The sequence below is a fragment of the Symplocastrum torsivum genome (assembly GCF_059505465.1).
In genome coordinates, this window is sequence record NZ_JCACKQ010000014.1 from 57,672 (window position 1) to 100,114 (window position 42,443).

General features: G+C 47.0%; 36 protein-coding genes (1 of these 36 only partly in view). 13 read left to right on the forward strand and 23 right to left on the reverse strand.

The features are described from left to right. On the forward strand, positions 1–227 hold the 3' portion of the coding sequence (locus AC5JL3_RS04930) for a 4-hydroxybenzoate solanesyltransferase (RefSeq protein ID WP_496073415.1). Its footprint begins 658 nt before the window's first position; the window shows 227 of its 885 coding nt (coding positions 659–885); its start codon lies beyond the left edge, outside the window; its stop codon occupies positions 225–227. A gap of 14 nt (positions 228–241) precedes the next feature. Next, positions 242–739 (forward strand): SLOG cluster 4 domain-containing protein, encoded by a 498-nt coding sequence (locus AC5JL3_RS04935; protein WP_496073416.1) that lies wholly within the window; start codon positions 242–244, stop codon positions 737–739. A gap of 169 nt (positions 740–908) precedes the next feature. Here AC5JL3_RS04935 and AC5JL3_RS04940 read toward each other — a convergent pair whose 3' ends face one another. The 12 genes from AC5JL3_RS04940 to AC5JL3_RS04995 form a co-directional block, all read right to left on the reverse strand. Continuing rightward, positions 909–2,513, reverse strand: coding sequence for an adenylate/guanylate cyclase domain-containing protein (locus AC5JL3_RS04940; RefSeq protein WP_496073417.1), 1,605 nt, complete (start codon positions 2,511–2,513; stop codon positions 909–911). 71 nt (positions 2,514–2,584) lie between these two features. Then, positions 2,585–2,929: a slr1659 superfamily regulator gene (locus AC5JL3_RS04945; RefSeq protein ID WP_496073446.1), complete on the reverse strand. Its 345-nt coding sequence runs from the start codon at positions 2,927–2,929 to the stop codon at positions 2,585–2,587. A 41-nt stretch (positions 2,930–2,970) separates the two neighbouring features. Continuing rightward, complete coding sequence (locus tag AC5JL3_RS04950; RefSeq protein ID WP_496073418.1) at positions 2,971–3,552, reverse strand: slr1658 family protein; 582 nt, start codon at positions 3,550–3,552, stop codon at positions 2,971–2,973. A gap of 66 nt (positions 3,553–3,618) precedes the next feature. Continuing rightward, positions 3,619–5,766, reverse strand: a complete 2,148-nt coding sequence (locus AC5JL3_RS04955; RefSeq protein WP_496073419.1) for a SpoIIE family protein phosphatase — start codon at positions 5,764–5,766, stop codon at positions 3,619–3,621. A 636-nt stretch (positions 5,767–6,402) separates the two neighbouring features. Continuing rightward, positions 6,403–7,092, reverse strand: coding sequence for a response regulator transcription factor (locus AC5JL3_RS04960; protein ID WP_496073420.1), 690 nt, complete (start codon positions 7,090–7,092; stop codon positions 6,403–6,405). A 113-nt stretch (positions 7,093–7,205) separates the two neighbouring features. After that, entirely contained in the window at positions 7,206–7,751 is a 546-nt protein-coding gene (locus tag AC5JL3_RS04965; RefSeq protein WP_192219467.1) for an NUDIX domain-containing protein, read from the reverse strand. 168 nt (positions 7,752–7,919) lie between these two features. Continuing rightward, positions 7,920–9,188, reverse strand: coding sequence for a hypothetical protein (locus tag AC5JL3_RS04970; protein WP_496073421.1), 1,269 nt, complete (start codon positions 9,186–9,188; stop codon positions 7,920–7,922). 286 nt (positions 9,189–9,474) lie between these two features. Beyond that, entirely contained in the window at positions 9,475–9,906 is a 432-nt protein-coding gene (locus AC5JL3_RS04975; protein WP_496073422.1) for an archease, read from the reverse strand. Positions 9,907–9,910: 4 nt separating this feature from the next. After that, the gene (locus AC5JL3_RS04980; protein WP_496073423.1) at positions 9,911–10,795 is read right to left on the reverse strand and encodes a CobW family GTP-binding protein; all 885 of its coding nucleotides are present in this window, start codon (positions 10,793–10,795) and stop codon (positions 9,911–9,913) included. Between the two features lie 3 nt (positions 10,796–10,798). Then, a complete protein-coding gene (locus AC5JL3_RS04985) occupies positions 10,799–12,259 on the reverse strand; it encodes an RtcB family protein (protein WP_496073424.1) in 1,461 nt (486 codons plus the stop codon). 376 nt (positions 12,260–12,635) lie between these two features. Then, entirely contained in the window at positions 12,636–13,790 is a 1,155-nt protein-coding gene (locus AC5JL3_RS04990; protein WP_496073425.1) for an MIR domain-containing protein, read from the reverse strand. A gap of 267 nt (positions 13,791–14,057) precedes the next feature. Next, positions 14,058–14,261, reverse strand: a complete 204-nt coding sequence (locus AC5JL3_RS04995) for a hypothetical protein (protein ID WP_496073426.1) — start codon at positions 14,259–14,261, stop codon at positions 14,058–14,060. A gap of 56 nt (positions 14,262–14,317) precedes the next feature. Between AC5JL3_RS04995 and AC5JL3_RS05000 the strand changes: the two genes are divergently transcribed. The 5 genes from AC5JL3_RS05000 (at position 14,318) to AC5JL3_RS05020 (ending at position 19,224) form a co-directional block, all read left to right on the forward strand. Beyond that, positions 14,318–14,518, forward strand: coding sequence for a hypothetical protein (locus tag AC5JL3_RS05000; protein WP_496073427.1), 201 nt, complete (start codon positions 14,318–14,320; stop codon positions 14,516–14,518). A gap of 87 nt (positions 14,519–14,605) precedes the next feature. Beyond that, positions 14,606–15,442 (forward strand): DUF6885 family protein, encoded by an 837-nt coding sequence (locus AC5JL3_RS05005; RefSeq protein ID WP_496073428.1) that lies wholly within the window; start codon positions 14,606–14,608, stop codon positions 15,440–15,442. A gap of 304 nt (positions 15,443–15,746) precedes the next feature. After that, complete coding sequence (locus AC5JL3_RS05010) at positions 15,747–16,892, forward strand: peptidoglycan recognition protein family protein (RefSeq protein WP_496073429.1); 1,146 nt, start codon at positions 15,747–15,749, stop codon at positions 16,890–16,892. A 160-nt stretch (positions 16,893–17,052) separates the two neighbouring features. After that, entirely contained in the window at positions 17,053–18,036 is a 984-nt protein-coding gene (locus AC5JL3_RS05015) for a glycosyltransferase family 2 protein (RefSeq protein WP_496073430.1), read from the forward strand. A 312-nt stretch (positions 18,037–18,348) separates the two neighbouring features. Next, positions 18,349–19,224, forward strand: coding sequence for an MBL fold metallo-hydrolase (locus AC5JL3_RS05020; RefSeq protein WP_496073431.1), 876 nt, complete (start codon positions 18,349–18,351; stop codon positions 19,222–19,224). 151 nt (positions 19,225–19,375) lie between these two features. Here AC5JL3_RS05020 and AC5JL3_RS05025 read toward each other — a convergent pair whose 3' ends face one another. The 8 genes from AC5JL3_RS05025 to AC5JL3_RS05060 all read right to left on the reverse strand — a co-directional run bounded on the left by AC5JL3_RS05025 (position 19,376) and on the right by AC5JL3_RS05060 (position 35,995). Further along, entirely contained in the window at positions 19,376–22,213 is a 2,838-nt protein-coding gene (locus AC5JL3_RS05025; RefSeq protein ID WP_496073432.1) for a COG1470 family protein, read from the reverse strand. Positions 22,214–22,289: 76 nt separating this feature from the next. After that, entirely contained in the window at positions 22,290–24,509 is a 2,220-nt protein-coding gene (locus AC5JL3_RS05030) for a hypothetical protein (RefSeq protein ID WP_496073433.1), read from the reverse strand. 13 nt (positions 24,510–24,522) lie between these two features. Further along, positions 24,523–25,923 (reverse strand): hypothetical protein, encoded by a 1,401-nt coding sequence (locus tag AC5JL3_RS05035; RefSeq protein ID WP_496073434.1) that lies wholly within the window; start codon positions 25,921–25,923, stop codon positions 24,523–24,525. Between the two features lie 85 nt (positions 25,924–26,008). After that, positions 26,009–27,067 carry a phage tail protein gene (locus AC5JL3_RS05040; RefSeq protein ID WP_192219450.1) on the reverse strand — a complete coding sequence of 353 codons (1,059 nt, stop codon included), beginning with the start codon at positions 27,065–27,067 and terminating at the stop codon, positions 26,009–26,011. A 30-nt stretch (positions 27,068–27,097) separates the two neighbouring features. Next, positions 27,098–27,262: a hypothetical protein gene (locus tag AC5JL3_RS05045; RefSeq protein WP_496073435.1), complete on the reverse strand. Its 165-nt coding sequence runs from the start codon at positions 27,260–27,262 to the stop codon at positions 27,098–27,100. Between the two features lie 15 nt (positions 27,263–27,277). Continuing rightward, positions 27,278–29,473 carry a putative baseplate assembly protein gene (locus AC5JL3_RS05050; RefSeq protein ID WP_496073436.1) on the reverse strand — a complete coding sequence of 732 codons (2,196 nt, stop codon included), beginning with the start codon at positions 29,471–29,473 and terminating at the stop codon, positions 27,278–27,280. A gap of 5 nt (positions 29,474–29,478) precedes the next feature. Continuing rightward, positions 29,479–29,904, reverse strand: a complete 426-nt coding sequence (locus tag AC5JL3_RS05055) for a GPW/gp25 family protein (protein WP_192219448.1) — start codon at positions 29,902–29,904, stop codon at positions 29,479–29,481. 340 nt (positions 29,905–30,244) lie between these two features. After that, positions 30,245–35,995 carry a zinc-ribbon domain-containing protein gene (locus tag AC5JL3_RS05060; protein WP_496073437.1) on the reverse strand — a complete coding sequence of 1,917 codons (5,751 nt, stop codon included), beginning with the start codon at positions 35,993–35,995 and terminating at the stop codon, positions 30,245–30,247. A 253-nt stretch (positions 35,996–36,248) separates the two neighbouring features. Here AC5JL3_RS05060 and AC5JL3_RS05065 point away from each other — a divergent pair, with 253 nt between their 5' ends. After that, positions 36,249–36,461 carry a type II toxin-antitoxin system HicA family toxin gene (locus AC5JL3_RS05065; protein WP_496073447.1) on the forward strand — a complete coding sequence of 71 codons (213 nt, stop codon included), beginning with the start codon at positions 36,249–36,251 and terminating at the stop codon, positions 36,459–36,461. After that, positions 36,458–36,709: a type II toxin-antitoxin system HicB family antitoxin gene (locus AC5JL3_RS05070; protein WP_496073438.1), complete on the forward strand. Its 252-nt coding sequence runs from the start codon at positions 36,458–36,460 to the stop codon at positions 36,707–36,709. The genes AC5JL3_RS05065 and AC5JL3_RS05070 overlap by 4 nt, the downstream gene beginning before the upstream one ends. Positions 36,710–36,814: 105 nt before the next feature. On the opposite strand, the gene AC5JL3_RS05075 is transcribed toward AC5JL3_RS05070, so the two are convergent. Further along, positions 36,815–36,955, reverse strand: a complete 141-nt coding sequence (locus tag AC5JL3_RS05075; RefSeq protein ID WP_496073439.1) for a hypothetical protein — start codon at positions 36,953–36,955, stop codon at positions 36,815–36,817. 151 nt (positions 36,956–37,106) lie between these two features. Between AC5JL3_RS05075 and AC5JL3_RS05080 the strand changes: the two genes are divergently transcribed. Next, on the forward strand, positions 37,107–37,544 hold the full coding sequence (locus AC5JL3_RS05080) for a hypothetical protein (protein ID WP_496073440.1): 438 nt from the start codon (positions 37,107–37,109) through the stop codon (positions 37,542–37,544). 214 nt (positions 37,545–37,758) lie between these two features. Here the strand turns inward: AC5JL3_RS05080 and AC5JL3_RS05085 are convergent, their stop codons facing one another. Next, positions 37,759–38,070: a YkvA family protein gene (locus tag AC5JL3_RS05085; RefSeq protein ID WP_496073441.1), complete on the reverse strand. Its 312-nt coding sequence runs from the start codon at positions 38,068–38,070 to the stop codon at positions 37,759–37,761. A 297-nt stretch (positions 38,071–38,367) separates the two neighbouring features. Between AC5JL3_RS05085 and AC5JL3_RS05090 the strand changes: the two genes are divergently transcribed. Continuing rightward, positions 38,368–39,096 carry a MotA/TolQ/ExbB proton channel family protein gene (locus AC5JL3_RS05090; RefSeq protein ID WP_496073442.1) on the forward strand — a complete coding sequence of 243 codons (729 nt, stop codon included), beginning with the start codon at positions 38,368–38,370 and terminating at the stop codon, positions 39,094–39,096. Positions 39,097–39,166: 70 nt separating this feature from the next. Next, complete coding sequence (locus AC5JL3_RS05095) at positions 39,167–40,054, forward strand: ExbD/TolR family protein (protein WP_496073443.1); 888 nt, start codon at positions 39,167–39,169, stop codon at positions 40,052–40,054. Positions 40,055–40,230: 176 nt separating this feature from the next. On the opposite strand, the gene AC5JL3_RS05100 is transcribed toward AC5JL3_RS05095, so the two are convergent. After that, a complete protein-coding gene (locus AC5JL3_RS05100; protein ID WP_496073444.1) occupies positions 40,231–41,391 on the reverse strand; it encodes a patatin-like phospholipase family protein in 1,161 nt (386 codons plus the stop codon). A gap of 256 nt (positions 41,392–41,647) precedes the next feature. Here AC5JL3_RS05100 and AC5JL3_RS05105 point away from each other — a divergent pair. Then, a partial coding sequence (locus tag AC5JL3_RS05105; RefSeq protein WP_496073445.1) for an RNA-guided endonuclease InsQ/TnpB family protein occupies positions 41,648–42,443 on the forward strand: 796 nt, incomplete at its 3' end.

A 42,443-nucleotide genomic window follows, 5' to 3' on the forward strand; every position in this document is an offset into this window, starting at 1 on the left:
TCTTCTTTGCGGGTACGGCTGGTTTACTGATAAGACTGGGTATTGTGATGGAGTTACAACCTGGCTTTTGGTTAGCACTGGGTATCGCTACCTTCGGTTGGGCTTGGCAATATATTCGACTACGCCAGCCAGACCTTCCAAGACCCGTTTATGGTGATATTTTCCGCCAAAATGTTTGGATTGGCTTTGTTGTACTAGCTGGGATGATTGCTGGGTTGGTTTTGTGATTTGAATTTGACCGATGAGCAAAACAATAATTGGGGTTATGGGGCCAGGCACTGGTGCATCCGAGACTGACTGTGCCAATGCCTATGAACTGGGCAAACTAATTGCTCAAGAAGGATGGGTTCTCCTGACAGGAGGCAAGAATGTTGGTGTCATGGACGCGGCGAATACAGGGGCAAAAGCAGCCAATGGTCTAACAGTGGGTATTTTGCCAACTGCTGACGCTAGTGGTATCTCTAATGCGATCGATATCCCGATTTTCACCGACATGGGCAATGCCCGGAACAATATCAACGTCCTTTCCAGTGAGGTCGTGATTGCCTGTGGCATGGGGGCAGGTACAGCGTCTGAAGTCGCACTCGCTATAAAGGCAAATAAACCTGTCGTTTTGTTGACTGACCATCCAGAAGGTCAACGCTTTTTTTCCAGCCTCTCAACTACTGCCGTATTACTTGCTGAAACACCAGTTGCTGCTATTGAAATTGTCAAAAATTTCTTGAAAAGCCAATTCTAGGGATTAAAGCCCTAGCAACGCTTCTAAGCTTACAACGTAGAAGCTCTGTTCAAGAATGCTTCGCCCAACACCCAAGTTCCAAAGTAACAAAAGAGGATAATCGAACTCCTTAATTTCGAGGTGAAATCTTGTAGGAAACCTGCAACTACCAATAACAGGAACTGCGTCGTCAAAATAGAAACTTTTGGCAGCGTTTCAAATAAATTTGAGCCACTGTATCTTTTGGGTTAATCCGTAGACAGTCTTTAAACAGGTGGACTGCCTCACTAAAAGAACCCAGATTGTAGAGCAGCAGACCTTTTTCAAATTCTTGTTTAGTCGCTAACTTGCCTTCTCGAACTTCTAGAGGATCAGCGTCGAATATCTCATAGACACTAACAGCGGCTGATTTTCCTTTAACTTTCAACCGATCAATAAATCTGAAATTGTATTGGTTATAGTCTTGTAATTGCAAAAAAGTATGATGAGAAATTAATAATGATACACCGTAGTTTTTAGTCAACTCTTCCATCCGAGACGCTAAATTAACGGCATCACCAATCACCGTACTATCCATTCGAGATTCCCCCCCGACTGTCCCCAGCATCAAAGAACCTGTATTAATACCAATACCAATCTGTAGCGGGACATAACCTTGTTTAGCACGATGCTGATTGTATTCTGTCAGCGTTTGCAGCATTGCAATTCCAGCTTTAACCGCACTATCAGCACCACCACTAAACAATGCCATAATTTCATCGCCAATATATTTATCAATGAAACCTTGATTTTCAATAATCGCTGGTTCCATACGAGATAAATAAGCATTAATAAATTTAAAATTTTCTTGGGGAGTCATGCTCTCTGAGAGCATGGTAAAATCGCGGATATCAGAGAAGAGAATCGACATCTCTTTCTGCACCTGATCGCCGAATTGGACATCAACTATGCTTTCTTTATTCAATAGCTGAAGAAATTGACGAGGCACAAAGCGTTCATAAGCTTCGTTGAGTGCAAAGAGTTCATGGGTAAAGTTTTGGCTCTCAGCTTCTGCCCGTTTACGTTCAGTAATATCTTGAAAGGCAATGATTGAATAGATAACGTTTCCCTTGTCATCAAAAATTGGTGTTCCCCAACTCTCGATTGGGATAACCTTATCGCCTCTATGGATTTCTAGATTATCAGCCGTTGCATTTTCACCCTTTAATGCCCTCATTCCAGGAAGTTGGTCACTAGGATACAGTGTGTTAGTTCCTGCAACATAGATTTGAAAAGCCTCCGGCAATTCTTCCGCCGAGACGAACGGTGCCCTCCCCTGGCAAAGTAACTGCTGCGCCATCTGATTGCCGTAGTAGGGTTTGCCGTTAGCATCCAGAACGCCGACACCGACAGGCATAGCTTCCAGAAATTTCTTCAGCTTCTTCTCACCTTTGCAAGCCATGTCCTGAGCGCTGTTGTATAGTAAATCTTCTACAGCATCGCCATGTTCAGTGGCTGTTTCTAATAAGATTTCTAGATCAGCTTTGTCTCTAGTAATATCTGTCACCAGCGACTGAAGTTCCGAGGCTAAAGCCTGGAGTACAGCTTGAGCGCGTTGGCGTTCAACAATTTCGGCTTGTAGTTGTTGGTTTGACTGATGCAACTGAGCTTCAATTGCGTCAGCATGGGCAGTTGTCGTCTCTAGCAAAATCTCCAAGTCAGTTTTGTCCTGCTTTAGGTCTTTTACTTCCTGACGCAGCCTTTCGATTTCTAAAATAAGCTGTTGCGTTGATACTTGTTGTGCCTGCATCGTCATCGTCTTAAGGTTTATACCTTGACAAAAACTATATTGTGTAAAAGACCTGTATAACGATGCACCTTGGATCACTATGCCAATTCCAGTTGCAAAGAAGGCATTAGTCGCTGCAAGTTCTTCAAAGACTTCCCTTGCCAGGGGATGTTTTTAGAGCCTTGCAGGACCATTTGAATATTTCCTTGCTGACGAACCTTGATCACGAACTTTGACAGCACGTTGATCCCTGAACTATTAAGAAACTCTAGCTCTCGTAAGTCTAGAGTAATCCTTTGTGGCTCTTGGTCAGCGAGATTAGTCAATAACTTCACGATTGGCGCATATTCTTCCGTCCCGCTTAAGCGGAGTGAACCCTGGCAGATCACTGTTTCAATATCTGGGTCGTAGTAGATGCAGTAATCTTCAGTCTTAATCTCCATCATCCCAAAGCTCTTTGCATAGTCTTAGTTGTTTTCGTAACCTATAGGGTCAACTGCACCATCGTCGTTACAGCGATCGCTTCTGGATCGTTTTGGACGCTCTCGAACTTCCAGCCTAGCTTGGCTTGATAATCGTTCATCATGGTCAGAAGCCCTAAACGAGAAGCGTGTTCATGCTCGTCATCTGCATTTTGTTCCAGATGACGAATATACAACTCGTCAGGGTCGGAGGTTGTTAACTCCTGGATGTAGTTCTGAAACGTCGCGATCTCTTTGGGATTGACACTGTTAGTTGCGAGAAACACAAGTCTGTCACTATGCATTTGAAGAGTCAAGCTAATCGGGTAGTCTGAGGTTTCGTCAGTAAACTTCATGGCATTCTCTAACAACTCATTGCCAATAAAGCTAACAGCGCTCTTTACCTCTCTTTGGATGTCATCTTCACTAGCAGCCTCCTCATTTCCCGGAAAAAACGTCGAAAAGTAGTCAGCCATAAAATCAGCCGACAACCCATTGGTTCTCCAGCGCTGCTTAACTGGCACAGAACTAGGCGAAAAGAAAAGAGTTAAGTATTCCTGAACAACAGGCAGATCCTCATGGAAATCCCCAAATATCTGAGTCATGTCGATAGTATGTATTCCCTTGGACTTGATATCACTTGTTAATTGCAACTCACGAATAACGAATGACTACTTCTGTTTGAGTATCAGCAAAGTGATGTCATCGTAGACCTTTTGCTCACCGATATGCTGTCGAACATCCTCAACAACGGCTTGCCTGATTTCCTCTGTTGACCGATGCCAGTTGTCGCCTAGCACCTCACAAAATCGCTCAATCCCGTATCGTACCCCTGACTGATTTTCGGCTTCAGTAATTCCATCAGTGTATAGAACTACCACGTCTTTTGGGTTCAACTGTACTTGAGTATTAGCGACGAAATCGCTAATATCGGCTTCTAAACCAATGGGAAAGCCTAAATCTATTGTGTCAAACCGTTCTATCTGACCACCAGAGCGCACGACAATCATCTCCTCGTGTTGACCGCTCAAGCACAGAGTACCCTCGTGGTAGTCCAATAAGGAGAGGGTAAGATTTTTATCTGAATTCATTCGCTGCACGTTGTCGTAAATCACCCGATTTAGCACATTCAAGAATTTAGTAGGGTCAGTTTCATTGTTTGCTAGAAGGGTACGCACTGCCGTTTGTACCATAATCATCAATACGCCACTTTCCAAACCGTGTCCGGTTACATCTCCAATACCAATTTTGACTAACCCGTTGTAAGTCAGAACGTCGTAGTAGTCGCCTCCTACCTCTTGTGCTGGCTCCATAAAACCAGTAATCTCCAGTTCGGGAATTGACTGGAGTTCCTCCTGTTTCGGCAATATCATCTGTTGTAGTTGGCGTGTTATCTCTAGTTCCGCCTTCATCCGGAGATTTTCAGTCTTGAGGCGCTGGTTGAGGAGTGTTATTTCCTGGTTGGCTTCGTTGAGTTCAGATGTCCGTTCTAGAACACGTTGTTCTAACACCTCATTTGCCTTTTCTAATGCAGTAAAGGACTCGCGTAACTTTTGAGCCATGTGATTGAACGCCTGAGCCAGAACTCTGAGTTCCTTGACACTATTCGTTTCTACTTTTTGTTCTAATTCTGGACGAGCAAGATCTGAGGTAGCGGCTTGCTTCGCTAATATCCAAGAGGCATTGCTCAAACGCCAAATCGGCTGAGTAATTGAACGGGCGGTAAGAATGCCCAGTATGATTGCCAAAATTAAAGCGGCTAGACAAAGGAGAATTGTAGAGCGGGTATTGGTATTGATACGCTCCATGAAATCTGATTCTGGGACTACCACTACAATCAACCAGTCAAGACTTGAACCACTTTGGAAGGGTAGCACTTGTACAAATTGCCTCTGTCCTTCTAGGACAAAGTTGAGTTGTTGGCTGTTACGAATTTGGCTGAAGTCACCGAATTCTTTCACCAAGTACTGTGCAGTGGAGCGAATCAAGATTTCTTTGCTGTCTGTGGCTCTCAAGCGTTTCGCCTTACCCTCTACTATGAGGAATGGCTGCTCCGTAGTGGAACTTCCGATTAAATCTCCGGAACGCTCGACAATGAAGGTCTGTCCCGATCGCGAAATTTTCAGACTTTGAAGGAAATTACTGATTTGTGAGAGGGTTTGTTCGCCTAGAAGTACCCCCTTAAACCTACCTGTCTTGTCGTAGAACGGATAGGTAGCACTGATATCAAGCCTGCGATCGCTGAAAGATACGCTAACTTCATCCCAACTGGGGCTGCCTAGTTGTACGGCGCTTCGATACCAAGACCGAACCCTAGCATCGTAGTTGGGTCTGTTGAATAGCAATTTAGTGCGATCGCCTCGGTTGTCTACAGCATATCTCCGCATAGCGCCACCCGTAGACTCGTTCGCTACGACGATGTATTGCTCAAGACCGTTAGCCCCAACGAATTCTCCCCGCTCGTTGGCGAAAGCAATCGTAGCCATTTCAGGGAACAATTGGGTCTGTGCCCAAAAGTAGCGCTCCAGGCTCTTTGAATCTTCTAAACTCAACAGACCCTGCCTGACAGCATTAGCATTAATTTGATTGATCAGATGGGGTGTCGCCATGTAGGTTTTAAGATGCTGGTAGATGCGGGCAGCGATTTCAAGGCGTAACTGGGTGGCTAGGTCGTTGACTGCCTGCTGACCGTTGCGTAAGGAAAGATACCCCGTTAAGCCCACCGCTGCAAAGATTTGGAGGACGAACGGTACAACAAGTATCAAACGCAGTGACGGTCTTTTAGAAGAAACTAAGCGGTTTAGAACGTTAATTAACATGATCGGGCGATCGCTCCTAAGCTACCTGTTGCTGTTTAAGCATCGGCAAAATGATACCGTCGTCGATATTTTGCCCCCCGATTGCTGCTTTGCCTCGTTGGTTACAGTTTTGGAACTTACCCATAGCACCCTTGTCTAAGCCGGAGCTTGTGAGGCGATTAAAGAAATGGTGCAGCTTAGATAGCCTTGCATTATGTTAATCAGGCGTAAGTCCTAAGGGTTCGTATAAGAATAACTAGACTAACATGGCGGCTCGATTCCAAAAACCGAAACAACTACTTGTTTCGGTGAATTGACACTCATAACCCGGAAAAAGGGAAGCAAACTTTTGACAGAACTTCTGAATGACGAGATTAGGAATTGATGAAATAGCCCTAATCAAAATAAAAGGAAATTTCTGTGCAATATTAATAGACAAGCGAGAAGTCTAAACTCATCGGGATAATAGATGGAAGGACACCTGAAGAAATTAGTAAAGTGCCGAAGAAATCGGGGAAAGAGGTCTTATATAAAATAGAATAAGTAACTATAGACTTGTGAAATATTACAAAAGTTTAGTCATAGGAATCATGCCAAACACTCAAGCCGTATTAAAAAAATAGATTCTTCCACTAAACTAGAACCGACGATTAGCGTTTAGTTCACATTTTGGGAAAATTGCTTGAGACGATAACCTAAACCATGAACAGTTTCTATAAAATCATCAGGCGCACTTACTGCTCGGAGTTTTTTGCGTAAGCTCTTGATGTGAGCTTTGACTGTATCTTCCTCTGGAGGATTGTCAAGTGACCAAATGTGTTCAATGATGACACTGCGGCTAAGTATCCGCCGTTCATTGCGTAAAAGGAGTTCCAAAAGACTATATTCTTTGCCAGTCAAGCGCAGAGATTGGTTCTTGTAGCTAACTTCGTAGGTAGCTGGATCAAGATGCAAGTCACCCCAGTTTAGCGTTGGTGATAATGAACTACTTCCCCGTCGTAGCAAAGCTCGAATCCGAGCAAGTAATTCTTCTAAATCAACAGGTTTGACCATGTAGTCATCAGCGCCAGCATCCAAGCAGCTAACTTTATCGGATGTTGTGTCATGGGCAGTTGCCATCAAGATTGGCATTTGGTAGCCATGAGAGCGTACCCGCTTGCACAAATCAATGCCACCCAGCTTAGGGAGTGTCATATCTAGCACAATTAAGTCATAGTCAAGGTTTTTGATTTGCCCCCAAGCAGTTTCTCCATCTGTAGCGACATCAACTACATAACGCTGATCTGCGATCGCATCGGCTAGTACCTCAGCGAGACTAGGCTCATCCTCTACTAAAAGAATCCTCATAAAAGCTAACTACAATATTTTAGAGTTGGTGCCAGTGCGATCGTATCAAGCACATAAGCTTAACGCAGTACTGATGCTTCCCGTTGGAAAACTTGGTGAACGGCTGATTGTAATTATTTAGCCAGTGCATTACCTGCTTTGAGAAGCATCACACAGCTTGGCGCATGGGTGATCTTGCTATCCATCACCATTTGTACTGCTACATCTAAGGGCATACGAACTCTTTCGATTGTTTCTGTTCCTTCTTGATGTGTTTGTGTAAATGTTAACTGCTTCACCAGAAATAGATACACAGGACAATGAACGATTGATGTATCTAAATCAAAGATTCCTAAATTGCTCCATTCCTCGGCTTTGATTCCAATTTCTTCTTGAACTTCACGTTGTGCCGCTTCTAGCGGAGGTTCATCCTCCTCAATCGCACCGCACACGACTTCGATGCTTTCTTTCCCAAGAGCATAGCGAAATTGCCGAGTAAGATACACGGTTGCATCGCTATCTATCGGCAGAATAGCAACACCAGGTTTCATTGTAACGGTGGAATACATACCGGGTTGCCCGTCAGGTTGAACAACCTGGTCTTCACGGACATTGATAAATGAATTTTGATACTTTCGACGCTTTTCTTGTATCGTCCAAGGACCGTACTGTTCTGCCATGAGCTGTTCCCTTGCTATAACGTAAACAAGGCTATCCTCAAGTCAAGCTAAGGTACATGTGTCTGAGGTAGGGGAATCCAGTAAAGGGTCATCGTGCGGTATGTTTTCAGCAAACTGACAAGAAGCGATCGCCTTCCATTGCTGCTCCTCATGTCTCACACTCAGGCTTCAACGGCACGGCTCACCCAGAGGAAGACCATTACGCTGTAGAACTTGATTATTGGCTCCCAGCATTCTCACTTCACAAATCTTGGCTGCTCTCGTTAAAAGTATACCGAAGACACCATTGGTGACTTGATCACGTAGAGTTTGTCCAGTGCTAAAACTTACTTCTACAGCAACGACTTTGGAGCTAAGAGCGCGTCCAGAAATGAATGTCTTGTCATCATCTACATTTTTGCCCTCACTAACCTCTGAACCTGAACTGTACCAAACCAGACCCATTGGTGAAAATTCAGTAAGGTAATCTGCTGCTAGACTTTGCGACCTTAATTGCCAAACACTGCTCTTATGTTCAACAGGACTCGTATTCGTAATACGATAAGACGTTTGCCCTAGTGATTGGGAAACCTTCGCTTGTCGCCAAACAGTGTTCTCATGGACAACCCATGCCGTATACAAATTAGCTTGTAAAATTGATGTTGTAGCATCACGACAAATCTGTCTGTAGAGTACCATTACGCCTTGCGAATACTTGATAGTACGCAGAATGCGGAAATCTCCAAGAACCATAGCTTCTGGAGCGTAAGGCTGAGAACACGTAGGTGAGACAAATACATGATGACGAAGGGCATCTTCAGGGCTAGGAGCAACAGGGAAGGAGAATTGATCAACATAGATCGTCGGTGGACTCTTGCTGTCGCGTTGTAGTACCTGACCATTAGCGCCTAGTACCCTTACCTCACGGACTTCAACAGCTTCTGGTAAAGCCATCGCCAAGATGCCATCCTTGCCTTCGTCCCGTAAAGTCTTACCGTTATCAAACGTCGCCTCTACAGCAGCGACTTTGGGTGTAAGAATTTCACCATAGATTACTGCGTGGCGATCACCTCCAACATTCTTTTGGTTGAGTTTAATGCCGTAGTGTACAAGTTCTCCTGGTGGCTGTGGCAAGACTTCAAGATGATCTCCACTACCTGATGCTTGCCAACCTAATCCTTTTCGTACCACGACTTGATGCCCTAAAAAGTTTCTGTTTTCGATTGGAATAGCGTTTTCACTGCGGCAATTAACCTTGTAGACAACAATTTTTCTCGCTGACCACTTGCGGGTGTTCAAAACGTTGAAATCTTCTGCAACAGTATTTTGAGGACAAATATTACCTAAGTTTCGACGGACAACATCTTCAGGGCTAAGAATAAAGCGGTTGAGGCTATAACCAGCAGTTGCACACAACAATAGTCCAACTAAGGCAAAAACTAGCTTGTTTCTTTGCATCTCTCAATACCAACTAGTATGAGAATTTAAGTGCTTCCTTCGCAAGGTTTAAAAACTGCTGCACCAACTACACGAGCGTGGAACTCCAGGAAATTGGTAGCGCTCACAGCGTAGCCTTACCCTTCACAAAAGGTTTCTTGTTCAATCTTAAGTCAGTTCAATTGCCCTTAATAATTTCTATGCAAAATGATACAGGAGCCAGAATTCACAATTGCTCTATGCAATTGATACTAGCGCCTGAACTGTCTACCCCAACTATGGGTAATAGACTGAACTTTACATAACACTAGATATCAAGAATCACCATTGCTGTCCAACCGTCATCGTTTTTTTCTAATTGAAAACGGTGTAACGTAACAGCTTTGACATCTACCCGTTGTTCGTGTCTTTCCAAGTCAAGCGTTTCTCCTTGAGTCACTGCACTTAGATGATATTCTCCGTTCTTCTCCTCAATCTGAACCTGCTGCGATCGCAACAAAAGTAACTCACTGTCCTTGTAGTAGACGAATTCTTGCAGAAAATTGAACAGGAGCATATCTAGTTCATCATTTTCCAAGGTGAAAGTGCGTGTTTCTTTTAGTGCGATCGCATCCAGATTATCAATCATCACGTTAATCGTTGCATCACCTGCCGCTATGAAAATCTCCTCTAAATCTTTTCCCCAAGCGTGAAAAGCAATATCAGCAGTGGCAACATCTTCAAGAAACTCATAAGGCATAGAACTATTGCTCACACGTCTTTAACTGACTAATAATTTCTTCTTTGCGATCTCTCAACTGTTTGCCGATAAAAACTAGCTCCGTTCCCTCTTGTTCAAATCGCTCCAAATCCCAGCGTCCAGCTACGAAATTAAACAAATAGGTACCTGAATCAAACTGGATAAAACCTTTTGCCCGATACACGTCTGTCTCAAGACTATCAGCAAATCCCTCAAAACATTCAGGATTAAAGGTAGCTTCCGAAGTGTAGCTGAATGATTCAAATTCGGGTTGGTGAACGTGATGAGGTGGTTTTTCAACTCGCTCCCTTGCAATACCAAATAGCAAATCCGTATCTACTTGACCCCGTTGGGTGTGCAAAATTGAGGCGACTTCATTAAACGAGTGCAACTTCTCTTCTATCGCTTTTAACTCGCTTTTAGACACCAAATCAACCTTATTTAAGAGAATAGTGTCTGCTCCTTCAATTTGCAGCCGAGTTGTGTGTCCTACAGACGGATATTTCACCATTGCATCCGCATCAATAACTGTCACAACTCCATCCAGTCGCACTTTTGGTAAACTCTCTTGAATATCGAATACCAGCGCATCTGGCTCTGCAACTCCAGTTGTCTCCACCACAATGATATCTGGGTCAACAGTATCAATAATTTCCTCGACAGCCGCTTCAAACTCACCCAGCAGTGAACAGCACACACAACCCCCACCGAGGTCTGCCATCTCGACATTTTTCCCGGCAATGATTTTACTATCGATCGCAATTTCGCCAAATTCGTTCATCAGAATAGCGATTTTGCTGGAAACCGTATTGAGGATGTGACGTAGTAGTGTCGTCTTTCCGCTTCCAAGCGGCCCAGTAATAACTGTGAGTGGTGTGCGTACTTGCATACTCTACCCCTTAACATTTCCGATTGGAGTCAGCCGAACAACCCGTTTGCTAATTCCAGCTAACTCAGCCGCTTCAATGACATCCTCAATATCTTTGTACGCGCCACCCGCTTCCTCTGCTAGTCCAGTTTTTGAAGTACTGCGGACATAAATGCCTTTACGCAACATATCCCTTTGGAGTTGGTCTCCCTGCCAAGTTTTCCGCGCCTTTGTTCGACTCATTGTTCGTCCGCTACCATGAGCAGTGCTGAAGAATGTCTGGTCGCCAGTAGGTACGCCAACCAACAAATAAGATCCAGTTTCCATACTGCCGCCAATGATAACTGGCTGACCAATTTCCTGATACCGCTCCGGCACATCTTCCATCCCTGGTCCGAAAGCACGAGTTGCACCCTTACGATGGACAAGAAGCGATCGCTCTTTCCCATCAACAACGTGACGCTCTAACTTAGCTGTATTGTGAGCTACGTCGTAAACCATGTGCATACCCAAGTCTTCCGCAGAACTTCCAAATATCTCCGAAAACACCTCACGGATGCGGTGCAGAATGACTTGACGATTAACATAAGACATATTGATGCCGCACTTCATCGCCGCAAAGTAGGCTTGACCTTCAGGAGAATTGAGAGGCGCACAGGCAAGTTCCCGATCTAAAATCTTGATGCCGTACTTGCTCTCCATCACTTTTAGAAAAACTTGTAGATAGTCGGTTGCTACCTGATGACCAAATCCCCGACTACCACAGTGGAACATCACTACTACTTGATCTGGGCGAGTAATTCCCATAGTTCGGGCTAAGTCACGATCAAAAATGTGTTCCTTTCGAGCTACTTGAATTTCAAGATAGTGGTTGCCAGAACCTAGAGTCCCGATTTGGTTGAAACCTCGATCAATTGCCTTTTCACTAATCTTTGAAGCATCGGCACCCTTCATGCAGCCGTTTTCTTCAATGAGTTCCAAATCTTCTTCCCAACCATAGCCATTACGGAGACACCAACCAGCACCTTCCTCGACAACCTGCCGAAACTCTTGCCGCGAAATCTTCACAAAGCCAGTGCTTCCTACTCCAGCAGGAACCCTTTGGTAGAGCTTATCTACCAGCTTTTTGATACGAGGTTTGACTTCATCGTAGGTCAGGTTAGTTACCAGCAAACGCATTCCACAGTTGATGTCAAAACCGATGCCACCAGGGGAAATGACACCCCCTTGGTCTACATCCATCGCTGCCACTCCACCAATGGGAAACCCATAGCCAAAGTGTCCATCAGGCATACACAAGGCGTACTTCGTTATCCCTGGAAGCGTTGCTACGTTAGTAACTTGGTCATAAACGGCTTCGTCTAATTCCTGTATTATCTTCTCTGTCCCATATATCCGGGCAGGAACGCGCATACCCTCTTTGTAGGAAACAGGGATTTCCCAAACTGTGTCAGAAATTCGTTTTAAACCTTTCATCATAACCATTCGCTCTACTCCCGCTTATCTCCTATATCGGTTGTCTTCCAAACGTTTTGCAACAAAACCTTGGGGGTTAGTAGTGGGAGTATTCAATTACACTAATACAATTGTTCCGAGCATAACGTTATGGCTTTGTCTGAACCTCTCCCTAAAGGAGCGGTCTAGGGTTTAAAACTCAGGCTGAAGCCTCCTGCCCTCTACCTTCTGCCTTTCAAGCTAAATTCTTTACAGCTAATTGGTTTCGGGGAAAAGGAAAAAGAGGAAAGGTATGTATGAAATTACCTTTCCCCTTTTGCTGAGCAGTTGTTGTAAATTAAAGCTGCGATCGCTTATACCACTTTGGATTTTGGATTAGTGGACAACTCCGCTAGATGGCAGCAGCTTAATGAATCTCGAAAAGCGACCACCAATCATTATCATCTCGCCCTGCAAAACCTGTAACTTCCTGCTGACTTGCCGTCCAATTAGGATGGGAGTACCCGAAGTGAGAGTGCAGAGCATGATTGGTATTAACGTGAATCAGCCTCATTCGCCGATTCGTATCCCAAACTCCACCACCTTCGATTTCAACTCGCCAGTTATCATTGTCATCGCCAAAGCCGTTGTCACCGAAACAGGTAACTTCTTGCTGACCCGTTACTGGGGAAGGGATTCCGCCATGACTGTGTAAGTTTCTCCCAGTTAACCCATGCTGCAAGCGAATAATGTCACCATTTTGAACGGGTTGCCCTGCCCTATGGTTGTCAGGTTGCCCATGCGCTCCTTTAATAATCCAGAGATCGTTATCATCTGCCCCCTCATAAGCTGTTACCTGTTGCTGACCGGATGTACTGCGGTGACCATAATTGAGTGGGTGTGAGTGCAGGGTTCTAACGGTTGCAAGATGGCGCAGCTTGATTTTATTTCCGAAGGTTGCGATCGCACCTGGAGTACTTGGCGCTAATTGGCTAACACGATAGCGAACGGTGTAATTCCAAGTAGACCATCCGAAAACTCCGCCGAGGCTACGTCCACTAAAGTTCCACTCTTTAATTTCTGTGCTAGGAACTCCTACTGGGATGTCTATTGTTGTTTGACCGAGCTTATCATCTTTGTCATGCTGGGCAAAGAACCCAACGACTCGAACCGCTCCTCGCAGAATTGCGGCCGCTACTTGGTTGGGGTCTGGGTTTTGACTGTCAACTGGCCCCTGCTGTATCTGTGGGTCACGGGGTAGTTGCTCAATTTCTCCTGCGATCGCATCGGTTAATTGGGTAACCCATTCTCCATGCTTAGCCCAGTCTCTGGCTGCATCTTCATCAAAGGCTTGCAGACCAATGTGAACACTTCTGTTCTCTGGTACTTCGGCATCAAACATGACGCTGCGATCAGCAGCAAATGAACGAGTTTGATTGTTATTAATCCACAGTCGATTGGTTAACACAGGTTGCGTTTGTCTTCCGTCCGACACACCACCAACTAGATACAATGTGTCAGCTCCAGTAACATCCTCTGTATCCCTGCACAATACTTCTACTAATTCGATCCGAACTCGCATAAATTTCTCCTGAGATTAAGTCAAGAATTGATGACTTCATAAGCTCCAGTAGAAGGTGTTGTGGTTCCGGACTGAACTTTCCAATTCACACCACAAAAGGAACTGGCACACAATCTAATTGACGAATAAAAATTCAGGTATAAATATTCAAAACTTTAGATTTTTGTTCATGGGAATAAACCAAAAAATGTCTTCACCCGATCGGGTGATACAGTTGGGTGAAGTGCAACTGCCTATTCACGCTTTAGTATTTAAACGGTTTATAAATCAAGACAACCAGACACCAAAGCCTTCTTGGCTGTTTAGATGGGTTTTCATGTTGATAAGGGACAGTCTTTTTGAAATAGGAAAAGTAGGAGTGAATTTTTGTTTTTTATTTTCTCCTTTCCTAAGTTCAAAACTATGACTTCCAGTCAATTGAAAACTATTGTAGGAAAACGATTGTCTACTTCCATTGGCATAAGTTGCCATAGCTCAAGAGATAAGTGTAGGCAGCACTAGTTATTTGACTTTTGGCAAAAACTTTGATGATACACTACGAACTTAAACCACTTAGCCTCGGCTATCGTCTTACAGTCTGGGAGTCTGCCCCAGTAACACCAAGCCGTGTGGAGCCTTTCCACTTTAAATTAAACTTCACCATCGTTTCTCTAAGAGAAGCGCAGAATATCCTAAACCTAATTCCAGGAGAAAAGGCAAATGCCTTGAGTCCTAGTAGTAGTGAGTGAGATTATGTCTGTTTGCTCACGTTGTACTATGTAAGAACTTAAAGGGTTACTCTCAGATTCCCTGCCAATTGTTCAGCCCCTTGAACTATGTTGAATCTGCCAGCCTGTCTCTCAGTCAAGTTTCTCCCTGGTGCTGAGCGAATCAACCAGCCGTACCGCCTTACTGGTCAGCAACCGGATAATCTCTGTGGTCCTTACTGGGCTTCGATGCTGCTTCAGGCTCATGGGGTTGCAGGTGTTGATGTGACGCAACTAGCATTGTTAGCAGACTCAAAGTTACCAATCGGTGATCCGACTCATTGGGTGCCACCAGGAGCAAGTTCACGTCAAGACTATTCTCAACCCCTGCCAGAGACGGCTAACGTTCAAGAGGCGGGTACGGCTGCAACAGGGTTAGTAAACGCTGTGTCCCAAGCCTCATCGGGGCGTTATGCATTAGTGCCGCTTCGTGCCAACTGGTCACCAGAGAGCGTTGAAACTTTAATTGCTTTGTGCCAGAACAATCGTAGTTGGGAGGCAGTACCACTTTGCAACGTGCAAACAGGGCATCTATGGGGTTCGCGTGTAGCCTTGACAGATGCTTTGGCTTACCTCGGTGGTGAGGATATATCACCGCCCGAAGCCGATTGGGATGTCGGTCACTTTGTGACGCTAGCGGGAAGCGTTGAAGGAAATCAGCGATCGCTTCTCCTTGTCCGCGACACCTACCCAATCTTTGGCTGGGACGGCTACCACTTGCAACCACAAGATGCGATCGCCTCCGCCCTCCGACGCGATGATGGTAAAGAGGGCGGTGTATTTTTATTCGTTGCGGCAGAGAATCAGGCTGAGGTAGAACAACAAGCTAGGGAACAAAGCTTTGATATTGCTAGCTGGGATAACGGAACCCCAGTACGTTGTGACGGACAATCCCAAAGTAGTTAGGCAAAGTCAGAAGGGTTCTCGATTGGAGAGTTTGTTGCCTCCAGAAGAACCTACTGACGCATCTAGGCAGAGATCTCTGTACAGTTTCTCCTGCAAGCAGTTCCATCTAACATTTCTATAAAAATGTCAAGGATAAAGAACCCCCTTTGCAATGAGTGACACAGTAGGTTAAAAACAAGTCACACCTGCTTTATGGCTAGATGTTCCACTCGCGATCAGCTTGCAGCAGCGCCTTAGTAAAGCGGAACGAAGTTCAGCACTATCGCAACCATCAAGCCATTACAACTTACGACAAGAGGTAAGGATGTCATTCACGGCCAGTGTCATTACCGCCAAAGACTGGGGAGCAAAGCCCCCAAAACAATGGTCAGAGATAACTCGACCGCAGTACATCATCATTCATCATACGGCTACCCCGAATCCCCCCAATGATGCCTCGAAAGGAACGCTAACAGGAGCAAAGGAGTTTGCCAAAAGTGTTCAAAAAGCCCACATGGATGGCTTTGGTTGGGTAGATTCTGGTCACAACTTCTTAAACACCACTACTGGATTTCTGCTAGAGGGCAGACAAGGCTCTTTAGCGGCGATTGTACAAGGGCGTAGTGTTCGCTCTGCTCATGCAGGTAACACTAAGGGTAATGAGTCACCAGGAATTGAAAATGAAGGTACCTTTACCACCTACCAGATGAAAGTCCTGCAGTGGAATAGTTTGGTTGAGTTATGTGCTTCGATTTGTTCGTCCTGCAAAATTAGCCCAGACAATATTCGAGGACATCGAGACTTTTCCCCAACACAATGCCCTGGTGATTGGTTGTACAGCCAATTACCTCGATTACGCAACGAAGTCCGACAACGCATTGATGCTTCAGTCGAAGACTATCTGCGGGAAGGCTCTACAGGAACGAAAGTCAAAGAACTACAGCAACTCCTGAAAGCCAAAGGCTTTAATCCGGGTCCAATCGACGGTATTTTTGGCTCTGGTACAGTACAAGCTGTTGTTTCCTTTCAGAAGTTTAACGGGTTGAAGGCAGATGGTGTAGTTGGTCCCGCAACTTGGCAGGCGCTGTCGGTTGTTCCTGTCCTGCCAGAATCCCCACCCGCAACGCTGAGTCTAATTGACACTTATAAGTATTATCGTGGCTTACCTCACCAGGATCAGGCGATCGCTTGGTTGCAAGGACAAGTCTCAAAACAAGTGTTGGAAGAATTTTCTCAAAAATGGCGAGATACACCCTCACAACCCTTTCTACCACTTCAACTTGGAGCCGTTAGTCCAGAAGTTAAACAACTCCAACAGCGCCTACAACAGCAAGGATTGAACCCAGGAGTTGCTGACGGAATCTTTGGTGCTGGAACACAAGCGGCTGTAATTGCCTTTCAAAAAGCTAAAGGAATTTCGGCTGACGGAATTGTTGGAGAAAAAACCTGGACGACGCTAAATCTCAGCTAGAGTCAAGCGACTAAGGATTAGACTATCGCCAGTTTATGTCTTTAGAGGAGTTGACACGCTAACCTCTTCAAAAACATCACCCTAATTCAGGAATCCCCAAACCTTCTGTAGTGATATATTTTGGCTGGGGTAGTTTTCGTTAGTTCACACTTCTTACACCATGCCTTCATATTCAGGTGATGTTGAACTTTCTGTAGTCGTTCCCGTGTACAACGAGGAGCAGAATCTTGACTATCTGTTTGAGCGATTAACCTCTGTCCTTAATCGCCTCAACATGACCTATGAAATTGTTTGCGTGAATGATGGAAGTAAAGACAATACAATTGAACGACTGATTGAACATCATCAACAAAACCCTGCCATTAAAGTCGTTAATCTGTCTCGAAATTATGGCAAGGAAATTGCTCTGAGCGCAGGTTTGGACTATACCTGTGGTGATGCTGTTGTACCCATTGATGCTGATTTACAAGACCCACCAGAATTAATTGCAGATCTGGTTGCAAAGTGGCGCGAAGGCTATGATGTTGTTTTGGCGACTCGTCGCTCACGTCAAGGAGAAAGCTGGATAAAGCGCCTCACCGCTAATGCATTTTACCGAATTATTGATCGCATTAGTCATGTCCCGATTCCCCGCGATACGGGAGATTTCCGCTTAATAGACCGTCGTGTGGTTGATGCTATTAAGCAACTGCCAGAACGCAATCGTTTTATGAAAGGTTTGTTTGCTTGGGTAGGTTTCAAACAAACTTCGATTCTTTATGACCGTCCCTCACGTTACAAAGGAGAAACAACCTGGAACTACTGGCGACTTTGGAACTTTGCTCTGGATGGAATTACCTCCTTTAGCTTTATTCCTCTAAAAGTCTGGAGTTATATTGGTCTTTTAGTTGCTATTCCTGCATTCTTCTACGCAAGCTTTCTAGTCATTCGTACTGTACTTTTTGGAGTAGACCTACCTGGTTATGCTTCGATCATGGTTGCTGTCCTCTTTTTGGGAGGAGTTCAACTGGTCAGTTTAGGTGTCCTTGGTGAATATCTGGGTCGTGTATATGAAGAGGTAAAGGGGCGCCCACTGTACTTAGTGCGAGAATCTTATGGGTTTGATTCGAGTCAATCAGTTAAACAAAAAGTTCACTCCTCTTAAACCGAATGTCACTAATTGAAGGAAGGTAGAGAAGGTGAGGAAGATGGGAAAGTAGGAGAGGTAGGGTCGAAATTACTCCCCCATCTCCATCATCTCCCTTAACGAGAGTGTAATTCCTCTTAAACCTGATGAACCCAAGGTAAAAGACTCCTAGAAAAAAGTTATTCAGGTGGCAAGTGGAGGGTACAGGAAAGCTGTGCCCTACAGCTATTGATGAGACAATTTATTCTCTGCCCACACAATCCATACTCATAATGACTATGATTTATAAATACACTCAAAAAGCTTGCAAGAATAGTCGGAGGTTTCACAGTGGCTCATCTCCAGCAACGCCGCTCTCAAAACGTGAGTGGTGAGTTTTATGTTGATAGTACCTGCATTGATTGTGATACTTGCCGATGGATGGTTCCGGAGGTGTTTCATAGTGCTGGTGGGCAATCTGCGGTTTATCATCAACCGACATCAGAAATAGAACGATTGCGATCGCTTCAAGCGTTATTAGCTTGTCCTACGGCTTCCATTGGCACTGTTGAAAAGCCGAAGGACATCAAAGAAGCACAACAGAGTTTGCCGATTTTAGTAGCAGAAAATGTCTATCACTGTGGCTACCATGCCGAGGATTCCTACGGTGCAGCTAGCTACTTCATTCAACGCCCTGAAGGAAATGTTTTAGTAGATTCTCCTCGTTTTACGCCGCCACTTGTTAAGCGTATTGAAGAAATGGGTGGGATTCGCTACTTGTACCTGACGCACCGAGATGATGTTGCCGATCATCAGAAATATGCTGAGCATTTCAAGTGCGATCGCATCTTGCATAGCGACGAAATCAACAGTGGAACGCGAGATGTTGAAATTCAGCTATCTGGCTCGGAACCCTTTGAGCTAGCTCCTGATTTATTAATTATTCCCGTTCCTGGTCACACCAAAGGTCATACAGTTTTGCTATACAACAACAAGTTTCTGTTTACTGGTGACCATCTGGCTTGGTCAGACGAGCTTAATCAGCTAATTGCTTTCCGAAGAGCTTGCTGGTATTCCTGGACAGAGTTAACTAAATCAATGCACAAGTTGGTGAACTACTCATTCGAGTGGGTACTGCCTGGTCATGGACGTCGCTACCATGCAGATGCAAAGACAATGAACCAACAGCTACAACAGTGCATTAATTGGATGAAGTCCACTAAGTAGCAAAAGGCAGAAGGCAGAAGGCAGAAGGCTTATCAGTAGTACGTGGTTGTTTGGGCTCTTAAATCTGTCCTAACCTTTATGGCTACAGCTATGGATGTATTTTTCCGTACTTTACCCATAACGTTTGCTAGAAGCATTGATCACTCGCCAGCTAGTCAAACTGTGGAGGCAGTTCCGAAGGAGAAAGGCGATCGCTAGTAGAGGGAGCAGGCGAGTTTAGGGAGGGAATAGATGGTTCTGGTGTTGGGGAAGGGGAGGAGGTTGAGGAGGGGCGTGAAGGTGACGTTGAGGGGGGTGTTGAGGGTGACGATGCACCTGATTGTTCTTGCATCGCCTCTGCGTTTTGTCGGGCATTTGCCGCCGCAGCAGCAACGGCAGCAGCAGCGGCAGCAGCCGGATCAGTGGGAGTAGGGTCAAACGTCTCAATCGTGACGGAGCGTGTGATTGGTTGCCCTACACCATTGCTTACTTGCAAAGTAATTGTTTGACTTTCCGGTTGCTGGCTGAGGGGAAAAGCGACGGCTCCTTGCAAGGGAACGCTTCCAGGAGAAGGCAACAGTTGTACGGCTGTACTTCCCCCTCCCTCAACGTTCCAAGACACAACCAACGCCAGGGGAGGCTGCCCCTGTTCCATGGGAATTAAGTACTTTGGTCTAGCATCCTGGTTATTGATTCGGAAGTTAAGAATTTGGGCAGGGCGGGGTTGAATCTTGATTGGGTCAGTTTTGGTTGGTTCTGGAGCTTTTGCTGACTCATCTTTGGGGATAGCAATTAATTCAAAAATGTAGTCTCCGGCTTGCCGCACGCCTGTCCCTAGATTCTGGCAGACTAAGACGTTGCCAATCTCACAAAATTCTTGCAACTCTTTAGGAATACCCTGAGCGAAGTTAAAGCGCTGTGGCGGACGAGAGATCGCACCATCCGGGGTACGCCCTACAAGTTGAAGTGCTTGCAGGTCTTGGGGTCGGGTTACTACCCAGTTCAGCCGAATGTCGGATGGATTTGTAATTGCTGGAGAGGCCTGGGTATTACCCCGTGCAGACTGATTCGCTGGTGTATTCTTCGCTTCTAGATAAGCGGCTTGGGTTGGTTTGAACTCAACCACCTGCGGCAAGGGAACTGGGTCAATTGCGATCCGATCCGTTTTCCGAGACTCTAGCGTTTGTCCCCGTCCCCGTTTGGGAATCAAGGTAAGTTCAAAGACATATTCCCCCGCTTGCCGAGCATCGGTGCGAACGTTTCTACACGTTAAAAGGACTTGCTCAAGTGTACAAAACGGTTTCAGCGCTGGGGGCAGGGATTGACTAAAGTCATAGACAAGTGGGCCACTAATTGCCCGACCATCCGGAGCCTGACCAGTAATTCTCAGAGAGCGGATGCGGTTGGGAAACTGAATTTGCCATCCGACTTGTGCGACATCCCCATTCGCCGCCGAGTAACGGGAATCCTCAACATAAAATTCTAAGATTTTTGGGGAAACTGGCGGTCTAAAAAACAACCACCAAATCAGCCAAACCAAAAGCGCCAAAGTGCCTAACCCTGCCAGCACCAAAGGGAGCAGTTGCCACCAGGGACGTGCTGCCCATGTCACATATCCCGGAAGCAAGCTACTGGGTAAGGGTACCTGCTGGCGGTCTTCTAACTCTACCTGAAAGTTCAGCACTCGACCCCCACCCCACAGAGGGCGCCGCCACCACCGGGTCGGCTGTACTGTTAACTTCGCCCGTGCGGTTTCTTTTGGCGTTATTTTGACTTCGTTTGGCTCAAGGCGGTAGGTGCAACTTTCACCTCCATCTAAGTCATTCACCCGCAGGAGAAGCTCACGCTCTGTATTACCGCTATTGACAAGTTGTACTTCAAGTAATCCTGATTGCTCCCTGATTCGACTGATAATGGGTCGCAGGGCAGGTTGGAGTAAGTAGATCGGGAGAACCTGGAAATACACCAAATCTAAAAGATTGAGGTCTGGGTTATTTTCCGAGTACAGCCGCACAGTTGGGATATAGTTCGCTGCTAGGGCATCTGAGGGCGGGGTAATGAGCAGCAAAATTTGACCTTGATCTCCGGGATTGAGACCCAAACTCTCAGCTTCTAGTACTAGCCCCAATCCTTGAGTTTCCTGGGGGTAGGTAATAGTAAACCAAGATTCCGGCAAGTCTGTACAAGTCAAACGGAAGCGATCAACGCGATCGGAGCGGTTGTAGACTAAAACTTGCAGTTGCAGAACACTACTCGGTTGCAGGACAGCAGGCTTTGCTGAACTCGTTGGCGGTTGTATGACGAAGGTCGGGTCACTCGCTTTGACAATGTCAAGACTAGGGGGCAAAATTTCTAGCTGTTGCGAATACCGAGCTGGAGGATATTCTGGGTAATGCTGCGGCGCATCAACGACGAGGAGATAATGAAACGTTCCCGGCAGCACCTCAACAGGTATCTGAAATCGAAAAACAACCTCACCACTTTGGTCGGGTGATAGAGCAAGGTATTCCTGACTCGATTGACACCATTGACGCAACAGAATAGAAAGGTCATCAATAAAAATGTGAACAACAGCACTTTGGCTACCTCTATTGGTTACAGTGACTGCCAGTTCAAACGTTCCTCCTGATGTGACAACATCCTTACCAGAGGAGTTGAGGATAACGGCAAGCGGTTTGCTCGGACTAAGCGACTGTAGCAGGTTGTCGGAGAAGCTGCCTGAAGCGTAGCTATCGGCTAGTGAATCACCTTGGGTAGGAGACGAAGCGCGATAGCGATCGCTGCCAACGTTGAAAATTAAATCTTGCTGCCTGAGTTCTGCAAGTAGCCTGCTGACCTCTTCCTCAGATTTGCGGGTTTGGGCAGCAATCTCAGCTAAGCTGACACCTGCTTCCTGCTGTGCCATCCAGGTAAGGAGTTGCTGCTGCTCGGCAGTTAACCGCCGCAGTTCGACTAAGCTTGACAAATTACGCGGCTGTCCTGCCTCTGAACTCAATTGATTTCCCGTCATCTTCCTACTTCCCTATCCCGATCTTTAAGAGTAGGTGTTAGGTATTGGAAAATTCCTAGCCCCTAACACTTGCCCCTTACTGAGCAAAGCTACTGCATGTGCCACCTGCCAGTGCGGTAGCCTCGTCTATGCTATGCAACCTGACCTGATGATCTTGACTACCGCTGGCAACCAAAATGCGGTCTTTAGTGCGGATGAGGTCTACAGCATTGAGCGGCACTGACGATTGATACAGTGTCTTCCCTTCAATCAGTGCTGGACTGCGAGTGCCGTCTGAGGTCAAAGACCAGAGGACGACTCGCCCATCGTCGCCAGCACTGACGAGATTGCAACCATCAGCACTTAAGGCAACTGAGCGAACGGCGGCTCCACCGTGTCCCGTAGACCAGTCATCGACCTGTTCGCAGGGAGCCTTGTTATCGGCTAAACAGCGGCGCAAATTCCAGAGGGTAATGCTTCCCCGATTATCTGCCGTTGCCAGCAAATCAGGCTGTTGACTTGCTGTTGCCAAACTCATGATGTAGTTATTGAACCCTCCGGTTCGGTATTGCATCTCTCGATTAGTTTCTGTTGCCAAGTTCAGCAGAGTCAGTCGATTGTAGCGACCTGCGATCGCTAAATGATTCTCTGTTGAACCGACAAGGGCAAGGGACTGAACGGCATAGTCAACTTTGAACCCGCGTCGTGGCTTCACCTGGGTGAGTGCGCGTCTTCCGGGTTCTATTCCCCACTGTAAAATCAACCCACTTCCGTGACCACTAAATAACGAGCGAGAGTCTTGGGTGAAGGCAAGGTCAAAAACGCGATCATCGTTTCGATAGGAAAATGACGACTGCCGTTCGCCAAACAGCAAATCCCAAATCTGGATTTGTCCGTTTTCAAATCCCACTGCCACTTGATCATTGTTCACCGGACGGTACCGCACGACGCGCACAGCTTTATCACCCTGCTCCAATATCCCCCGTGATTTAAGATGAGTGCCGTTAGCCTGCCAACGACGGACAGTGCCATCTGTTGACACGCTCACCACCTCATCCGCTTGCCCACTAAACTGGACTGCTGTAACGGGTCCGGTATGTCCCCGCTGGCGACCCAAGATGAGCCAGCCGAGAAGTAAGACGAACAGAATACCCGCTAGCTGTAACCAAAGAGGAATCTGCGGCGAAACACGTAGTTCTAGCGTTTGCGTATCGTTGCGAAGATCGAGACGCGGGTCGGAGACGATCGCCTTAGCTTGCAGAAAGCGCCGTCGCGACCAGCCAATCCACGGTAATCTTCGACGGATAATCAACTCAAGCTGAGCAGTTTCCCCAACCCCTAAGTTGACCAGCCCTGGCTTGACCTCTAAGGTGTTCGTTGCAACTTTCGCTGAAAGGTCTGGCGGTTTGACAGGTGATTTGGCATTGCCCCCAAACCAAGGAAACCACCTGCGCGGTTTTTCGCTACTCTCGTCTTGATAGCGGACATCGACGCTTGCTTCCTGGGGCAAATTGCTCTGATTTTCTAGCTCAAGGGCATAAGTCGCGGTGTCTACTGCCGGATTGAGCCAGCGGCGAGGTTTCATGGGGAGTTGCTGCCGCGTCGGAGAACAACGAAACTCCATAAATCCAGCAGGCAATACAGTTAGTGTTGCTTGAGCTTGGACAGGTACTGCCCGAAGCTGAGTCGCTTCAACACTCAGCGTATAGACTCCACTTGGAGCCTGGGTTGCATCGGGTAACTGACACGCAAATACCGCATCTGCCTGTCCTCTAGCGGGAATGTGGAGCTGTTTTTCTGCGCCATTCGGGAACCAATTTAGGTCTATCCCGCTAAGCCGCAGCGTCACATCAACTGCCTGACGGTTTGAGTTGCTAACGGCTACCGACACATCAATTAAATCACCCGGATACCCCTGAAATTTACGCTCAGATAACTCCAATGTGGGAGGTAAGATACCTGAACCTTCAACGACTAACCGCAAAATCTGTCTGTCTTCATCGTTGAGTTCCCATGAGAAAACCCGCACGGTTAGATTCATCGTGCCCGTGAAGCCTCCCGGAACAGGTGGAACTGCCAAGATTTCGACCTGAAAACGGGTATAGTCTCCCCCTGGAATTTTTGAAGAGATGGCAGGGACTAAACGATACCAACTCGACCCAAGCTTTGGATCAGAGCCTGCTGCCGACAAATCCACCTGAAACGCGGCAAAGCGATCGCTATCATTGTTGACAGTCAACTCAAAAGTTGCTGGGGCACCTCCTGGCTTGTAGTGGAGGACTTGGGTAGAAATCTCAGTGCTAATTTGTTTCGCCATCCGCTCAAAACCCCTACTCAATAACTGGTACTTGCTCGATCAGGGTTTGGGTATGCTCGCTTGCAGTTGTCGTGAACGGTGAAGCTTGCTGAAGCTGAGTCAGTTGATGACGATGCCATGCAAAATGCAAAAGATTGATACCCATCTCTTGCGCCGTTCGGATCGTCTCTCGTGGCAGAGTCAACGCCTCATCCAGTCCCCAACATTGAGCGAGATTACCGACCATGAGGATAATCCCACCCCAGTTAAACAGGTGCAGGGGTTGACCATTAATGAGGGGAAATTGGGCGAATAAAAACGGGTGAAGCCGCAGAGGGTGTTGGTGATTCAGAGAACCTACGCCTTCTAAGGAATAGCCCATTCTTTCTGCTACAGCATTGATGGAATAACAAACCTCTTGAATATGCTGAGCGATGTTTGCGTCTATCGCGCTGATTTCTACCTCTAAGTCTTGCCGCATCACTATCAGTTCTGCCTCATCTCCCAAATTATCAAGGGCAACCTGCAATTCTTGTTTCACCGCAAGTAGTTCATCTAGATTGACCTCCTCAAAGTCAACGACAATCAGCAGCACTCCCCCACGCTCTAAATACTGCCCCAGCGTGTCAATAACGGGTTGCTCAAAGCTGAGTAAGTATTGACGCGGCAGGTAAAGCAGGTCGTAGTTTGATAAGTCTGCATTGGCAAGGAACTGGGGAGTCATTTGCCCAATCTCAGTTTCTCCTTGTAATGTCGGATAGAGTACTGCCACTGCCTGAAGCAGTTGAGAAAGGGTAGACGCAATCTGATTGTCCTGTTGAGTTCCCAATGTCACCTGAGCAACCTGTACAATCCCCAAAGGTCGAGAACAGACTGGCTGTCGGTAACGTAGATCCAACTCGTTCACTCCTGGAAAGAAGACATCAATTGGAGTTTGAAGCCTTACTTCTCCTGATTGGAGATGAATGCGGCACAATTCAACATCCAACTCACTTGGATTTGTCTTTTCAACAATCCGGAACCTTTCCTGAACGCTTTCTCTCCCTGCTGACTGACGCAGTTGATCGGGGTCAACATAGCTAACAACCAAATAAACGACCAATGACTGACTAGGGGGTGGCTCCGATTGAATACGGAAAGGTTCTGGCTGGGACACAATGATTGGGTTCCCCAGTAGATCGATCGCAATTCCAGGCTGAACTTGTAACCAGCGCCCATCTCGGTACTGAGCCGCTACATCCATTGGAGCCGGAATCACCGACACTCCTAGCCCACAGACGACACCCGGTTGATGTAGCGATTGGTGGTGAAAGTTTTGCCGTTGTCGATGATAATCATGAGCGCTTTTCCATCGCTGTGCCGTCATTAATAGACCATCAGCGATCTGGAGTCGTTCAAAAGCTTGAAATGGAGGAAAGGGGAAGAAACGAGACATTTTAAGAATTAAAAATTCAAACTAAAAAATTCAAAATGAGGAAAGCTAGTTTCTATGTACAAATTAAACGCACAACAGCTAAGGGCTAGGTGTTAGCTGCTGTTAATGATTCCTCAATATACAGGTCATACGTGCAAAAAGCAGGTTTTTCCTGGTCAATAATTGAACGTACCAAGCCTTCATCAATTCGCTTTGGCTCTTGGCAACGTAGCCAAACAATAAAGTGATAAGGTCGTCCTCCTCCTAAAATGGCTTCTTGTCCGAGGCGAGCAGAACCCAAAATAAACCCCTCGCTAAAAACTTCTTGAATACTAATGGCTTTTTCTGATTCTGCTACTCCTGGCTCATCTAGAGGGAGTCCAGTATAAAGATGCAAGTAAAGCCTTAACCCCTGGCGAGTTCCCCGCCAACGATAAATGTCCATTGCATGGCGAATCAGGCGACGTTGCTCGTGTGTACTCCAAGGGACATCGCTTGGCCAACCAACCCAGTGAGCTAAAAAAGGCAGCAAGGCTTGGGGGGCAGTTAGGGGGTCAAGGTGCGCCCACAGGACATCCAAGGTTTGGACAGTTGGCTCAAAGGCTTGTTCAAAGATTTTGAGCAAGCGACCGATAAAGTCCACCTCACGGTAGACGGATGGCAAAAAGTTGAGGTAAAGACTACGAGGACGAACGTAGAGATTGAAGGTTGCGGACTTCACTTGCCGTTGTTCCGTATCGGGTTGGGTGGCGTAAACGTGAAGTTGACCGCGATAGTCGATTTTTAATGATTTATCCGAACTGAGGTTTTGGTGTTGCTCAAAAAAATCAGCGGCAATTTGAAAGTAAAGAACCGCATCCATCTGCTGCCGTGCCAGAAGTTCGCTGCCTTCCTGACCAATTTGACACCACTGTAGAGGAAAATCTCCTTCAATCTTAAAGTCGAGTTGGAGGGGGCGATCGCTCTCGTTTTTAATCTGAACAATAATTTCGCTCGGTTCACCAGGAGATAATCCCAAACTTAGGGGAGGCGTGGCATCAACCTTTGATGATTCAGCCGTCCACGTTGCAGAAGTTGCTCCTGAGGCTTGAGTGGGCGCTGCCTCTGGGAGCTGCATGGGGGTGAGTAATAGGCTAATCGTCTGAACCGAACGGGGTTGAGTCATGAGAATTCAAAATGGTTCATGGTTCATAGTTCATGGTGACGAAGGCAGAAGGTAGAAGGTAGGAGCGTCAGGGCGATGCAAGCCCCCAGTCGCTCCCAGCCACTGAAATACCTTCAATTGAGATTGTGACCCTTGCTCATGAGCAGTTGCTCCTATGCTCGTGAAGAAGGTATCGGAATAAATTCCTTCTGCCATCTGCCTTTTTTTTGTTCATATTAGGCTAATGGCATGACCAGAGCGTAAGTGTTCATCGGCCCAGGAACAAATTAGCCCGTGGGAACCCGGTGCCACTAATCCATTCGAGGCAAGGCTTCGCACCCAGGTTTGCCCTTGCTTGCGTAACTCAAATAATAAAACAGTGCCTAAATACCGCACTCCTGGGGTTCGCTGAAACAAGGCAATAATATCCGAGGTGTAGACGGGGCAACCAAACGACCAGCCTTCGCCCTTCACGCCCCCCGTAAGGGGATTGAGAAACTGATACAAGCTAACCTGGAGACGACGAAGGATTTCTTGCCGTGATTGCGGGTTATTGTACTCTGGCTCTAGTCCTACCTCTGTTTGAACGGCAACGCCAACATATTCGGGTTCCTGAAGCCGCACCTGGATACCGAGAAGCCGTCGTTCATCGAGATAAGCGAGGATTTTTTCCTGCAACGGTGGACTCAAGGCGAGTTGGTCGGGGCTAATGCCTTGTCCTCGTTCGATACCACTGATGTCGGCTTGAGGCACGATGAATAAGTTGACGACCCCGTTTGTTGCTCCACCCGTTTGACGAGCAGGACATCGGACTTGCGCTACGGCTCCATCGCCAGCTTGAAGAGTCAATAGTTCAAAGTCTTCAGGAGTCACGGCGCGATCGCGAGTCCGCAGCAGTTTTGGTACGCGAATCACAGCATCTTCAAGCGATTCAGCATCTGCCCCGTTTCGAGCCGCTTCGTGATTCACCACACTAGCAACGTAGGGAATGGCTGACTTGAGAATGCGGAGTGTCCCGGCTTGAACATTCCCACGTCGTCCTCCTCCTGTGCGGTACGCCACCATTCGGATCACAGAGCCACGCGGAGGGATTGCTCCATACTGCCGCTCCATCACTTGCATCGCGGCTGGTTCCCCCCCTAGATAAATGCCATTACCCTGTTGTGTTTGGGCGCGAATCTGAGTTTGCTCTTTGAGTTGTGCAGGTTCTCGAATTAGGGGACCAAATTGCAACTGTCCTGTCAGCGAGTCAATTGTGTAGTGCCGATCTTCAGAACCGGACTCAGCAAAGTTACTCACCTCCTGCCAAACTTGAGGTAAACCTAAAGGTGGTGTAACGAGGAGATGCTCTTCTGCCAGTCTTGGAAGGATTGGTCTACTTTGAAGCTGAAACGTTTGACCAGGTGTTCCGTCACTTTCGCCCAGCAATTCATCCTGAACCAGCGTACATTGACTCGCGTTAACGGTTCCCCCAATTGAGCGGGTTGCTAGTCCCATAAATGTGGGGGACGAACTGTAACCTGATTGAACGGTGTGGGGTTCGGTGTAAACGCAGCGCAACCAGCGCCCCTGATAGGTAGAGAAATATGTAGAAGGCCAGTGTTGGGGAAGATGGAGGATTACATCCGCTTCCCGCACCGCATTGAGTTCCTGTTGCTGGGATACATCATCAAAGCTAAAGCCTCGCGTTCCATCATCTGCATTTCTGCGGAGGATGGGTTGCCATCTGATGCCATTCCAGGCTTCCCAGTGCCGAGGGGGACGATCGGGATTGATACCTGTAGAACCTGCTGGTCTTCCGCGTAAGGTGATGGCAAGAACATTGCCTTCTAGCGGCTGATCGGGTTCAAATACGAGGTAAAAACAATTGCCTTGTTGGGGGCGATCGCTAAATACAGGCTGTTCTCGACCTTCCCAACTGCCATTAGAGGCTTGTGTCCAGAGATTGGAAAAGCGATCGCGTAATAGTTGAGGTCGCTCTTCCAGCGTTTCGGCAGTAAGAAAATGGCGAATTCTCGGAACCCCAATTGAAAGCGGCTGGTCTGTTGTAAACACAATCGCTTCTTCAGTTTCCGTGCGCTCAGTTGCCACCTCTTTGCCAGCAGGAATCTGGTATAAGGAAGGCAAAGCGGCTGCCAGATAGAGCGTCACCTCCGTCCGCGCTGGTGCTGGGGGTTGGAGGCGAATACCCAGAAGTTCGAGAAACGCCACATAGTTACGCCGAGGCACCTGGTTAAACCGCAACAGCATCTGGTCGGTAAGCCAAGCAAATAGCTCGACCAGGGTAATTCCAGGATCGCTAGCATTGTAATTCGTCCACTCTGGACAGTAGCGCGGAATGCGTAAAATACACTCGTCTACGAGGTCTTTAAACGTCCGGTCATCCAGATTGGACTTAGGCAGGTTGGGTAAGAAATCAAATTCCACAGCAACTAGGCGAGCGACTCGGATTGGGGCAACAGGTAGAACGGATAAACTAAGCTACGCTTATCGTGACTGTCTTTGGGATGGTACTCAATCGTAACGTTTACAAGACCGCGAACTGGATCGGGGTCAGTGCGAACCGCATCGAGAACAATCCGAGGCTCCCACATTTCTAGCGCTTCCTCCACGTACAGGCGGATTAAAAGAAGCGTTTGGATATTCATTGGGGCAAACACGAGTTCTGACAACCGTGAACCAAAGTTCGGTCGATAGATTCGCTCTCCCAAATTAGTCCGGAGAATAATCAGGATTGATTCCTCAATGTTCCGCGCCGTCGCACTTAGCTGTAAACTTCCCTGAACGGTCACACGCAAGGGAAAGGCTATCCCTTGACCCAAATAGGCATTTTTTTGCTGGTCTATCCTGTCTGGCATACAAGTTTTTACTCGATACCGCAGCTACTTTATAAGGGATTCCTCGCTTAGAACTATTCGCCAAAAGTCGAGTCTAGTGACTAACAATATTCAGGACTTACGCACGGCAACACAGGGTAAGGGCGCACAGCTGTGCGCCCCTACGACAGAATCAGGCTTTCACCAAGAAACTGCGTAAGTTCTAAGTTGAATAAATCTCGCCCCTCTAGCCCCCCAATTTTTTTGGGAACCGGAGTTCAAAGTCCCCCAGAATTGGGGGATTTAGGGGGCAAGTGTGTAACTCCTGTATTTATCACAGTGTTTTACTTCATTCAGTGTTGATTGCTAATTGCACCTCATCCTAGAATCTAAGTTCACTTCCCTTTCGAGCCTTAGCTTCTATCTTCATGGAGCGGATGTGGGTAAACTGAGCAATTTGCTGAATGCTTATTACGGCAAAGCCCAGAGTTTCTAGGTCAGTGTGAAATCTAGCGAGATTCTTAAAGCGTGAGGTTGCTTCGATAATATGCAATTGCCCATCCAGTTTGAGGGTGCGGTGTGCCTCGCGTAGGTAATCGGTGAAGTTGGAACCCATCAGGGAGAGGGAGAAGATGGCAACATCCAGTTCCTCATCATTCAGGGGAACGTGAGCCATGTCGCAGGCTACCACGTTGTTATTGATAGCAATATGGTCGAAGCTGTAAACTGTATGTCGGTCTGAGACTGCCTCGGCAAGTTTCGCTTCCCCGCAACCGAAATCACCAATAGTGTAGCCGCTACGTTGTTGGCACCAGCGAATCATCTCTTCGTAGGGGATGATTGCCCAACTTTTTCTTGACTCTTGGTATAAAGTATGGTATTGCATCCACTCTTCTGAGTTTGCCTGGAGGCGTTGGTGAGTGGTGTCGCTGCGGCTTTGGTTCCAGAGGCGGTTCAGGGTGGAGAAGTCGCCGTAACGGTGCTGTCGGCGTTGAACGTCGGCGGGGTCATCATCGGGAAGGGGAATGACTATCTTAGGACGGGCGATCGCTTCGACTTGACCAGTTTCCAGGCGTTCTAGCCATGCCATGATATCTTGGTAAGCTTGCGCGGGTGTGCGTAAGTGTCCTTCGGGAACGATGCCATCAACGGCAGCATCGGCGATAGATTTTTTGAAGCGCAATCGTTGCATTTTGGAGTCGCACCACGACCAGCGATTGCCTTCGGCACCGCCCAGAGGTCGATCGCCTTTTACATCGGCATAAGTCAAAGGGATAATTAGAGTTACTTTGTCTTGGCGTTGTCCTTGGCGGTAGATGCGTCCTTTGAGTTGCTCGAATTCGGCATGAGTCCAAGGAAGGACGTTGATGATTAGCTGGTTGCATACTTGTTGTAAGCCATCAACACCCGTGCCAATGGCGCTGGAACCGATGAGGACATCGACGTTACCGTTCAAGAAGCCTTCAAGAATATTAGCCCTAGAATCGGAATCAACCTCGCCTGTATAAAAGCCGACGTTCCAGCCATCTTCTATTAGTGCGTCTCGAAGTAGCTTGTCTATTCCCTGGATGTAGTGGGTATAGATGAGGGTTTTGGGTTTGATGTGACGGCGAATGATGGGCAAACGGGCGCGGGTGAGGATTTTCTCTAGTTCGAGTGGGGTGCCGTTGCGTCCTAGTGCGCGAATGTCTTCGAGGAATTCCTCACAGTCTACGGGAATCTCAAGTTGCTCGTAACTGAGGTTATATTCTGGCTTCCAGCGTATGCCAAGCGAGACGAGTCGCTGGTGGAGTCTCATGCAGTTGGGGAGGGTTGGGCGGATGTCGAGTTCGTTGTGGTGGACTCCGGTGATGAGTTCGACTAGGCTTTTGCCTTCTTGGAGGTTGTTGATTACTGGGGTGGCGGACATGCCGATGATGTGTAAATCTGGCTTGCGTTCTGCGGCGGCAGTGATGAGGGCGCTTATTAGTTGCTTGCGCTTGGAGATATCTTCGGCTTGGCGCTGTTTGGTGTAGTGGATTTCGTCGATAACGATGAAGTCAATTTGCTGGTTGTTGATGAGTGTGCGAACCCAATTGGCTGAGTTGGGTTGTTGGAACATCTCGTAGTTGAGGATGAGGTAGTGGTTGACCTCTCCCCCAGCCCCTCTCCTGCGAGGCGAGGGGAGTAATTCTTCTTCTTCCTTTGCCGGGACATTGACCTCTCCCAGAAGCGGAGAGAGAAGTCTTGCTTCCCCTTTCCTTGCAGGGAACCGGAGCTTTAGTGAGGAGGCTGGGGGGTTAGGTTTCCAATCGGGTGTAAAGGTCTTTTTGGCAACTACACTGTTAGGGAAAATATCGAGAATCGCTTTTTCCCAACCATCGACAACACTGTTCGGGCAGCAGATAACGGTGAGATGAGCGTTAATGACGCGACTGGCGAGGACGGCTGAGAGGGTTTTGCCTGCACCTGTGCCTGACCAGTTGCCGACTCGTTTCTTGTCGCGTACCTGAACGGCGGCGAGTCGCTGCATGAGGTTGGGTTCTGCTATTTTGCCGTTGATACGGAAGTTGTAGCCTGTTGGGATGGGGAGGTTCTTGGCTCGATGATATTCGTCTAGGAATTCGGATTTGACTTTTTCGGCGTAGCTGTCGCCTGTGTAGTTTTGAGCCTGCGCTACAGCTGCGGCTTCATCACGAAAGACGTGCTTCCAAATCTTTGCTTTTGCGGATGCGATGAGGAATTCGACGGCTTCTTCATCGGCTGAGGATATGACGGAGTGATCTAACGATGCCAGGACTTCCCGCGTCTGGACAACTGGAAGGTCAAGGTCGTACTCTTCTTCTGATGGTTCAACAGTCTCGTCAATCTGGTCGTCAAGATTGTCCTCAGAGGTTACATCTCCTTTCTCAGGGATGTCATTATTGCCGCTAGTTTCAAGCGCTTCGAGAGTTAGCTGCTTATCTTGCAGGAATTTATCAACGATTGATGGTTCACCATTAACAAACTTTTCAATCTCTTCTGCCGGAAACCGTCCTGTGCTGAGAGCCTTTACAAAGCCCTTACCTTTGCCCTGAGTCTGAAGCATTCCATTCTGCTGAAATAGCAGGTAAAGCTCGGCTGGTGTGAAAGTTCCAAGGTGGTTTATCAAGGATGCGGCGAAACCACGAATGGCTTTCATAGTCCATCCTTGGTTGCAGGCTGGACATCCTGCCCCTATCTTTGTCCGGCTAATGATTGCGGCTTCCCACTCATGGGATAAGTCCATGCTGCAACGCCACCAAGCTTTCTTTGGTGAGCCAGCTACAACCTGATCCGGCGTGCGTATCCCATTTTTAGTCGGGTGCCACTCCTTAGCAACTTCAGGGTAAAGACTTGCTAAAGAGTTTGTGACTGAGGTCTTGTAACCAGCACAAAAGACACATCCATTTCCTAACCTGGTTCTATTGACAATAGAAGCTTCCCACTCGTGATCGGGTCCGTTAGGACATTTCCACCAAGCTTTCTTATTAGAGCCTGCTACCACCCGATCTGGGGTGAGGTCGCCGTTCTTCGTCGGATGCCATTGTTTGGATATGTCAGGGTAAAGACTAGCCAAAGAGTTGGTAAGTGAGACTTTGTAGCCGGCACAACAGGGACACCCTCTTCCTTTAACTTTATTGCTAATAGAAGCTTCCCACTCGTGATCGGGAGCTTTAGGGCATTTCCACCAAACTTTCTTTCCTGACCCTGCCGTCACTCGATCTGGGGTGAGTGTCCCGTTCTTTGTTGGGTGCCACTGCGCGGCTACATCAGGATAAAGACTGTCTAGAGAGTTAGTGATCGAGGAGTAGCGACCAGCACAAAAGGGGCATCCAGTCCCATTAACTCTGCTGCCAATTACTGCTTCCCATTCGTGATCGGGACTGTTGGGACATTTCCACCAAGCTTTTTTTCCTGAGCCTGCTACTACCCTATCCGGAGTCAGGCTACCGTTCTTCTTTGGATGCCACTGCTTTGCAATTTCAGGATAAAGACTGGCTAGAGAGTTAGTGACCGAGGGCTGCCTGCCAGCACAAAAGGGGCATCCAGTCCCATTGACTCTGTTAGCAATCGAAGCTTCCCATTCGTGATCTGATCCCTTGGGACATTTCCACCAAGCTTTCTGTGGTGAGCCTACCGTTACCTGCTGTGGGGTGAGTGCTTCATTCTTTTCAGGATGCCACTCCTGAGCAATGTCAGGATAAAGACTTGCTAGAGAGTTGGGAACTAAACAAAACGGGCATCCACTCCCATTTACTCTTTCTACAATAAGAGTTTTCCACTGGTGATCGGGCTGCTTAGGACATATCCACCAAGCTTTCTTTTCTGAGCCTGCTACCACTCTGTCTGGAGTGAGATTGCCGTTCTTTGTTGGATGCCACTGCTTTGCAATTTCAGGATAAAGACTGGCTAAAGAGTTAGTAACTGAGGGCTTCAAGCCAGCACAAAAGGGGCATCCCTTCCCGTCAACTCTGTCTGCGATCCTCGCTTCCCATTCGTGATCTGATCCGTTGGAACATTTCCACCAAGCATTCTGATTTGAGCCTACTATCACCTGTTCCGGTGTGAGTACTCCGTTTCTTTTGGGATGCCACTGTTTGGCAATTTCAGGGTAAAGACTTGCCAGGGAGTTAGTGATAGATGGTCTTAAACCATTACAAAAAAGGCATCCCTTCCCGTGAACTCTGTCCGTGATTCTTTCCTCCCACTCATGATCGCTACCGTTGGAACATTTCCACCAAGCTTTCTTTCCCGATCCTGGCGTCACCTGTTCCGGTGTGAATGTTCCGTTTCTTTGGGGATGCCACTGTTTGGCAATTTCAGGGTAAAGACTTGCCAGAGAATTAGTGACAGATGCTCTTCCACCACTACAAAAAGGGCATCCTCTGCCGCTAGTTCTCTTATCTATAGAAGCTTCCCATTCGTGATCCGAACCGTTGGGACATTTCCACCAAACTTTCTTGCTTGTCCCTGTCGTCACCTGTTCCGGTGTGAGTGTTCCGTTCTTCCTGGGATGCCACTGTGCAGCTATTTCAGGGTGAAGACTTGCTAGAGAGTTAGTGACGGACACTCTTTGACCAGCACAAAAGGGGCATCCAGTCCCACTGGCTCTGCTATAAATCATTGCCTCCCATTCATGATCGCTACCTTTAGGACATATCCACCAAGCTTTCTTTTCTGAGCCTGCTACCACCTGATCTGGGGTGAGTGTTCCGTTCTTTGCCGGATGCCATTGCTTGGCAATTTCAGGATAAAGTTTTGCTAGAGAGTTAGTGATAGACGGTCTTAGACTACGACAAAAGGGGCATCCATTTCCCTTGACTCGATCCCCAATTTTCGCTTCCCATTCGTGATCGGAGCCTTTGGGACATATCCACCAAGCTTTCTTATTTGAGCCTGCTACCACTTGAGCTGGGGTAAGTGTACCGTTCTTTGCCGGATGCCATTGTTTGGAAATTTCAGGATAAAGTTTTGCTAGAGAGTTGGTTGTTGATGGCTTCTGATTAGCACAGTAGGGGCATCCTACACCTTTGGCTCTGTTTCCAATTATCGCCTCCCATTCGTGTTCGGGGTTGTTGGAACATATCCACCAAGCTTTTTTATTTGAGCCTGCTACTACCTGATCTGGAGTAAGTGTTCCATTCTTCGTTGGATGCCATTGCTGGGCTATCTCAGGATAAAGGCTTGCTAGAGAGTTAGTAACTGAGGGTTTCTTTCCAGCACAAAAAGGGCATCCAGAACCGTCCACTGCCCTGTGTCTAATAGAAGCATTCCACTCATGATCGGAGCCATTGGGACATATCCACCAAGCTTTCTTTTCTGAGCCTGCTACTACTTGGTCTGGGGTGAGTGTTCCGTTCTTCGTCGGGTGCCAGTCCTTGGCAATTTCAGGATAAAGATTTGCTAGAGAGTTAGTGACGGAGGCTTTTAGACCACTACAAAAGGGGCATCCACATCCGTTGGTTCTGCTTTTAATTACCGCCTCCCACTCGTGATCGGAACCACTGAAACATATCCACCAAGCTTTTTTATGTGAGCCTGCTACCACCCGATCTGGAGTGAGTTCACCGTTCCTCGTTGGATGCCACTGCGTGGCTATTTGGGGATGAGTAATCGATAGCGGGTCTTTCATCGGAAATACTTGTCCAGGTAGCGCACATTGTCTGGATAAATGTTTTATAGTCTCTGACAGGATAGTTAATCAAACTCAAAGCTAGCACAGTCAACGCTTCTGGGCGAGGCAAGCAGACACGCGATCGCATAATTCAACTTCCCCTACCCTGAGCGATCGCACACTCCATCGTCTTTTCTAAAGGTAGACTCGCGGGATATACTGCTAGCGCCACGATAGGCTTCAAACGCTCGATACACTCATACCCAAGAAGATTCGAGAACTCAAGGCTCTACTGCGAAAAGCTGGGTTTACTTATCGTTCTGCTAAAGGTAGCCATACCAGATGGTTTCATCCTTTGCTACCTAGTGAGCCAATTACTATTGCAGGCAAGGATAGCGATGATGCCAAACTGTATATAGAGAGAGAAGTCACTAAGAAGCTTGAGAAATTGAAGGCACTAGAAGAAGAGGAGCCAGAAGAATGAATTTACATTATATGGTTGTGATTCAATGGTCGGATGAAGATAACTGTTACCTAGTTCACTTGCCTGATTTTCCATCTCAGCAGTTCCATACTCACGGAGATACCTATGAAGAAGCTTTAAAGAATGCTCAAGAGGTATTAGAGCTTTTAGTTGAGGAATATCAGGAAGAGGGTAAACCCCTCCCAGAACCTAAAACCATAGAGCAACTAACGCTTTCTGGTGAGGCAAGTAGACAAGCGATCGCATAATTCAACTTCCGCTACAAGTATTCCCAGCAACCCCTGAGAAATCCTATCGAAGCACACCAGAATTACTAGCTGACTATTAGAAACGAAATGCGATCGCGAAGCATCTCAAAGGGCGATCGCAGCAAGACATTGGCATAAATCCGAGGGACTCTCACCGTCGAGTTGCGCTAACAAGGTAATTTTCTTGAAGTTGACACCAATGCCCAAGTCTGCAATCCACCTAAACTCCTGCGGCTTGTGAGTCACTTGGTTCTCAATAAGCACGTCTTCTTGCTGTGAGCCGTTACCGAGCAAGTTCTCTATATCTTGGGGCAGACCTTCTTTTCAAGTTCTTGACTTTTAATCATTAGATTAAAGAGGCATCAAAGAAAACTTAGCATTCTCTTGTTCAAAACCTATGTCTCTCAAAAGCTTCCGCGATACACTAGTTCGCATCTTCAGCGTAAAGGAGTGCCGGGATAACAAGTTAGACATTTCTTCTGCACCTTCTGAGCAGGGTCGTTTACTACATCGACTCAACTGCATTAACCTTGATGATGAAGAATCTAAAACGTTGCAAGCTTATCTTACCACAATTTTAGAGGCGCGTCATCAGGAGAAAGGTTGTAATTCACCCGCTAAAGAGCAATCAGGATGTATTGTGCTTGAAATGGGTGAACCCGAACTCCGAGAATTTGCTAGTTGTATTGGAGAGAACGTTGTCCGCTCATTCCGTGCAGTAGTTCAAAGTGATAAAAAACAAAACGAGCCAAGGAAGTTAGCGATTCTTGGAGACAATGGACTCCGCATCTTCCAGGTATCTCTCCAGAGTAGCGATCGCTTCATACAGCAATAGCCAACCTGTAACAGGTTACAAGATTAAAAAGGTTGAAAGAGTTGCCTATCTCTCCTAAAAAGGAGTTACGGCTCTCCTAACCCAAAAACAACAAGTGTTGATACGAGAATTACTAACTCTCACAAAAAAAACATCCTCGCTTCTTGGCTGTCTGCATAAGTTAAATCAAGCCAATAGCGAGGTTATTTAATTAATACTGTATTACTTGTGATAGTTACTGAACTGACACAGCATCAACATCTACTGTCTTGTCACTTGTCTCACTCGTGCTGGCAGTATCAGAAGCGACTGTTGTGCCTTTACGAGATTTAGCACTTTCGATTAGTAGCTGGGAAACCTCAGCAACTAACAACGATAAAATCGCAATATCGTCAAGTTGCCCAATTATAGGAATGAAGTCTGGAGCAATATCAATTGGACTAAAGATATAAAGTAAGGTTCCTAAAATCATCCACCAACGGTACTTAGGATTACGAATGGTGTTGCGATACCAGTTGTAAATCGATGGGATAGAAAAATTGTTCATGTATTTGCCCTCTATCTATTTTTAATCTTGCCAAATCCCGCTAGGAACTTCCGGTGTGGATAACCCCCCTGTTTGTGTCGAGGATTAGCGATCGCTATAACCACCAGAGAGGATGGAATTCTTACTTTCTTAAGGAGACTAACAGAGGGGGCAGGTGACTGAGTTGAGCAATATAGCTCAACCGCCAAGGGAAAATCAGCCTGATCTCTTTGCAATTGGCTCGAAATCCATAGAATTGGAATGGCTTGCACTTTACAAAGGGAAATTGCGCTTGGCAATTAAGGGAGGTATGCGCGAATGGAAACGGTAGATATAGTCGATCTTATTGAGAAGGGCGGGGTGGCAATGTGGCCACTGTTGGTCTTATCCATCCTCGCATTGGGTACGATCTTTGAGCGTATCTGGTTTTGGGCAAGCCTCTTATTCAAAGAAAGAGAAACTGTCAATCGTGTGCTGGATGCAGCCACTAGTAACATGCAAGTTGCCAGGGAAATAGCGCTTGAGGCGCGGCGACAGCCAATTGGGCGGTATCTCTTTGCTCCCCTCAGACTTGCTAACCCCGATCCAGAAGTATTTCGGTTGGCGCTAGAGTCAGCAGCGGATGATGAGTTGGCATCGATGCGGCGTGGAGACAAGCTTCTAGAAGCTGTAATTGCTCTATCACCACTACTGGGATTGCTAGGTACGGTGTTGGGTTTGATTAGCTCGTTAGGTTCAATCCGTATCAGTGATTTGGGAACAGCGTCAACGGCTGGAGTCACTCTAGGCATTGCCGAAGCGCTAATTAGCACGGCAACGGGCTTAATTGTGGCAATTGTCAGTCTGGCGTTCTATCGACTATTTCAAGCTTTTTGGTACAACCAAATCAGAGTTTTTCGGAAAGCGGGGGGAGAGTTGGAGTTACTCTACCGACAAGCTTGGCTGCAAGGTGAGGAGACTGATACTCTTAATCAGTCCTTGAACACCAACACTAATACCAATACCAATACCAACACCCTAGACGTTCCTGAAGTTACAGAAAAATAAAATCATGGGGCAGTGCCATTCTCTAATTCGCTTCGATAGGATGGCATAACTGCCCCAGTAAGTTAGGTTTATGAACAAAAAAATTGATTCAAATCCTACCGCTTTAGCTCCCCGCCCTCTAAGGCTTCGGATGGATGCCCCAGTGGAAGAGGTTCGGGTTGAGATTATTCCACTGATTGATGTCGTTTTCTGCATTCTGATATTTTTTATCCTGGCGGCAGTGAGCTTTTCTCGCCAACAGGCAATTAGTGTTGATTTGCCCAAGGCAAGCACTGGAACACCGCAGGGGCGGGAAATTTTGGTAGTTAGCCTCAATGACTTAGGACAGGTTTATGTTGAACAACAGCCTGTGGTGACGAAAGATGATTTTTACCAGAAGCTACGGGCTTATCGTAAAGAAAATCCTAATGGATTGATGGCGCTGTATGCTTCGACGAATGCCACTTACAACGATGTTGTACAGGTGTTAGATTTGCTGCGTGAGGTAGGAGGCGATCGCGTAGCACTAGCCACTCTTCCTGGAGAGTCAGAGCCGACTCCTGGTGCAACAGCCGTTCCGCCACCAGCAACGGGTGTTCCTGGCTTCTCACCCACCCCAGGCACAAACCAGTTTGACCCTTATGGTACAGGAATCCCTGGAATTCCTTCCAACCCAACTCAGCCATCATTACCAGGAATACCGGGACAAGCGTTGCCACAAGCACCTGGAATTAACCCAGGCAGTTCACAACTATCGCCAGGGCAACCAGGAATTAGCCCCGGTAGTTCAGTCATGCCAACGCCTGGTGCTACAGTAGCTCCTGGAAATAGCCGTGTGGCTCCCGGTAGTTCAGCCGTGCCAACGCCTGGTGCTACGGTAGCTCCTGGAAGTAGCCCTGTATCTCCTGGTAGTTCAACCGCACCAACTCCTGGTACTACGGCAACTCCCAGAACGAATCAGCCAGCTTCTGAGCGATAAGGTTTTCTAGAGCGCCTGTTTAGAAAAAGTCGGCGGGAAGGCTACCGCGTTTTAGGGATGAGAGGAACGCCACCCGCCGACTTGGTTATTTGTTGTTGGTTGTTTGTAAAAAAATACAAAAAAGCTGATGGCTGATAGCTGACGGCTTTCTGCTACATCATTTAACGTGCTTGACTCTACAAGAAATTAGCGATCGCTTTTTGCACTTGTGAATTCTTAACGTAAGCATCAGCCGCTTCAATCAAATTCCTGATATTCTCCTGACTAGCATCATCCATGTCATCACTTAAACGTTTACCAGTCCAGCTTCTATCTAACTTAAATTGCAGTCGTAGGTACCGTTCAACAATCTGCCTTCCAATGTAGTCGTTAATATCCGATGAAGCATCAAAAATTACATCAATCACTGGTAATGCCCATTGTGCAGCCCCCCATTCTTTGGCACTTTCTAAGGGAATCTCACGAGAAAAACTTCCTGTTCCTATAGAAAGAAGAGAAATATCCTCCACCTTATGCCCCAATCTTAGAGCTTCTGCGATCGCACAAGCGGTAGGGTTATTGGCGGCAACACCACCATCAATTGCTGAATATTCAAGTACGACAGAAAAGGTAGAGGTAGCATCCGGTATCACATCCCATCCGGCATCTACCAGTGCGGTTCGAGTCTTGCCAACATAATCGATAATTGTGCGAACCTGACCTCTACCTGTTCCTCCAGTAATATCGATTCGCATCCGGTTGTAATCATCATCGTCCTCCGAGGCTTCCTTACTAAAGACAATGGTTTTTGCATCACCACCAACTGCTTTACCTTCTTCTCTCCTTATTAGTTGATGAGCTGGAAAATAGGCAGGAGCGGATGCTGAACAAACACAAACTTCCCACAGAGGGACATTAACAAATTTTTTCCGCCAGCTTTTGAAAATAATGGGTTCTCGGTTAATTGTGTCATAGGAAGGTATCAATAGGTTGGTGGCTTTCACCGCTGAGAGTTTTTTGTATTTAAACTCTTCTTTGAGAACTTCAACCAAACCTTTATCTGAATATTTGGGAGCAGAAAGCCCATACTGAAAAACTAATCCCAACCGTTCAGGTGACCAAAGGTTTTGATAGGGAAAAATTCTCGACCCCTTTTGCTGGTAAACCGCGATTAGCTCTTTCGCACTACGTCCATTTGCGATCGCGGCTGCCAAAATTGACCCGGTGGAAGTTCCTGTAACCAACTGGAAGTATTGATTTAATGGCACACTGATTTGTTGCTCAATCCTTGCTAGCATCGTTGCCGCAACTACGCCACGAATTCCACCACCATCTAGACTCAATATACGAAACGTCACTTACTGCCCTCCGAAAACTACTCTAGCTAGGAGTTTATACCGAGTTGCATTCAAAGATAGTAGACTCAGCCTTTAGTGATAGTCTCTATGGAGAAGTGACAGCAACTTTTAACAAGAGCCTGCGGGAAATCCCCCTGACGCGGAGCGACTGGGGGATGAAAGCAGGGGAGCCATAGGGACGATCGCTCCCAAACATTTCTAGTCTTTATCACTCACCAGTGTAGGTGATAAGATAAGGGTTCTTGAGGTAATGGAAATGTTGCATAAAGCCATCAAAGTACGCTTATATCCAACGGCAGAGCAAGAAGTGTGCTTGGCTCAACACTTCGGCTGTGCTAGGTGGTGGTGGAACTTTGGGCTAAACAAATCCATTGAAACCTACAGAGATACAGGTAAGGGATTGGGACGCAATGCACTCAATGTACTTCTACCTGCTCTCAAAAAATCCGAGGAGACAATCTGGTTAGCAGGCTGCTATAGCCAAGTACTACAGGCAGTTACTCTCAACCTGACAACGGCATACAAAAACTTCTTTGAAGGTCGTGCGAGATTTCCCCGATTCAAGAGTAAGCATGGGAAGCAGTCAATTCAGTATCCTCAAAACGTTCAAGTGATAGGCTCTTGCCTAAAATTTCCCGGTAGGGTAGGAACGGTAAAAGCCAAAATTGACAGGAGTATTGAGGGAACAATCAAGACTGTTACGGTAAGCCTTGAACCATCAGGGAAGTACTACGCATCTATCCTGACTGAAGTTGAGGGCGAAAATCCTACCCCTTCGACAGATGGAAGGGTGATTGGTATCGACCTGGGGATAGCGCACTTTGCTGTTACCAGTGATGGTAATAAGGTGTCTAAATATAACAATCCTAGACACCTGGCCAAGCATGAGAAAAACCTCAAACGAAAGCAACAAAAACTAGCCCGAAAAGAGAAGGGAAGTAATTCAAAGCATAAGTATAGAAAAGTTGTCGCTAGAGTTTACGAACGGATTAGAAATTCAAGAGCAGATTTTCTACATAAGCTTTCAAGGAAGCTCGTCAATGAGAACCAAG

Excerpts from the sequence above, each read along its gene's own strand:
- AC5JL3_RS05035 (WP_496073434.1), bottom strand. The coding sequence starts at position 25,923 with ATGTCTCGTTTCTTCCCCTTTCCTCCATTTCAAGCTTTTGAACGACTC.
- AC5JL3_RS05045 (WP_496073435.1), bottom strand. The coding sequence starts at position 27,262 with ATGGCAGAAGGAATTTATTCCGATACCTTCTTCACGAGCATAGGAGCA.
- AC5JL3_RS05005 (WP_496073428.1), top strand. The coding sequence starts at position 14,606 with ATGTTGAATCTGCCAGCCTGTCTCTCAGTCAAGTTTCTCCCTGGTGCT.
- AC5JL3_RS05025 (WP_496073432.1), bottom strand. The coding sequence starts at position 22,213 with ATGACGGGAAATCAATTGAGTTCAGAGGCAGGACAGCCGCGTAATTTG.
- AC5JL3_RS05085 (WP_496073441.1), bottom strand. The coding sequence starts at position 38,070 with ATGAACAATTTTTCTATCCCATCGATTTACAACTGGTATCGCAACACC.
- AC5JL3_RS05010 (WP_496073429.1), top strand. The coding sequence starts at position 15,747 with ATGTCATTCACGGCCAGTGTCATTACCGCCAAAGACTGGGGAGCAAAG.
- AC5JL3_RS04995 (WP_496073426.1), bottom strand. The coding sequence starts at position 14,261 with ATGGCAACTTATGCCAATGGAAGTAGACAATCGTTTTCCTACAATAGT.
- AC5JL3_RS05095 (WP_496073443.1), top strand. The coding sequence starts at position 39,167 with ATGAACAAAAAAATTGATTCAAATCCTACCGCTTTAGCTCCCCGCCCT.
- AC5JL3_RS05090 (WP_496073442.1), top strand. The coding sequence starts at position 38,368 with ATGGAAACGGTAGATATAGTCGATCTTATTGAGAAGGGCGGGGTGGCA.
- AC5JL3_RS04960 (WP_496073420.1), bottom strand. The coding sequence starts at position 7,092 with ATGAGGATTCTTTTAGTAGAGGATGAGCCTAGTCTCGCTGAGGTACTA.
- AC5JL3_RS04940 (WP_496073417.1), bottom strand. The coding sequence starts at position 2,513 with ATGACGATGCAGGCACAACAAGTATCAACGCAACAGCTTATTTTAGAA.
- AC5JL3_RS04975 (WP_496073422.1), bottom strand. The coding sequence starts at position 9,906 with ATGCCTTATGAGTTTCTTGAAGATGTTGCCACTGCTGATATTGCTTTT.
- AC5JL3_RS05055 (WP_192219448.1), bottom strand. The coding sequence starts at position 29,904 with ATGCCAGACAGGATAGACCAGCAAAAAAATGCCTATTTGGGTCAAGGG.
- AC5JL3_RS05080 (WP_496073440.1), top strand. The coding sequence starts at position 37,107 with ATGTCTCTCAAAAGCTTCCGCGATACACTAGTTCGCATCTTCAGCGTA.
- AC5JL3_RS05030 (WP_496073433.1), bottom strand. The coding sequence starts at position 24,509 with ATGGCGAAACAAATTAGCACTGAGATTTCTACCCAAGTCCTCCACTAC.
- AC5JL3_RS04935 (WP_496073416.1), top strand. The coding sequence starts at position 242 with ATGAGCAAAACAATAATTGGGGTTATGGGGCCAGGCACTGGTGCATCC.
- AC5JL3_RS05060 (WP_496073437.1), bottom strand. The coding sequence starts at position 35,995 with ATGAAAGACCCGCTATCGATTACTCATCCCCAAATAGCCACGCAGTGG.
- AC5JL3_RS05040 (WP_192219450.1), bottom strand. The coding sequence starts at position 27,067 with ATGACTCAACCCCGTTCGGTTCAGACGATTAGCCTATTACTCACCCCC.
- AC5JL3_RS05015 (WP_496073430.1), top strand. The coding sequence starts at position 17,053 with ATGCCTTCATATTCAGGTGATGTTGAACTTTCTGTAGTCGTTCCCGTG.
- AC5JL3_RS04990 (WP_496073425.1), bottom strand. The coding sequence starts at position 13,790 with ATGCGAGTTCGGATCGAATTAGTAGAAGTATTGTGCAGGGATACAGAG.
- AC5JL3_RS04980 (WP_496073423.1), bottom strand. The coding sequence starts at position 10,795 with ATGCAAGTACGCACACCACTCACAGTTATTACTGGGCCGCTTGGAAGC.
- AC5JL3_RS05070 (WP_496073438.1), top strand. The coding sequence starts at position 36,458 with ATGAATTTACATTATATGGTTGTGATTCAATGGTCGGATGAAGATAAC.
- AC5JL3_RS04965 (WP_192219467.1), bottom strand. The coding sequence starts at position 7,751 with ATGGCAGAACAGTACGGTCCTTGGACGATACAAGAAAAGCGTCGAAAG.
- AC5JL3_RS04970 (WP_496073421.1), bottom strand. The coding sequence starts at position 9,188 with ATGCAAAGAAACAAGCTAGTTTTTGCCTTAGTTGGACTATTGTTGTGT.
- AC5JL3_RS05000 (WP_496073427.1), top strand. The coding sequence starts at position 14,318 with ATGATACACTACGAACTTAAACCACTTAGCCTCGGCTATCGTCTTACA.
- AC5JL3_RS04955 (WP_496073419.1), bottom strand. The coding sequence starts at position 5,766 with ATGTTAATTAACGTTCTAAACCGCTTAGTTTCTTCTAAAAGACCGTCA.
- AC5JL3_RS04950 (WP_496073418.1), bottom strand. The coding sequence starts at position 3,552 with ATGACTCAGATATTTGGGGATTTCCATGAGGATCTGCCTGTTGTTCAG.
- AC5JL3_RS04985 (WP_496073424.1), bottom strand. The coding sequence starts at position 12,259 with ATGGTTATGATGAAAGGTTTAAAACGAATTTCTGACACAGTTTGGGAA.
- AC5JL3_RS04945 (WP_496073446.1), bottom strand. The coding sequence starts at position 2,929 with ATGGAGATTAAGACTGAAGATTACTGCATCTACTACGACCCAGATATT.